This window comes from Flavobacterium sp. N502536 (assembly GCF_025947345.1).
Lineage (GTDB): Bacteria > Bacteroidota > Bacteroidia > Flavobacteriales > Flavobacteriaceae > Flavobacterium.
The window spans coordinates 980,414-1,038,084 of sequence record NZ_CP110011.1; the positions used below are offsets into that span (position 1 = coordinate 980,414).

The 57,671-nt window shown below is 33.5% G+C and carries 54 protein-coding genes and 2 tRNA genes (2 of these 56 running past the window's edge); 14 read left to right on the forward strand and 42 right to left on the reverse strand.

Features of this window, described 5'->3' with window-relative positions; genetic code table 11:
- The 3 genes from htpG to OLM61_RS04380 form a co-directional block, all read left to right on the forward strand.
- On the forward strand, positions 1 to 1,777 hold the 3' portion of the coding sequence (gene htpG / locus OLM61_RS04370) for a molecular chaperone HtpG (protein WP_264525260.1). It extends 107 nt beyond the left edge of the window; the window shows 1,777 of its 1,884 coding nt (coding positions 108–1,884); the start codon falls outside the window, past its left edge; it ends in the stop codon at positions 1,775 to 1,777.
- A gap of 188 nt (positions 1,778 to 1,965) precedes the next feature.
- A complete protein-coding gene (locus OLM61_RS04375) occupies positions 1,966 to 2,793 on the forward strand; it encodes a hypothetical protein (RefSeq protein ID WP_264525261.1) in 828 nt (275 codons plus the stop codon).
- Between the two features lie 130 nt (positions 2,794 to 2,923).
- Positions 2,924 to 3,640: a DUF4369 domain-containing protein gene (locus OLM61_RS04380; protein WP_264525262.1), complete on the forward strand. Its 717-nt coding sequence runs from the start codon at positions 2,924 to 2,926 to the stop codon at positions 3,638 to 3,640.
- A gap of 117 nt (positions 3,641 to 3,757) precedes the next feature.
- Here the strand turns inward: OLM61_RS04380 and OLM61_RS04385 are convergent, their stop codons facing one another.
- A complete protein-coding gene (locus tag OLM61_RS04385; RefSeq protein ID WP_264525263.1) occupies positions 3,758 to 4,216 on the reverse strand; it encodes a hypothetical protein in 459 nt (152 codons plus the stop codon).
- Positions 4,217 to 4,537: 321 nt separating this feature from the next.
- Here OLM61_RS04385 and OLM61_RS04390 point away from each other — a divergent pair, with 321 nt between their 5' ends.
- Positions 4,538 to 5,599 (forward strand): serine hydrolase domain-containing protein, encoded by a 1,062-nt coding sequence (locus OLM61_RS04390; protein WP_264525264.1) that lies wholly within the window; start codon positions 4,538 to 4,540, stop codon positions 5,597 to 5,599.
- 310 nt (positions 5,600 to 5,909) lie between these two features.
- Here the strand turns inward: OLM61_RS04390 and OLM61_RS04395 are convergent.
- From OLM61_RS04395 to idi, 7 genes are all read right to left on the reverse strand, one after another.
- Positions 5,910 to 5,983 (reverse strand) — tRNA-Thr (locus OLM61_RS04395).
- A gap of 103 nt (positions 5,984 to 6,086) precedes the next feature.
- Positions 6,087 to 6,160, reverse strand: a tRNA-Thr gene (locus OLM61_RS04400).
- 78 nt (positions 6,161 to 6,238) lie between these two features.
- Positions 6,239 to 6,505: a hypothetical protein gene (locus OLM61_RS04405; RefSeq protein WP_026982865.1), complete on the reverse strand. Its 267-nt coding sequence runs from the start codon at positions 6,503 to 6,505 to the stop codon at positions 6,239 to 6,241.
- A 57-nt stretch (positions 6,506 to 6,562) separates the two neighbouring features.
- Entirely contained in the window at positions 6,563 to 7,531 is a 969-nt protein-coding gene (locus OLM61_RS04410) for a type I phosphomannose isomerase catalytic subunit (RefSeq protein ID WP_264525265.1), read from the reverse strand.
- Positions 7,532 to 7,568: 37 nt separating this feature from the next.
- Positions 7,569 to 8,027, reverse strand: coding sequence for a peroxiredoxin (locus OLM61_RS04415; RefSeq protein ID WP_264525266.1), 459 nt, complete (start codon positions 8,025 to 8,027; stop codon positions 7,569 to 7,571).
- A complete protein-coding gene (locus tag OLM61_RS04420; protein ID WP_264525267.1) occupies positions 8,028 to 8,441 on the reverse strand; it encodes a 6-pyruvoyl trahydropterin synthase family protein in 414 nt (137 codons plus the stop codon). It lies immediately after the preceding gene.
- Positions 8,442 to 8,463: 22 nt separating this feature from the next.
- Positions 8,464 to 8,991: an isopentenyl-diphosphate Delta-isomerase gene (gene idi / locus OLM61_RS04425; protein ID WP_264525268.1), complete on the reverse strand. Its 528-nt coding sequence runs from the start codon at positions 8,989 to 8,991 to the stop codon at positions 8,464 to 8,466.
- Between the two features lie 294 nt (positions 8,992 to 9,285).
- Between idi and msrB the strand changes: the two genes are divergently transcribed.
- The 3 genes from msrB (at position 9,286) to OLM61_RS04440 (ending at position 11,660) form a co-directional block, all read left to right on the forward strand.
- Positions 9,286 to 9,840 carry a peptide-methionine (R)-S-oxide reductase MsrB gene (gene msrB / locus OLM61_RS04430; protein ID WP_264525269.1) on the forward strand — a complete coding sequence of 185 codons (555 nt, stop codon included), beginning with the start codon at positions 9,286 to 9,288 and terminating at the stop codon, positions 9,838 to 9,840.
- Positions 9,841 to 9,848: 8 nt separating this feature from the next.
- Positions 9,849 to 10,466, forward strand: coding sequence for a peptide-methionine (S)-S-oxide reductase MsrA (msrA, locus tag OLM61_RS04435; protein WP_264525270.1), 618 nt, complete (start codon positions 9,849 to 9,851; stop codon positions 10,464 to 10,466).
- Positions 10,467 to 10,700: 234 nt separating this feature from the next.
- Entirely contained in the window at positions 10,701 to 11,660 is a 960-nt protein-coding gene (locus OLM61_RS04440; protein ID WP_264525271.1) for a quinone oxidoreductase family protein, read from the forward strand.
- An 87-nt stretch (positions 11,661 to 11,747) separates the two neighbouring features.
- Here OLM61_RS04440 and OLM61_RS04445 read toward each other — a convergent pair whose 3' ends face one another.
- Entirely contained in the window at positions 11,748 to 12,830 is a 1,083-nt protein-coding gene (locus OLM61_RS04445; RefSeq protein ID WP_264525272.1) for a hypothetical protein, read from the reverse strand.
- 68 nt (positions 12,831 to 12,898) lie between these two features.
- A complete protein-coding gene (locus OLM61_RS04450; RefSeq protein ID WP_264525273.1) occupies positions 12,899 to 14,458 on the reverse strand; it encodes an NAD(P)/FAD-dependent oxidoreductase in 1,560 nt (519 codons plus the stop codon).
- A 114-nt stretch (positions 14,459 to 14,572) separates the two neighbouring features.
- Here OLM61_RS04450 and OLM61_RS04455 point away from each other — a divergent pair, with 114 nt between their 5' ends.
- A complete protein-coding gene (locus OLM61_RS04455; protein ID WP_264525274.1) occupies positions 14,573 to 14,812 on the forward strand; it encodes a hypothetical protein in 240 nt (79 codons plus the stop codon).
- A gap of 130 nt (positions 14,813 to 14,942) precedes the next feature.
- Here OLM61_RS04455 and recQ read toward each other — a convergent pair whose 3' ends face one another.
- Positions 14,943 to 17,138 carry a DNA helicase RecQ gene (recQ, locus tag OLM61_RS04460; protein WP_264525275.1) on the reverse strand — a complete coding sequence of 732 codons (2,196 nt, stop codon included), beginning with the start codon at positions 17,136 to 17,138 and terminating at the stop codon, positions 14,943 to 14,945.
- 87 nt (positions 17,139 to 17,225) lie between these two features.
- On the opposite strand from recQ, the gene OLM61_RS04465 reads away from it, so the two are divergent.
- The 4 genes from OLM61_RS04465 (at position 17,226) to lptB (ending at position 20,231) form a co-directional block, all read left to right on the forward strand.
- Positions 17,226 to 18,191 (forward strand): KpsF/GutQ family sugar-phosphate isomerase, encoded by a 966-nt coding sequence (locus tag OLM61_RS04465; protein ID WP_264525276.1) that lies wholly within the window; start codon positions 17,226 to 17,228, stop codon positions 18,189 to 18,191.
- Positions 18,191 to 19,006, forward strand: a complete 816-nt coding sequence (gene tatC, locus OLM61_RS04470; RefSeq protein WP_264525277.1) for a twin-arginine translocase subunit TatC — start codon at positions 18,191 to 18,193, stop codon at positions 19,004 to 19,006. Before OLM61_RS04465 ends, tatC begins: the two co-directional genes overlap by 1 nt.
- Positions 18,999 to 19,349, forward strand: coding sequence for a carboxymuconolactone decarboxylase family protein (locus OLM61_RS04475; protein ID WP_257682795.1), 351 nt, complete (start codon positions 18,999 to 19,001; stop codon positions 19,347 to 19,349). The genes tatC and OLM61_RS04475 overlap by 8 nt, the downstream gene beginning before the upstream one ends.
- A 141-nt stretch (positions 19,350 to 19,490) precedes the next feature.
- Positions 19,491 to 20,231: an LPS export ABC transporter ATP-binding protein gene (lptB, locus tag OLM61_RS04480; protein ID WP_007803831.1), complete on the forward strand. Its 741-nt coding sequence runs from the start codon at positions 19,491 to 19,493 to the stop codon at positions 20,229 to 20,231.
- A 50-nt stretch (positions 20,232 to 20,281) separates the two neighbouring features.
- On the opposite strand, the gene OLM61_RS04485 is transcribed toward lptB, so the two are convergent.
- Together OLM61_RS04485 and OLM61_RS04490 are read right to left on the reverse strand one after the other, a co-directional pair.
- Positions 20,282 to 21,142: a glycoside hydrolase family 25 protein gene (locus OLM61_RS04485; protein WP_264525278.1), complete on the reverse strand. Its 861-nt coding sequence runs from the start codon at positions 21,140 to 21,142 to the stop codon at positions 20,282 to 20,284.
- A gap of 10 nt (positions 21,143 to 21,152) precedes the next feature.
- The gene (locus tag OLM61_RS04490; protein WP_264525279.1) at positions 21,153 to 21,869 is read right to left on the reverse strand and encodes a CDP-alcohol phosphatidyltransferase family protein; all 717 of its coding nucleotides are present in this window, start codon (positions 21,867 to 21,869) and stop codon (positions 21,153 to 21,155) included.
- Positions 21,870 to 22,165: 296 nt separating this feature from the next.
- Between OLM61_RS04490 and OLM61_RS04495 the strand changes: the two genes are divergently transcribed.
- Positions 22,166 to 23,149: a PorV/PorQ family protein gene (locus tag OLM61_RS04495; RefSeq protein ID WP_264526360.1), complete on the forward strand. Its 984-nt coding sequence runs from the start codon at positions 22,166 to 22,168 to the stop codon at positions 23,147 to 23,149.
- Positions 23,150 to 23,186: 37 nt separating this feature from the next.
- Positions 23,187 to 24,323, forward strand: coding sequence for a DUF4105 domain-containing protein (locus OLM61_RS04500; RefSeq protein WP_264525280.1), 1,137 nt, complete (start codon positions 23,187 to 23,189; stop codon positions 24,321 to 24,323).
- Position 24,324: 1 nt separating this feature from the next.
- Here the strand turns inward: OLM61_RS04500 and OLM61_RS04505 are convergent, their stop codons facing one another.
- The 29 genes from OLM61_RS04505 to OLM61_RS04645 all read right to left on the reverse strand — a co-directional run.
- Positions 24,325 to 25,719 carry an exopolysaccharide biosynthesis polyprenyl glycosylphosphotransferase gene (locus OLM61_RS04505; protein WP_264525281.1) on the reverse strand — a complete coding sequence of 465 codons (1,395 nt, stop codon included), beginning with the start codon at positions 25,717 to 25,719 and terminating at the stop codon, positions 24,325 to 24,327.
- A gap of 56 nt (positions 25,720 to 25,775) precedes the next feature.
- The gene (locus OLM61_RS04510) at positions 25,776 to 27,125 is read right to left on the reverse strand and encodes an O-antigen ligase family protein (RefSeq protein ID WP_264525282.1); all 1,350 of its coding nucleotides are present in this window, start codon (positions 27,123 to 27,125) and stop codon (positions 25,776 to 25,778) included.
- A 15-nt stretch (positions 27,126 to 27,140) separates the two neighbouring features.
- The gene (locus OLM61_RS04515) at positions 27,141 to 28,229 is read right to left on the reverse strand and encodes a glycosyltransferase (protein ID WP_264525283.1); all 1,089 of its coding nucleotides are present in this window, start codon (positions 28,227 to 28,229) and stop codon (positions 27,141 to 27,143) included.
- The gene (locus tag OLM61_RS04520) at positions 28,226 to 29,344 is read right to left on the reverse strand and encodes a glycosyltransferase (RefSeq protein ID WP_264525284.1); all 1,119 of its coding nucleotides are present in this window, start codon (positions 29,342 to 29,344) and stop codon (positions 28,226 to 28,228) included. The genes OLM61_RS04515 and OLM61_RS04520 overlap by 4 nt, the downstream gene beginning before the upstream one ends.
- Positions 29,341 to 30,342, reverse strand: coding sequence for a glycosyltransferase family 2 protein (locus OLM61_RS04525; protein WP_264525285.1), 1,002 nt, complete (start codon positions 30,340 to 30,342; stop codon positions 29,341 to 29,343). The genes OLM61_RS04520 and OLM61_RS04525 overlap by 4 nt, the downstream gene beginning before the upstream one ends.
- Before the next feature lie 6 nt (positions 30,343 to 30,348).
- Positions 30,349 to 31,089: a class I SAM-dependent methyltransferase gene (locus OLM61_RS04530; protein ID WP_264525286.1), complete on the reverse strand. Its 741-nt coding sequence runs from the start codon at positions 31,087 to 31,089 to the stop codon at positions 30,349 to 30,351.
- Positions 31,073 to 32,155 (reverse strand): GNAT family N-acetyltransferase, encoded by a 1,083-nt coding sequence (locus OLM61_RS04535; protein WP_264525287.1) that lies wholly within the window; start codon positions 32,153 to 32,155, stop codon positions 31,073 to 31,075. Before OLM61_RS04535 ends, OLM61_RS04530 begins: the two co-directional genes overlap by 17 nt.
- Entirely contained in the window at positions 32,155 to 33,771 is a 1,617-nt protein-coding gene (locus tag OLM61_RS04540) for a hypothetical protein (RefSeq protein WP_264525288.1), read from the reverse strand. Before OLM61_RS04540 ends, OLM61_RS04535 begins: the two co-directional genes overlap by 1 nt.
- Positions 33,772 to 33,777: 6 nt before the next feature.
- On the reverse strand, positions 33,778 to 35,313 hold the full coding sequence (locus OLM61_RS04545) for a glycosyltransferase family 2 protein (RefSeq protein ID WP_264525289.1): 1,536 nt from the start codon (positions 35,311 to 35,313) through the stop codon (positions 33,778 to 33,780).
- On the reverse strand, positions 35,310 to 36,485 hold the full coding sequence (locus tag OLM61_RS04550; RefSeq protein WP_264525290.1) for a glycosyltransferase family 4 protein: 1,176 nt from the start codon (positions 36,483 to 36,485) through the stop codon (positions 35,310 to 35,312). The genes OLM61_RS04545 and OLM61_RS04550 overlap by 4 nt, the downstream gene beginning before the upstream one ends.
- 3 nt (positions 36,486 to 36,488) lie before the next feature.
- Positions 36,489 to 37,811: an alpha-1,2-fucosyltransferase gene (locus OLM61_RS04555; protein ID WP_264525291.1), complete on the reverse strand. Its 1,323-nt coding sequence runs from the start codon at positions 37,809 to 37,811 to the stop codon at positions 36,489 to 36,491.
- A gap of 34 nt (positions 37,812 to 37,845) precedes the next feature.
- Positions 37,846 to 38,727 carry a hypothetical protein gene (locus tag OLM61_RS04560; protein WP_264525292.1) on the reverse strand — a complete coding sequence of 294 codons (882 nt, stop codon included), beginning with the start codon at positions 38,725 to 38,727 and terminating at the stop codon, positions 37,846 to 37,848.
- Positions 38,727 to 40,160, reverse strand: coding sequence for an MBOAT family O-acyltransferase (locus tag OLM61_RS04565; protein ID WP_264525293.1), 1,434 nt, complete (start codon positions 40,158 to 40,160; stop codon positions 38,727 to 38,729). Before OLM61_RS04565 ends, OLM61_RS04560 begins: the two co-directional genes overlap by 1 nt.
- 6 nt (positions 40,161 to 40,166) lie before the next feature.
- Positions 40,167 to 41,564: a UDP-glycosyltransferase gene (locus OLM61_RS04570; protein WP_264525294.1), complete on the reverse strand. Its 1,398-nt coding sequence runs from the start codon at positions 41,562 to 41,564 to the stop codon at positions 40,167 to 40,169.
- 61 nt (positions 41,565 to 41,625) lie between these two features.
- Entirely contained in the window at positions 41,626 to 42,504 is an 879-nt protein-coding gene (locus OLM61_RS04575) for an N-acetylneuraminate synthase family protein (RefSeq protein WP_264525295.1), read from the reverse strand.
- Positions 42,497 to 43,657: an acylneuraminate cytidylyltransferase gene (locus OLM61_RS04580; protein WP_264525296.1), complete on the reverse strand. Its 1,161-nt coding sequence runs from the start codon at positions 43,655 to 43,657 to the stop codon at positions 42,497 to 42,499. The genes OLM61_RS04575 and OLM61_RS04580 overlap by 8 nt, the downstream gene beginning before the upstream one ends.
- A 79-nt stretch (positions 43,658 to 43,736) precedes the next feature.
- On the reverse strand, positions 43,737 to 44,891 hold the full coding sequence (locus tag OLM61_RS04585) for a glycosyltransferase (RefSeq protein ID WP_264525297.1): 1,155 nt from the start codon (positions 44,889 to 44,891) through the stop codon (positions 43,737 to 43,739).
- Positions 44,892 to 44,893: 2 nt separating this feature from the next.
- A complete protein-coding gene (locus OLM61_RS04590) occupies positions 44,894 to 45,964 on the reverse strand; it encodes a glycosyltransferase family 2 protein (RefSeq protein ID WP_264525298.1) in 1,071 nt (356 codons plus the stop codon).
- Positions 45,961 to 46,788: a glycosyltransferase family 4 protein gene (locus OLM61_RS04595; RefSeq protein ID WP_264525299.1), complete on the reverse strand. Its 828-nt coding sequence runs from the start codon at positions 46,786 to 46,788 to the stop codon at positions 45,961 to 45,963. Before OLM61_RS04595 ends, OLM61_RS04590 begins: the two co-directional genes overlap by 4 nt.
- Positions 46,789 to 47,226: 438 nt before the next feature.
- A complete protein-coding gene (locus OLM61_RS04600; protein ID WP_264525300.1) occupies positions 47,227 to 48,171 on the reverse strand; it encodes a glycosyltransferase in 945 nt (314 codons plus the stop codon).
- Between the two features lie 62 nt (positions 48,172 to 48,233).
- On the reverse strand, positions 48,234 to 49,166 hold the full coding sequence (locus OLM61_RS04605) for a glycosyltransferase family 2 protein (protein WP_264525301.1): 933 nt from the start codon (positions 49,164 to 49,166) through the stop codon (positions 48,234 to 48,236).
- Positions 49,166 to 50,089, reverse strand: coding sequence for a glycosyltransferase family 2 protein (locus OLM61_RS04610; protein ID WP_264525302.1), 924 nt, complete (start codon positions 50,087 to 50,089; stop codon positions 49,166 to 49,168). The genes OLM61_RS04605 and OLM61_RS04610 overlap by 1 nt, the downstream gene beginning before the upstream one ends.
- Positions 50,086 to 51,042 carry a glycosyltransferase gene (locus OLM61_RS04615; RefSeq protein WP_264525303.1) on the reverse strand — a complete coding sequence of 319 codons (957 nt, stop codon included), beginning with the start codon at positions 51,040 to 51,042 and terminating at the stop codon, positions 50,086 to 50,088. The genes OLM61_RS04610 and OLM61_RS04615 overlap by 4 nt, the downstream gene beginning before the upstream one ends.
- 32 nt (positions 51,043 to 51,074) lie before the next feature.
- Positions 51,075 to 51,722 carry a NeuD/PglB/VioB family sugar acetyltransferase gene (locus OLM61_RS04620; RefSeq protein WP_264525304.1) on the reverse strand — a complete coding sequence of 216 codons (648 nt, stop codon included), beginning with the start codon at positions 51,720 to 51,722 and terminating at the stop codon, positions 51,075 to 51,077.
- Entirely contained in the window at positions 51,716 to 52,792 is a 1,077-nt protein-coding gene (locus tag OLM61_RS04625; protein ID WP_264525305.1) for a DegT/DnrJ/EryC1/StrS family aminotransferase, read from the reverse strand. The genes OLM61_RS04620 and OLM61_RS04625 overlap by 7 nt, the downstream gene beginning before the upstream one ends.
- A 1-nt stretch (position 52,793) precedes the next feature.
- Positions 52,794 to 54,029, reverse strand: a complete 1,236-nt coding sequence (locus OLM61_RS04630; RefSeq protein ID WP_413614371.1) for a glycosyltransferase family 4 protein — start codon at positions 54,027 to 54,029, stop codon at positions 52,794 to 52,796.
- 2 nt (positions 54,030 to 54,031) lie between these two features.
- Positions 54,032 to 55,318 (reverse strand): ABC transporter ATP-binding protein, encoded by a 1,287-nt coding sequence (locus OLM61_RS04635; RefSeq protein WP_264525307.1) that lies wholly within the window; start codon positions 55,316 to 55,318, stop codon positions 54,032 to 54,034.
- 3 nt (positions 55,319 to 55,321) lie between these two features.
- On the reverse strand, positions 55,322 to 56,188 hold the full coding sequence (locus OLM61_RS04640; protein ID WP_264525308.1) for an ABC transporter permease: 867 nt from the start codon (positions 56,186 to 56,188) through the stop codon (positions 55,322 to 55,324).
- A gap of 209 nt (positions 56,189 to 56,397) precedes the next feature.
- Positions 56,398 to 57,671, reverse strand: the 3' portion of a protein-coding gene (locus OLM61_RS04645) for a polysaccharide biosynthesis protein (RefSeq protein WP_264525309.1). It continues 697 nt past the right edge of the window; only the last 1,274 of its 1,971 coding nucleotides appear in the window; its start codon lies beyond the right edge, outside the window — the gene reads right to left on this strand; the stop codon is at positions 56,398 to 56,400.

Consider the following 57,671-nt stretch of genomic DNA (forward strand, 5'->3'; position numbering starts at 1 on the left):
AACGGATGCTACTTTAAAGCTAAAACACCTTATTAGTATTGGTGAAGCTAAAGTAGAATACGGAAATCCGGTTATTGAAATTAAAGTAGACAAAGAAGGTAAAAAAATTCACATTATCGATCAGGGTCTGGGAATGACAGCTGACGAAGTTGAAAAATACATCAATCAGGTTGCCTTTTCAGGAGCTGAAGAATTCCTGGACAAATACAAAGATTCTGCTAAAGATTCTGGTATTATTGGTCACTTTGGTCTTGGTTTCTATTCTGCCTTTATGGTTGCAGAAAAAGTAGAAATCATCACCAAATCATACAAAGACGAACCAGCTGCACACTGGACTTGCGACGGAAGCCCTGAATTTACTTTAGAGCCAGCTGACAAGACTTCACGTGGTACTGAAATCATTTTACATATTGCCGAAGATTCTCTTGAGTTTTTAGAAGATTCAAAAATCAGCGGATTATTGAATAAATACAACAAGTTTATGCCAGTTCCAATTAAATTTGGAACCAGAACAGAGACGCTTCCAAAACCGGAAGATGCTCCGGAGGACTACGTAAATGAGACTGTTGAAATCGACAATATCATCAACAACCCAACTCCGGCATGGACAAAGCAACCAAGTGAGTTATCTGACGAAGATTACAAAAACTTCTACAGAGAATTATACCCAATGCAGTTTGAAGACCCATTGTTCAACATCCACTTAAATGTAGATTATCCTTTCAACTTAACCGGAATTTTATACTTCCCTAAGTTAGGTTCGGACATGCAGATTCAAAAAGATAAAATTCAGTTGTACCAAAACCAGGTTTACGTTACCGACAACGTAGAAGGAATTGTACCTGAATTTTTAACGATGTTAAAAGGTGTTATCGACTCTCCGGACATTCCATTGAACGTTTCCCGTTCAGGATTACAAGCCGATGGTGCAGTTAAGAAAATCTCAAACTACATTACCCGTAAAGTAGCCGATAAACTAAAAGCTTTATTCAACGAAAACCGTGCTGATTTTGAGCAAAAATGGAACGATATTAAAATCGTTTTAGAGTACGGAATGCTTTCTGAAGATAAATTCTACGAAAAAGCAGGTGCATTTGTATTGTATCCAACAGTGGACAACACTTACTTTACACTTGAAGAATTAAAAGAAAAACTAAAAGAAAACCAAACCGACAAAGACGGAAAACTGGTAATTCTTTATGCAGGAAACAAAGATGCACAGCACTCTTATATTGAAACAGCAAAAGAAAAAGGATACCAAGTATTACTTTTAGATTCGCCAATTATCTCACATTTAATTCAAAAAATTGAAGGTGACAACAGCGGTTTAACTTTTGTACGCGTCGATTCTGACCATATTGATAACCTGATTAAAAAAGAGGAAAACACTATCTCTAAGTTGTCTGACGAAGAAAAAGAAACTCTAAAAACTTCTTTAGAAACTTACATTCCTAAAGCATACTCGGTACAACTGGAAGCAATGGACAGCCAGGCAGCTCCATTTATCATAACGCAACCGGAATTTATGCGAAGAATGAAAGAAATGAGCCAGTCAGGTGGTGGCGGAATGTTTGGAATGGGTAATATGCCGGAAATGTACAATTTAATTGTAAACACCAATTCTGACTTAGCAACAAGCATCCTGAACACAGAAGACAAAACACATCAGGAGCACTTGGTAAAACAAGCTTTAGATTTAGCGAAACTATCTCAAAACTTATTAAAAGGAGAAGCTTTAACGGCTTTTGTAAAAAGAAGTTTTGAAATGATTAAATAAAACTTTTTACCAAATAAGTTTTTAATGTTAAAACGAAGCCCCGTAAGCACAACTTACGGGGCTTCTTGTTTTATAATCCTTTCAAACAAAAAACTTTACATCTTCAGACTTACAGGATTTTTTATTACGATTCATTTTTTTTATTACATTTGAAAGCCTTTTAATCTAATCAAAAACAAAAAACTACTATGAAAAAATCGATCTTTTCATTACTAATCCTTTGTGGAACAGCACTAACCTACATTTCCTGTTCAAACAACGATGACAAAAACAATCAATCCGACGTATCTACCGTTGGAGCATCTATTGCCATTGATGCCACAAACGAAATGGACATTAAAACCGGATTAATTGTTTCGGCAAAAAACACGACTACCACAAAGTCAAATGAAACCACACCCGGAATTTGTGCGACAATTACAATTGCACAACAAAACGCGGCCTCTTATCCAAAAGTATTTACGGTTGATTACGGAACAACTGGCTGTGCTGACAACCAAATAACCCGAAAAGGAAAATTAAAAATCACGCTTTCCGGTCCGATAATTACAACCGGAAGTAAAATGACAATCGAAAGAATCGACTATTCTATTAATGGAGTAAAACTGGAAGGAACAATCGAATACACCAACACCACAACGGTGGCAACAGTACCACAATGGACCCGAAAAGTGACCAATGGAAAGTTTACCGATTTAATAGGCAGAGTTTATCTAAGCTCCGGAACATGGACTGTAAAGCAAACTACTGGCGTTGACACTCCATATGTTTTAGAAGACAACACTTATGAAATGACCGAAGGAAACCACACCATTACCACTTCCAGCGGAACGACTCTAACCCTAACCGTTCAGGAATCACTGATAAAAAAATACGCTTGCGAATTTGTATCCAAAGGAAAACTAAAAGTTCAGGGTGGCTTACTTAACGGAGTAGTTGATTATGGCAATAATGAGTGCGATGGCAAATTTACTTATACACACGAAAACGGAACCGCATACAACCTCAGCATGTAATCCCTTTTTTCTTAAAAATATCAAATCCCAATTTAGAAATAGATTGGGATTTATTTTTTCGCAAAATTTAAATACTACCTCATTACATTCAAACTATTTTCTTTATTTTGCAGCAAAATCTAAAAAACCAATGAAAAAATCAATTATTGCTTTTGTTACACTTGCTCTATTGGCATCATGCAGCAAAAAAGAATCAACTGACGGTTTGCACCTTACAGGAAATATAAAAGGATTAAAAAACGGAACTTTATACATTCAGAGAATCGTTGACACCACACTTGTTGCTATTGACAGCATCAAAATAGACGGAAATTCTTCATTTGAAAGCAACATAAAATTAGAGTCACCTGAAATGCTTTATTTATTCCTGGACCGTGGAGTAACCAATTCATTGGACAACAATGTTATGTTTTTTGCTGAACCGGGAAACATTAATATCGATACGAACCTGGATAATTTTATCTATGGAGCAAAAATTACAGGATCTAAGAATCAGGAATTATACGAAGAATACAAAAAGATCAATTCCCGATTTAACGACGAAAGTCTTGCTATGGTCGAATCTCGCTTTAAAGCTGTAAAAAGACAGGATCAAAAAGCGATTGACAGCATCAACATCAAACAGGAGTCTAACATCAAAAGAAAGTACTTATACGCTACCAACTTTGCCCTTAACAACAAAGATCACGAAATAGCCCCTTATATTGCTTTAGCTGAGATTTACGACATCAATGTTAAGTTTCTGGATACGATTCAAAAATCGATGACACCAAAAGTAGCAAGTTCGCTATACGGTAAAAAATTAACGAAATACATTGCTGACATCAAAAAAGAGCAGCAAAAATAATTCCCATAAAAAATGTCCTGAATAGTCAGGACATTTTTTTTAGCTTAAATTTTCAGTCAATCGATTGACCAAAATCTTATAATGTGGAATTTACGAAACTACATATTCCTTCTTTGCTTATCTTCCAAGCAGCGCACCCAGAATTCCAAACACAAATATAAGTCCGTATAATGCTAAAATCGCCAGCATAAAAATACCTACAAACTTATAATGTGATTTAAGATACCCCAAAGAATTCGTCAACAGCTCCGAGTCGTTATCCCTAAAAGCCCTCTTCGTATTTACCGCAAACTTGTACAGATAATACACCGGGAAGAAATAAATCGCCGCAATAAAAACATAGAAAAATCCCATCATCGCTCCAAACGAGCCTCCGAATGCTCCCATTCCGGCCATACTGTTACCCATTGCAGAAAAAATAGTTCCGGCAAAAACAGCGATTAAAATCATTAATCCAATCCCTACAAACCCTAAAATAGACAAAAAATAAGCCCATTTAGCGGTTTCCTTTAAAAAGTCTTTCGCAGTTTGGTCAAGCTGCAACTCAAATTTTTCAAAAACTGACGTTTCTTCCATTTTTAATTTGTTTTTTGGTTAAGTAACAAACATAAGAAAAATAGTGTTACGATATATTTAAAAGAAATACTACCACTTTAATTAACAAAATTGAAATCAACACAAAATGTGGTGGAGAAATATAAAAATCCAATCACTGACTGCTCTTTGACAAGATCGATTCTTAGCCTAACCTAAGATTAATTTTACAATCGGATGATTTGTCAAATCCGAATAATTGACTTACTTTAGTCCCTAACCTCCTATAGCAAAGGAAGATTACTAGTAATTACCACACAGAACCAACTTCAGTATTAAAAAACGACAGTAACGATTATTTCTATGAAACGAATTTTTAATTTTTTACCATTTATCTTCTCCGTACTTTTTATTAGCTCCAATTCATATGGACAACAAAAAGACAATTATTCTGCTAAAATTGACAGCTTAATTCAACTTACAAGTCCAAGAAGCTTTAATGGTGTTGTATTAATAACACAAAAAGGAAAGGTAAAATACTCAAAGGCTTTTGGCTATTCTGATATCGAAAAGAAAACACCATTGACACTAAAAGACAATTTCAGAATTCAGTCCAATACCAAACAAATTACAGCAGTACTAGTTTTAAAAGAGGTTGAGAAAGGAAAAATAGACCTGGAAAAACCAATTAAAAAATACTTACCTGAATTGCAACAAACATGGGCAGATACAGTAACGGTTCATCAACTGCTAAATATGTCTTCCGGAATAGTATCCTTAGACAAACCCTTACGATTTAAACCCGGAACAGACTTCTATTACAGTAATCCTGGATATGGATTATTAGGACGACTGATTGAAAAAGTTACAACTAAAAAATTTACTGAGGCAGCCAACAGTCTGTTTAAAGACTTAGGAATGAAAAACACCTATTGTTATGAAATGAACAAAGTCAATCCAAATCTTATAAATGGATACTGGCATACAAAAGATTCAATTGAGGTCGTAAATTTTAACAACATGAAGTTTACTGATCAATCCTGGGCAAACTTTATCCCTACGGGAGGAATTATCTCTAATGCAACTGATTTAAACATCTGGGACACCAAACTTCACAAGGGCAAAATATTACAACCAAAATCTTATTATGCTATGACAAATTCGACAGTTGTAGAATCTGATTTAACCTTTGGTGAAACAAAATCAAATTACGGTTATGGAGTTAATATAAATGGAGAAAAACAATATAAATACATTGGTCATGCCGGAAGAGGGATAGGATTTGTAAGTCTTAAATTTTATTTCCCAGAAAAGGATTTGGACGTAATTATTTTGGAAAACATTTATAGCAGGGATGATACTATTGTTTACCATTTCGAAAAAAGCATAAGACAAATTATCATGAAAAGTACACTAGCAAAATAATACCTATTGACAACACAGGTTTTATATTCATCTTGTGGTGGTTCTGGAACAATTTAAAGTTTTAAAGTCAGTCCGAAACCTAAAGTTTCGGATTCTTTAATCCGCTACAATGGTAAAACCCGGAACCGCTATACAATTGCGCACTGTTCAAATGAAGCCGTTAAAAACAACGGAATATAGCTTATAAGAAATGAAGATTTAGAACCTCACAACCAGATTGCAAAAATCGACCTGATCCCTAACCTCCACTTTACTTATTTCGTTTAAGAGCAAAAAAAAACCACCACTAAAAAGTGATGGTTTTACGTTGAGCCGGCGGAGGGACTCGAACCCACGACCTGCTGATTACAAATCAGCTGCTCTAGCCAACTGAGCTACGCTGGCGACTCATTACGGGTGCAAATATAAAATGGATTTTTTAATTTTCCAAAATTAATTTACTGCTTATTTTATTAAAAAACCACCACTAAAAGTGATGGTTTTGTTGAGCCGGCGGAGGGACTCGAACCCACGACCTGCTGATTACAAATCAGCTGCTCTAGCCAACTGAGCTACGCTGGCGACTCATTACGGGTGCAAATATAAAGCGGTTTTTCGTTTTACCAAAATAAATTTGCACTTTTTTATACTTTTTTTTGCTTACAATTCGTTGATTTTAGCAATCAATTGATTAGCAGTTTCTTCCAATTCAACGTTGATTTGTTTGAAGTGTGCTTTTTTGTTTTCAACGTTCTTAGCATTTACTTTTGTGATCAAAGTATCAAATGCAGCAATAGCCTGATCGATCAAAGCATTCGTTTCCGGAGTAGGATTTCCTGTTGTTGACATTTCAAACAAGTAAATTGCCTCAATAATATCTCCTAATACAAAATTGATGTCTTTCTTTAAGTTTTTAACGTTTGCCATTTTTATTTTTATTTTAATTTGCGACTGCAAAAGTACACATTATCTTTTTATTACGCGCTATGAAATGTAAATTTCTAAAATTGAAGCATTTCCATCTAAAACAAATGTATTTATCTCAGCAGGAACCAAAACGGTATCTCCTTTTCTATAGAATCCTTCAAAACCTTCATATTCGATTTTAAAATCTCCATCGATACACATATACACCGTGAAAGTTTCTCCTGATTTAGAGATTTCAGTCTTACTTGCTAACGGAATAAAATTAGTGGTAAAATAAGGACAATCTACCACAACATTAGATGTGTTTACTTTTGTCTCATAATTCTTTTGCGTTTCTACTTTATTGTAATTTATAGCATCCAGCGCCAAATCTACATGAAGTTCTCTCTTATTTCCCTGTGCATCCGTACGGTCAAAATCGTACAAACGATAAGTTACATCAGAGGTCTGTTGAATCTCGGCAACAACTAATCCCGAGCCAATAGCATGAACAGTCCCTGTCTCTAAAAAGAAAACATCACCCCCCTTTGCTTTCACTTCATCTAAAATTGAAACCAAAGTTTTATCTTCTAAATGCTTCAGATATTCTTCTTTATTAGAATCTTCTTTAAAACCTACAATAATTCTGGCATCAGCATCGGCCTGCATGACATACCACATTTCTGTTTTACCAAAAGAATTGTGTCGTTCTTTAGCTAATTCATCATTTGGATGTACCTGAATCGAAAGATCTTCACGAGCATCCAGATATTTAAAAAGTAACGGAAATTGTTTTCCAAACTGACTGTAGACTTTTGTTCCTAAAATTTCATTTGGCATTTCGGCAATAAGCTCCATTAGAGACTTTCCTTTCAAAACCCCGTTTGAAACCATACTTACATCCCCTTCAACAGCGGATAACTCCCAGCTCTCACCTGTATTTTTTGAGGTGATTGCTTTATTAAGAACCGTTTTTAGTTTTTCTCCTCCCCAAATTCTATCTTTTAAAATAGGCACAAACTGTAAAGGATATAATTTTATACTCATGTATTTTTTTTATTTTTATTCAATATTATTTTCTATTCTACAATACAAGCTCTTTGATTGTCTCCATTGCTTTCTCGATGTGTTTTGCAGCATTCATGCTATCAAAAATCAAAATGACTACTCCATTTTTATCAATAATGTAAGTAACCCTTCCCGGCAAAAGACCAAACAAGTTATTGCGCACTCCAAAAAGATTGCGCAGCTTTTTATCCTGATCCGACAATAGTATAAAAGGCAATTGATGCTTGTGGGCAAATTTATGATGCGATTTTACACTATCGCTACTTATACCAATAACTTCGGCACCCAAATCTTTGAAATCTTCGTATTGATCTCTAAAACTACAGGCTTCAGTGGTACATCCAGGCGTATTATCTTTTGGGTAAAAATAAATCACAAGCGGCTTTCGACCCAAAACACTTTGGCTTTCAAAAACTTCTCCATGACTATCTTTTGCAGTAAAATTCGGAACTATATCTCCTATTTTTAATGACATTTATTCTTCTCCTTTATAAGTTACAAAATTGCGGTCCGTTTCATTCAAAACAATTTCTAAATCAAAATCAGGTTGAATTCTTTTTTTAATTTTATTCCATATCACAACAGCAATATTTTCAGCTGTTGGATTCAAATCCTGAAATTCCGGAACATCCAGATTCAGGTTTTTGTGATCAAACGGTACCTCTACTTCTTCTCGTATGATATCCGCTAATACTTTCACATCTAAAACAAAACCGGTTTCCGGGTCAATTTTTCCTGTAACACTTACTGTTAAACCATAATTATGACCATGAAAATTGGGATTATTACATTTGCCAAAAACAGCATCGTTTTTTTCAAATGTCCAATCTTTCCTGTGCAATCGATGTGCAGCATTAAAATGTGCTTTTCTTGATATGGTTACTTTCATTTGGGTTGGTGGTTAGTTTGGTTTAAAGTTTATGGTCTTCTAAATAATGATAAAATTCATCAAAAATTATTTTGAACCATACGGTATAAATTTGGGGTTGTCTCTGAATATCTTCTTTTACATCTTCTATTTTCATCCATTTCCAGTCTTCCACTTCTTCGCGATTGATAGCCGGATCCTCGTTGAAATAGCCAATCATAACATGATCGAGTTCATGTTCTGTCAAGCCATTATCAAAAGGAGCTTTATAAATAAAATGAAAGAGCTCTTTCAAATCTGTTTTAAACCCCATTTCCTCAAACAGTCTCCTGCTTCCGGCTTCGACATTTGCCTCTCCTTCACGTTGATGACTACAACATGTATTGGTCCAAAGCAAAGGTGAGTGATATTTTTGATGAGCACGTTGCTGTAACATTATCTCATTTTTATCATTTAAGACAAAAACGGAAAAAGCACGATGCAAAACAGCCTTTTCATGCGCTTCTAATTTTGGCATTAGGCCAATTTGCTCATCTTGTTGGTTTACGAGTATTACGTTTTCTTCTATCATAGGGCTAATTGATCAAACAAAAATACGAAAAAAGAAATGGCTTGAAAATCTCAGAAGAGATTGTGAAAAGTTTAACGAGCCCTGAACTTTACAAAAAACTGACTGTCAACAAAATACAACCCCATTATTCTTCAAACCTCTTTAAAAATAAGCCTTAAAAACTGAATCCCTTTGTTTTACGTACATAATAAAAGTTAAAACATACTTAAAAAAATCTGAATTGTAAAGTAAGCGACATTTCCGGGTGAAATCTAACCGTATCTTTGAAATACAGAATTAAAGCACTCAAAAACAATGAAAACAAAAACTCAATTTCTCAGCCTTTGCTTTTTAATTCCGCTCTTTATTTTACAGGCATGCGGACAAAACGCAAAAAAACAAAATACAAAAACGGCACTTATGGAAAACAAAATCAGCAAGCCCGGAAATCCCTATTACTCCAACACAGACACTACTAAACTCAACGTTAGCAATGCCGAATGGAAAAAGGTGCTCCCTGAAGATGTATATGCTGTCATGCGCGAAGCCGATACCGAAAGACCCTTTACCGGAAAATACTGGAAATCGGATGAAAAAGGAACCTATTATTGTGCTTCTTGCGGCAATAAACTTTTCCGCTCCGGGGCTAAATTTGCCAGCAGCTGCGGATGGCCAAGTTTCTTCGAACAAGACAACAAAAAAAGCGTGGTTTACAAAAATGATAATTCTTTGGGAATGGAAAGAATCGAAGCCTTATGCGGGCGCTGCGGCGGACATTTAGGCCACTTATTTGATGACGGACCTCCACCAACCGGAAAACGTTACTGCATGAATTCGATTGCCCTTGACTTTATTCCTGACACTAAATAAAACTGAACATGAAAAACATATTTCTGATTGGCATTTTTGCATTATCCTTAAACGGATTTGCACAAAATAGCAAAACAAAAGGCAGCTCAAATTTTGAAACAATTACACTTGGCGGAGGCTGCTACTGGTGTGTAGAGGCGGTTTACGAAAATTTAGACGGCGTAAAATCTGTAGTCTCTGGTTTTTCCGGAGGAAAAGTTGCCAACCCAACATACGAACAGGTATGCACAGGAACAACCGGACATGCCGAAGTAGTTCAAATTACTTATAATAAAAACATAACAGACCTTAACGAAATTTTCAAGGTTTTCTTTACCGTTCATGACCCGACTACCTTAAACCGACAAGGTGCCGATGTTGGGACACAGTATCGATCTGTTATTTTTTATAAAAATGACGAACAAAAAAAGGCTGCAGAAAGCATTATTGCCGAACTGAACAAAGCAAAAGTCTACAACAGCCCGATTGTAACGAAAATAGAACCTTTTAGCGTTTTCTATAAAGCTGAAGATTATCACCAGAATTACTATGCGAACAACAAAAACCAGCCGTATTGCAAAATGGTGATTCAGCCCAAGATCGAAAAATTTGAAAAAGTCTTTAAAGACAAACTAAAAAAGAAATAATACTTGTTTATAAAAGGTTAACACAAGTTGCCGTCCACACTCGTGGGCGGTTTTTTTATTTTTTTCTATTACAAAACACATCTCTTTTACACAACTTTCTGCTATAAAATACCAGTTTTAATTTTCACAAACCTGCCTGATACCAAACACTTTATTTTTTTATACCCTTTTAGAAGTCTTTTGAAAACTGAGAACTAATTTTACCGTAATTTGTATTCTCAAAATAATGTAAAAATGAAAGCACTTACCTTTTCTTCTTTCGGAAATTCGGATGTTTTGGACTATATTGAAATTCCGAATCCACAATTAAAAAACGATGAGATTTTAGTCGAAATGAAAGCCATCGGATTAAACTTTGCCGATGTTTACAGAAGAAAAGGAAACTATCATTTAAAAGGAAACCCACCTTTTATTGCAGGTTACGAAGGTGCCGGAATTATAGTAGACACTAACAATCATCCCGAATATAAAGTGGGCGATCGCGTGGCTTTCGCCGATGTTCCTTTTGCAAATGCAGAATTGGTTGCAGTAAATACCAACCACGTTTTACCTTTACCGGATATGATTTCGTTCGAAACTGCAGCAGCCGTTTTACTGCAAGGTTTAACAGCACATTATTTAGCGACCGACAGCCACAAAACCGTAAAAGGCGAGACCGTATTGATTCACGCTGTAGCCGGCGGAGTTGGACAAATTCTCACACAAATCAGCAAACTTTTAGGAGCAAAAGTAATTGGCTTAACCTCCTCTTCAGAAAAAGCAAAAGTAGCATATGATCAGGGTGCAGATCAGGTTTTTCTTTATAACGAAGACTGGAAATCCCAAATTTTCAAAACGATTGCAAATGGTGTAGATGTTGTTTACGACAGTATCGGAAGCACTTTAAACGAAAGCTTTGAAGTTACGAAAGAATGCGGACAAGTGGTTTTCTTTGGAATGGCCGGAGGCGATCCGGAACCCGTAAATCCGAGAATGTTAATGGACGGCTCTAAAACACTAACCGGAGGAGATTTATGGAGTTATTTAAATTCCAAAGAAGAAAGAATCAAAAGAGCAACTCAATTATTCAACTGGATTTCTGATGGAAAAATCAAACTTTCGGAACCCACCTCTTTCAAATTATCAGAAGGAAAACTAGCACATGATTATCTCGAAAGCCGAAAAAGTACCGGAAAGATCATTCTGATTCCTTAATTTTTTTTGCCATGAATTCCCGAATCATTTAAAATAAATTCGGGAATTCGTGGCGATTTTTTTAATGCAAAACCCAAGCGATCCCGCTTAAATCAACTTGTCAATTCCCATTTCGGTTATTTCAGACAATTCTAATATTCGGGTTACATCATTTTTATTTGCCACAAAAAACAGATAACTATCTCCTTTGGTATCATAACTCATTAATTCCAAGTCTTGCTTTGCCAGCTCTTTTTGAATGTACGGAAACAAATCATGGCTGTACGTATCTTCAGGATATTCAAAACTAAAATCCTTTCCAATCATTTCGGATACAAAATATTCAACATCTTCGGGATCAAATTTCCAGTCACTGTGCCAGGAGTTTATTCCCTCAAAAAAGTCAAATTCATAATCATAATCTTCATCCCCTTCCTCTATTCCAAAATTATCAAAAAGCACCTGAGACTGATTTTCCAGCAACTCCTCTTCGATTTCCCCTCTCGAAATTAATTCCAAAAACTCTCTAAAATGATCTATTGAAACTTCATCTGCCATTAAACTTTCAGCAGAAGGCCGAACGATTGTCGAGGGCAATTCAATTTCCATATACTCACAAATTCCCTGCAATACTGTTTTAAAATCTTTAAAACCTATTTCTTCAATTTGGTTTTTAGGTGCTTCAATATCTATTGGTTCAGCTTCCAGAAGTCCTTTTGTATAATCAAAGAAATAGCTGTTAGAGTATAGTATTTTAAAATCGTTTGACTCTAAACTATTAGTACAACAAAAGACGATAATGAAATTTTGCAAAACATGCTTCAGATGCTTTTTCATCTCTGACGAAGGCTCTGAGTAAAATTCAATATGAAGATAATTGTATGTTGGCTCCTCCAGCATTTCTTCATCAGAAAGCGGGGCAATATTTACTTTTTTGTACAATTCATTTAAAACTTCATATGCGTTTTTGAATCCGCTTTTTTCTATTTCACTTCTCCCATCTTCATGATCAAATGAACCCGGAAAAGAGTACATCGTCGCAGAAACGGTATCGTGAATTCCTTTCATTTTAAAATCCACACGACTTGACTCATTTTGCAAATAAGCATAAATAAGATCCAGAACATCAAAAGAAACAATTGATTCCGGATTGTTATTTCTTCCAAAGAAGTTAGAAAAGAAGTTTTTCATAAAAAATACTAGAGTATAAAGTTAAAAACACGCTTTACAAACATACTACTTTTACTATAAAAAGCATTCTATTTTAAAGCCTCAGCAATCATTAAAGCGCATTTTTCTCCATCAATGGCTGCAGAGATAATACCACCTGCATATCCGGCACCTTCTCCACACGGATATAGTCCTTTAATTTGTAAATGCTCATACGTTAAAGGATCTCTTGGGATTCGAACAGGAGATGATGTTCGGCTTTCCGGAGCATGTAAAATAGCTTCATTGGTCAAATAACCACGCATTGATTTTCCAAATTCTTTAAAACCTTCACGCAGAATCTGCGACAAAAATCCCGGAAAAACCTGCCCCATTTCAACCGAAGTCGTTCCGGGAACATAAGACGTTTTTGGAATATCAGCCGAAACTTTATTCTGTGTAAAGTCCACCATTCGTTGCGCCGGAACCTTCTGAGTTTCTCCAGCCAAATGCCAGGCTTTTTGTTCAATACTTTTTTGAAATTCTACCCCGGCCAAAGCTCCAAATTTTGCAAAGGGTTTAAAATCTTCCAATTTCAATTCGATTACAATCCCTGAATTTGCGGTAACCTGATCGCGTTTTGATGGAGACCAGCCATTAGTGACTACTTCACCCGGACTCGTTGCACAAGGCGCAATTACACCACCCGGACACATACAAAACGAATACATACCGCGACCGTTCACTTGTTTCACAATCGAATAGGGCGCAGGAGGCAAATGCTCACCACGATAATCGCAGCTGTACTGAATACTGTCAATTAATTGCTGTGAATGCTCTGCACGAACTCCTAAAGCAAAAGGTTTTGCTTCTATAAAAATTTTCTTTTTGTCCAGTAATTCAAAAATATCACGAGCCGAATGTCCTGTGGCAAGAATTAATTTATTGGCCAGAATCTTGTCTCCGTTTTGAGTTACAATTCCTTCAACTTCATTATTCTTTACCAGTATATCAGTAACGCGCGTGTCAAATAAAACCTGACCGCCAAACTCTATGATTTTATTTCGAATATCTTCAATAATTTTTGGAAGCTTATTGGTTCCAATATGTGGATGTGCTTCTACCAGAATATCCTCTGAAGCTCCGAAAGCAACAAGAAGTTCTAAAATTCGGGTCACATCTCCACGTTTTTTTGAGCGCGTATACAATTTCCCATCCGAATAGGTTCCTGCTCCACCTTCTCCAAAACAATAATTAGAATCTTCGTTTACCAAATGATCCACATTTATCGCCTTCAAGTCCCGACGACGCCCTCTAACATCTTTTCCACGTTCAAGTACAATTGGCTTTAAACCTAATTCTATTAATTGCAGTGCTGCAAAAAGTCCGGCCGGACCCGCACCCACAACGATCACTTCTTGTGCCGATGAGACATCTTTATACACAGGCAACTCAATTTTAGTTTCCTGAAAAGGCTCACTCTGCAAATAAATAAGGACTTTTAAATTGATTTTAATCGCTTTTTGACGTGCGTCAATCGATCGTTTCAGAATCGAAACATGTTGAATTTCTTTGGGAGAAACTTTTATTTGTTTAGACAAATGGTCTTTCAGCAACAATTCGTTTGCTGCTATTTCCGGCGTTACCTGAAGTAAAAGTTCTCTTGGCATTGTATTTTAATTTATTCAAATTAGCTTTTCTATTTATGAAAAGAACATGCAAAAATAACATTTTGATCTGAGACTTTGTACCTTTGCCCCTTTGAAACTTTGTACCTATAAATAATGTCCAGAAAAATAAAACTAATTTGGGATTTCCGCGGGCCCGCTTCTGCTAAAACAGCCGAGCATCATGAAATCCATTTGAAAGAATATATCGCCATCGAAAAGCTTCCTTTAAATATTACAGGATTTAAAATCATAAACGATATGCATGCGATCGCTTTTATGGTGGTTACCGACGAAAATATGATTGCAGTACGTGATGCGTTAAAACCACATCGCGGGGAAGTATTTGAAGGATAAACTAGAATTTTTTAAATCCCAAATTTCAAATTCCAAACTCCAATAAAAATTCCAAACTCCAATAAAAAAAATCCAAATTCCAAACTGGTTAAACAATTGGAATTTGGAATTTATATTTTGAATTTTAACTTTAGTTCGCTACCTCGCTGATAAACTTAATCCTCATCAGACGCAGTTCGTCAATATCATAATCGCCATCAAACTCTTTAAGTGCGTCCTCGATTTTATCGGATTCCGATTCCATGAAATAATCATGAATTTCTTCCTGCTGATCGTCATCAAGCATATCGTCTAACCAGTATTTGATATTCAGTTTCGTACCCGAGTACACGATTTGTTCCATTTCTTTAATCAAAGCATCCATGGAAAGTCCTTTTGCAGAAGCAATATCACTTAAAGGTAATTTTCTGTCGATATTCTGAATGATGTATAGTTTATTGGCCGAATTGACTCCGGTAGATTTCACAACCAGATCATCCGGACGAACAATATCATTGTCTTCCACATATCTGCTGATTAAAGACACAAACTCACCTCCATATTTTTTAGCCTTTCCTTCACCTACACCATGAATATTGAACAATTCGGTTAAACTAATCGGATATTTCAAAGCCATATCTTCAAGAGAAGGATCCTGAAAAACAACAAAAGGAGGCACTCCCAATTTCTTGGCTACTTTTTTACGCAATTCACGCAACATACCCATTAAAACTTCATCGGCCGTACCTGATGATTTTGCTGCAGTTACGATAGCTTCATCTTCAGACTCATTGTATTCATGATCTTCAGACATAAGAAATGAAACCGGTTTTTTAATGAAGTTCAATCCTTCTTTAGTGATTTTCACTACACCATAAGTTTCAATATCTTTTGACAGATATCCTGCCACTAAAACTTGTCGAAGCAGGGCCATCCAGTATTTTTCATCGTGATCTGAACCTGATCCAAAAAACGATTGTGTATCGGTTTTGTGTGCTTTAATGACCGCATTTACGCGACCAATTAAAGTAAACACAATTTCTTTTGATTTGTAAATGTGTTTGGTATCCCGAACAATTTCCAACAATTTAACGACCTGATCTTTGGCTTCAATTCTTGTTTTAGGATTGCGAACGTTGTCATCCATATCCGCACCTTCACCCGTTTCACTGTCAAATTCTTCACCAAAGTAATGCAACAGGAATTTTCGGCGTGACATCGAAGTTTCGGCATAGGCTACCACTTCCTGCAAAAGAGCAAATCCTATTTCCTGTTCTGCCACTGGTTTTCCTGACATGAATTTCTCCAGTTTCTCTACATCTTTATAGGAGTAATACGCCAGGCAATGCCCTTCTCCACCATCACGTCCGGCACGACCCGTTTCCTGATAGTAACTTTCAAGTGACTTTGGAATATCGTGGTGAATTACAAAACGAACATCAGGCTTATCAATTCCCATTCCAAAAGCAATGGTTGCCACTACCACATCTACGTCTTCCATCAGGAACATATCCTGATGTTTGGCACGGGTTTTAGCATCTAAACCGGCATGGTACGGCACAGCGCTGATACCATTAACTTGTAAAACTTCGGCAATCGACTCTACTTTTTTCCGGCTAAGGCAGTAAATAATTCCAGATTTGCCTTTATGTTGTTTGATAAATCGAATGATATCCGATTCTATATTTTTTGTTTTTGTGCGAACTTCGTAGTACAAATTCGCTCTGTTGAATGACGCTTTGAAAGTATTAGCGTCAGCCATTTCAAGGTTTTTCAGTATATCTTCCTGAACTTTTGGGGTTGCAGTTGCGGTAAGTCCAATAATAGGCACTTTCCCTAATTGTTTGATTATATTTTTCAGATTGCGGTATTCCGGTCTAAAGTCATGTCCCCATTCAGAAATACAATGGGCTTCGTCAATAGCTACAAATGAAATGGGCACACTCTGTAAAAAGGCCACATATTCTTCTTTTGTCAACGATTCAGGCGCTACATATAAAAGTTTGGTCAGACCTGAAGTGATGTCTTTTTTTACTTGGGCAATTTCTGTTTTGGTAAGAGAGGAATTTAGCACGTGGGCGATTCCGTTTTCTGAAGAAAGGCTTCGAATAGCATCAACCTGATTTTTCATCAAAGCGATCAGAGGAGAAACAACAATGGCTGTTCCATCCTGAATTAAAGCGGGTAATTGATAACAAAGAGACTTTCCACCGCCAGTTGGCATAATTACAAAAGTATTCTTCTTATCTAAAATACTCGTAATGACTTGCTCCTGCAAGCCCTTAAATTGGCTAAAGCCGAAATACTTCTTTAATTCCTTGTGTATTTCAATTTCGTTTGAATTCATTCTTTATATTAATGGATATTTTGTATAAATTTGCAACACATAAAGATACAACTTTCTTTTATACATACAAATTTTAAATATTCTGTTTTGATCACAAAAGAAAATATATTGGCGATCGCCAAAAAAACCATACTATCTGAAAGTGAAGCAATTACAAAGCTAATTGATTTTCTGGACGAAAATTTCTACGAAGCTGTCCAACGCATTTACGAAACTAAGGGCCGATTAGTGGTTACAGGCATCGGAAAAAGTGCCATTATTGCTCAAAAAATGGTCGCTACTTTTAACTCAACCGGCACGCCATCTATGTTCCTTCACGCCTCAGAAGCCATCCATGGCGACTTGGGAATGATACAAAACGACGACATTGTAATCTGCATTTCAAAAAGCGGAAACAGTCCTGAAATAAAAGTATTGGTTCCTCTATTAAAACGTTTTGGAAACATTTTAATCGGAATAACCGGAAATGTAACTTCATTTTTAGCTAAAGGTTCTGATTATGTTCTGAATACCACTGTTGAAATGGAGGCCTGCCCGATAAATTTGGCACCAACAAACAGCACCACTGCTCAACTTGTTATGGGTGATGCTTTAGCTGTTTGTTTGATGGAAATGCGTGATTTTAAACCTGAAGATTTTGCAGTTTATCATCCTGGTGGCGCTTTAGGAAAAAAATTACTCCTTCGCGTTAAAGACATGATTGAACATTCGTTAAAACCAATGGTAAGTCCGGACACCTCAATCAAAAAAGCTATTTTTGAGATCTCTGAAAAAAGACTGGGAGTAACCGCAGTAATCGAAAACGATAAAATTGTAGGCATCATTACCGATGGAGACATCCGAAGAATGTTAAACGACAGAGATTCTATTGCTGATTTAACGGCAAAAGATATTATGTCTAAAAATCCTAAATTCGTATCTTCAGAAACAATGGCGGTTGACGCTTTGAATATTTTAGAAGATTTTTCGATAACACAACTTATCGTTGCTGATAATGGAGAGTACAAAGGCGTATTACATTTACATGACATTTTAAAAGAAGGAATCGTATAATGGCAAAAAAAAACCTTGGCGAGATGTCGTTTCTGGATCATCTTGAAGAATTAAGATGGTTACTGGTTAGAAGTACAATTGCAATTATGATAATGGCATTTGTAACCTATTTTGTAAGTGATTATTTGTTTGATGAAATTATCCTGGGGCCAACCAGACCTACTTTTTTTACCTATATCTGGTTTTGTGATTTGTCGCACCAGCTTGGTTTCGCTGACAGTATCTGCATTACGCAGCTGAATTTTATTATCCAAAATACGGAAATGGAAGGTCAGGTAAATATTTTTGTCTGGATGTGTATTTTAGCCGGTTTTATTTTGAGTTTCCCCTATATTTTATGGGAAATCTGGAAATTTATCAGCCCTGCTTTATATGAAAAAGAGCGAAAAAATGCCAAAGTATTCATCTTCACTTCCTCTTTACTTTTTTTCTTAGGAGTATTGTTCGGATATTTTGTAGTTATTCCAATGTCTGTAAATTTCGTAGCTACTTTCTCTGTGAGTGATGTTGTAAAAAATCAATTCACGCTGGACTCTTATATGGGTATGGTAAAAACAAGTATATTGGGTAGTGCGATCTTTTTTGAATTGCCAATCGCCATTTACTTCTTAACCAAACTAGGATTAGTAACTCCTGAATTTCTGAGAAAATACTGGAAATATGCCGTAATCATCATTTTGATTATTGCCGCTATCGTAACCCCTCCAGATGTAGTAAGCCAGACTATCGTGGCCATACCAATGTTGCTTATTTACGAAGTCAGTATCCTGATTTCTAAGATTGTTTATCGAAATAAAATGAAAGAAAATGTCTGATATCATACAAGAATTTAATGATTACCGTTCTAAAATGAACGAAAAATTATTGGCCGACAACAATAAAATTGTAAAAAGAATTTTCAATCTTGATACGAATGCTTACGCTCCGGGAGCTCTTGATGTAAAAACAAAAGAGCTTTTAGGATTAGTAGCTTCGGCGGTTTTGCGTTGTGACGACTGTGTAAAATACCACCTCGAAACCAGCCATAAAGAAGGAGTTACCAAAGAAGAAATGATGGAAGCAATGGGAATCGCAACTTTAGTTGGCGGAACCATCGTAATTCCGCATTTGAGAAGAGCTTATGAATTTTGGGAAGCTTTAGAAGAGCAAGGGAATTAGAAAATGAGACAATTATTCAATTAGATAATTTTCTTGACAATATGTTAATTCACTTATTCTATTGATTTATTTTCTTTTATTTTGCCCATTGGAGATATAATTATCTCATTATCAAATTGACACATTATCTAATTAAAAAAAATGAAGCTAAGAGCCGATAATTTAATCAAAACCTATAAAGGACGTAGTGTTGTAAAAGGGATTTCTGTTGAAGTTAATCAAGGGGAAATCGTTGGTCTTTTAGGGCCTAATGGTGCAGGAAAAACGACTTCGTTTTACATGATTGTGGGATTGGTAAAACCAAACTCAGGTAATATTTATCTGGACGATCTGAACATTACCGATTATCCTATGTACAAACGTGCCCAACAAGGAATTGGTTATTTGGCGCAGGAAGCTTCTGTTTTTAGAAAATTAAGCATAGAAGACAATATCCTGAGTGTTTTGCAATTGACGAAACTATCGAAAGAAGAACAGATTGCAAAAATGGAGAGCTTAATTGAAGAATTCAGCTTAGAACACATTCGTACCAACAGAGGAGATTTACTTTCAGGGGGAGAACGTCGTCGTACGGAAATTGCCCGTGCTTTGGCAACCGATCCAAAATTTATTTTATTGGATGAGCCTTTTGCAGGAGTTGACCCGGTTGCAGTGGAAGACATTCAGAGAATTGTAGCGCAGCTAAAAAACAAAAATATTGGAATTTTAATTACCGACCACAACGTCCAGGAAACTTTGGCCATTACCGATAAAACCTACCTAATGTTTGAAGGAGGAATTTTGAAAGCCGGAATTCCTGAAGAATTGGTTGAGGACGAAATGGTTCGTCGTGTTTATCTGGGACAAAACTTTGAGCTTCGTAAAAAGAAACTTGAATTTTAAGGAAGTTTTCAGTCGCAGTTTTCAGTCACAGTAAAACTGCGACTGAAAACTTATTCTACAGTAATAAACTGTAACTGCTCTAAATCTCCATTGTAGATATTCACATCCACACTGTGTTTAATTCCCGGCAAAGAAGCTTTTTCTGTAAACTGCCAAAATAGCCAGTCTTCTTCAATCTTCTCTCTGTAGAAATTATAGTTGGCAATCCAGAATAAATATTCTCCAAATTCTTCTTTCAGGAAATCACCATAGTAACGTTCTCCGGTATAAATAATCGGGCGCACCTGATAATGTGCTTCAACCTTATTCAGCCAACGTTTCAGGCCTTTTTTCAAACTGTCCAGCGACTGATTTTTAGGCAATCTTTCAATATCTAAAACGGGCGGTAAATCCCCTTTTTGCAGTTTTACGGTTTTTATAAAAAGATCCGCCTGCTCTATCGAGTTTTCGTTAGGACGATAGTAATGATAGGCTCCGCGTATAATCTTGTGCTTTTTTGCCCCTAACCAGTTGTGCATAAACTGCCTGTCTACTTTATCATTCCCTGCCGTAGCACGAATAAAAACAAACTGAACCGGGTATTTTTCCTCCAAAACCTCAACTTCACCCCAATGTACGGTTCCTTGAAATTCAGAAACATCAATACCAATCACTTTTCCTTTATGGTTTTCCAGAACCTGAACATTTCTAACATCTGAAAGACGTTTTTCCACAGCATCCTCTTCTAAAACTTTATTTGATTTAAAGCCAAGATAATAAGCCAGTCCATCACGATAATGATAAACTGTTGCAAAAAAAAGCAATACTAAAAAAGAATAAATGATAAAGCGAAGTCCACTTGCCAGAATCGACCTCTGAGGTTTCGATTTGCGGGAATAAGAAGTTCTTCGGGTAGTCGTTTTTCTTGCCATTCCAATAAAACTACTTTTTCAAAAACACATTATTTACCACTGAAAGCAGTACATAAATAATAATAATCAACGGAATCGCGATATAATGAAGCAACAAAAGCAAAACTACAGCAATTAGCAAAAATACGATTTGCAGCCCGTTATCTTTTAGAGTAAACTTTTTAACTTTTAAGGCAAACAACGGAATTTCGGCATTCAAAATATAAGCACTGCACAAAGTAATTCCCAATAAAACCCAATGGTTGGTTAATATTTCAAACACCAATAAAGAATCTGAAAACTTCAGAACCATAGGCAAGCTCAGAATAAAAAGAGCATTTGCCGGTGTTGGCAAACCAATAAAAGAATCGGTCTGACGGGTATCAATATTAAAATTTGCCAATCGGTAACAAGAACCTAAGGTTACTATAAATCCTAAAAAAGGAATAAAAACCGAACCAATTACTTCATGAGGGTTGGCGCTTTTCAGAAACATGGTATACATTACATAACCAGGTACCACTCCGCTGGTAACCATATCGGCCAACGAGTCTAACTGCAATCCAAGCGGACTGGAAACATTGAACAATCTGGCAAAAAAACCATCAAAAAAATCAAAGAAGATTCCCAAACAAACCATGTAAAAAGCCATTTCGTAATTGGCTTCCGAAACAAAAACAACCGCGATACAACCGCAGAATAAATTGATTAATGTGATTAAATTAGGAATGTGTTTTTTAATATTCATGATTTATAATTTTGACAAATGTTGAACGGCAAATTTCGTATAAATAAGCGACATTAACAGAAATTTTTTCTATTAAAATGCTATTCCCTCAAAAGCATTGTAAACATTTTTATATGAAAAATTTAAGTTTTACAATAATTTGAATTAGATGACTAAAATATTATATTTTTGATAAAAATTAAAACAGACTTCAGTCTGCTAAAAAATATCCGTTGAAGAAAATCTTTGTGTTTTTATTATTTTGTAGTTGCACGATTCAGTATGCACAAACCGTTCGAAAGTATTCGAATGAGTTTATGAATATTGGTGTTGACGCAGCTGCTTTAGGAATGTCGGGTGCTGTAGTTTCTTCTACAAATGATGTTAATTCCGTTTATTGGAACCCAGCCGGTCTGACGCATCTTGAAGATCATCAAATTTCACTGATGCACGCCAATTATTTTGCCAATATTGCGCAATACGACTACATTGGATATGCAAGTCCGATTGACGACAGAAGTGCCTGGGGAATCTCGATGATTCGTTTTGGCGTCGATGACATTATGGACACGACCCAGTTGATCGACAATCAGGGGAATATCGATTACAATCGAATCAGGCTGTTCTCTACTGCAGATTATGGTTTTACTTTTTCGTACGCAAGAAAATTACCGGTAGATGGTTTTCAATATGGAGTGAATGCAAAAGTAATCCGACGAGTGATTGGAAAATTTGCCAATTCCTGGGGTTTTGGTTTTGACTTTGGACTTCAATTTGAAAGAAATGGCTGGAATTTTGGTTTGATGCTTCGCGATATTACCACTACTTACAATGTATGGAATATTAATGAAGAGGAATACAAGAAAATTGCCAATGCTATTCCGGGAGAAAACAACGAATTACCAGAAAGTACTGAGATTACTCTACCAAAAGCGCAGCTGGGAATTTCTAAAAAAATTGAATTTCACAACGATTACAGTCTTTTGATTGCAACCAATTTGAATATGCGCTTTGAGCAAACCAATGATATTATTTCGACAAAAGCAGTCAGTATCGATCCTGCTCTGGGTTTTGAGTTTGGTTATACCGATCTTGTTTTTTTAAGAGCAGGAGCAGGAAATTTTCAAAATGTAACGCAATTAGACAACACTGAAAAACTAAACTTCCAGCCTAATATAGGGCTTGGTTTTAAGTACAAAGGTATTCAGGTCGACTATGCTTTGACAGATTTAGGAAATCAAAGTACAGCTTTGTATTCTAATATTTTTTCTTTAAAAGTAGATTTAGGTATCTTTAGATAATATTTGTTAATCCTCAAACTTCTTAACATTTTAAATTATGAAAAATGTCCTTTTCAAAAAAACACTTTTTAGTTTACTATTATTACTAAGTTTCCTGGGGTTTAGCCAGAATATCCCTTTAACAAAAGAGGCTAAAATAAGTGTTATTACCTGCGGATTGGGTAATGAAAGTTATACTTATTTTGGTCATACTGCAATTCGCGTCGCTGACCCGGCTAACAACATTGATGTTGTTTACAATTATGGTAATTTTGACTTTAGAACACCCAATTTTGTTGCCAAGTTTGCAAAAGGTGATCTGCAATATTTTGTAAGCGTTAGATCCTATCCTGAATTTGTAAACGATTATACAACTGAGAAGAGAAGTGTTTTTGAACAGGAGCTCATGATACCTCAGAACCTAAAGCAAACCCTTTTTAATAACTTAAATGCAACGGCACTCTCTGAAGATCGTTATTACACCTATAAGTTTATTGATAAAAACTGTACTTCAATGGTCGTTGATGTCATCAATAAATCGCTCAATGGAGATGTTGTCACTAAAAAAGGAGACACAACTGAAACGTACCGATCCATTCTGTTTCCTTATTTCGATGAGCATTTTTACGATCAGTTAGGAACCAGCATTATCTTCGGAACAAAAGTAGACCAACCGGGAACCAAGATCTTTTTACCTTTCGAATTAAAAAGCAGCTTAGAGAAAACTACTTTTCAAAATCATCCTTTAGTAGGCCAAAGCAAAACTGTGCTTAATTTTGAAAAAGAAAAACCAAGTTCATGGTGGAATAACATTTACACTTATCTCCTCATACTGGCTTTTGTTGTTTTGGCGCACAATAAAGTAGTTGATAAAATCTATCTTTTGATCTTATCTCTTATAGGAATCTTTTTTGTTACTATTGGATTCTATTCGCTGCACCAGGAACTGGCAATGAACTACAATGTACTTTTACTTAGTCCGCTTTTGCTGGTATTAATCCTCTTTTCAATCTTAAAAAACAAAAGATGGACGTACCGCTTTGCCGTTATACATTTACTATTTTTGGTAGTTTACGCTATTTTCATGATCAACAAAGCTCATTTCTTCATTGTTTTGCCAATGATAATTACAAGCGGATTTGTTTTAGTGAGAGTCGCTATTCGAAATAAAAAACGTATTCCGATTATTATTTAAATTACTGTCCGCGATAAAACAAAACTGTAGTAATCGTTTTAAAAGTAATACTTAAATCCAGAAATATGCTGCGGTGTTTGATGTAGTATAAGTCGTATTGCAGCTTTATCAAACTCTCATCGATAGATTCTCCGTAAGAATAATTTACTTGTGCCCAACCGGTCAGTCCCGGTTTCACAACGTGTCGTGTCTCATAAAAAGGCATGATTCGGGCTATTTCATCCACAAAAAATGGTCGTTCAGGTCTAGGGCCAATAACAGCCATATCACCTTTTAAAACATTAAAAAACTGCGGTAATTCGTCGATTCTTGATTTACGCATCATTTTACCAAAAGGAGTAATTCTTTTATCATTTGAACTAGCAAAAACAATCCCATTAGACTCTGAGTTTTCTACCATGGTTCTGAACTTATAGATTTTAAAAACAACTCCGTTTTTACCTACACGCTCCTGTGTGTAAAACAAAGTTCCTTTATTAGCTACCAGATTCGTAATAAAAATAAAAGGAATAAAAAGGAAGCAAATAAGCAATCCCGTAATTGAAAACAAAAATTCTAAGAGGCGAACAAAAAACAGGTAGAGCTTATTGTTATTATTTCTACTAAAGGGGAAAAATCTATAAAAATCGCGGGCTATATAATGAACCGGAATACGTTGGGTTTTACTTTCGTACACCTGCGTATATTCCCGAATAATATTTCCTGATTCTAATAAATGAAGTAATTGCTGGTAAAGATCGGCTGTAATTCCATCTGTTTTTTGAGAAGCAATAACAATCTCTGAAACCTGATTCCGAATTACAAACTCTTCTAAGTCTTTCTTTTTAATTTCTTTTACGTAGTGGAAGTTTAAATCTTCTTCTGAAATTGCATCTGAATTTACAAAGCCAATAATTCTATAATGCGGATCAACATTTTCAAGTCCCAAAACCAATTCTTCTACTTGATTTTGATCACATATTAAAACTACATTTTGAGAAAAACGGTGTGATGCCAGAAAGAAGACATAAAACAAACGCCACAATAGTAAAGTGCCCAGTATTGTAAAATAGAATATGACTATAACTAATCGTTGTTTGGGCAAGACTGGAGATAAAACCGGTGTAAACAAATAAGCCACACTTGAAGCTGTAGCCGTAAAAATCACACTTTGAAGAATCTGTAACTGACTGCTGGCGACCTGTAAATTGTACATTTCAAATATTACCCCAAAAGCATATACATAACTGAGGAGCAATATTATACTTAGAAAATTGCTTTTATCAAAAACAAAGTAATTATAATGAAATAGTAAACTTAGGAGATATAATGCAGACAAAATAAAAACAACATCAAAAAGAAGAAGCAAAACTTTCCTTTCCGAAATTTCGAAATGCATTTTAGATTTTAAAAACATTTATTCTATTGTTTAGGGGCTTAAACGTGAGGCAAATGTATTATAAAAAACAGAATTTAGCTGACGGAAATTTCTTCTTTTTCAGGAATTTTAATCTGAACAAAAAGAAGCGATAATCCGTACACAAAAGCAGGCGCAGCTGTTCTCATAGCAGCGTGATTTATGGTTAATAACCAAAAAATGAAAAATGAAAAAAAGTATAAATGCTGTCGATTGTTAACATACAACATTATAGGTACAGTTAAAAGTAATACGAGTCCCAAAACACCAAATAAACCATGCTCACTTATCATACGGGTACTTTCGTTGTGTGAAGCTGCAGCTTCTCCAGAGGCTTCTTTTCTGATTTGTTTACCCATTCCAACTCCAACACCCAAAACTGGATTTTCGATGAAAAGCTTTAACTCTTCATTCATAATCTGCTCTCTGCCTCCCAAACGATCTTTCTTCTGTCTACCTCTGGCATCCTGATTCGCATAACGTTTTTCAATAAGTCCTTTCGTCTGAAAAGAAGAGTACACCCACACTCCCATACCTAATAATCCGGTTAGAATAAAAACCGATACAAACTTTCTTCTTCCCCTGTTATTAGAAAAACGGTATAGAAAAAATAATAAACAAATAATCATGGCTATCGCCGTTATAATTCCTCCCCTTGAAAAGGTCACGATCCCTCGGTAAGTCAAAAAAACTAACAATGCACCATTTAAAATCATCATTTTTTTCGATTTAGAGAATAGTATCAGTTGCGTAAAAAATATAAAGATCCCTAATCCGAGTATCGTTGAAACCTGATTTGGTCCAAACCCTCCGGAGGTCTCAAAATTAGATTGGGTCCCCGTTACCACATCTCTAACACTTGGATTGTATAAAAACAAATAAACAGTTGTACTAACGATTGGCAACCCCATTGCGATTAAAACAGTTTGCAGATCGGCAAATAAGATCTTTCTTTTATACATATAGATAGAAGATATTGCCAGACAGACCGGTCCCGATAAGTTGAAAACTAATGATTTCTTAATATCGACAGAAACACTGAAAACGGTAGAAGTAATTAAAATACCCGGAATTAATAAAATAAGAAAGAAAAAATACACAAATGCATTGGAAGAAAAATTACTGTACACCATTCCCACTAACATGAAAAAAATCACATTAATCTTTACAAACTCATTATTAAAATTTCCTCCGGTCATTCTTAAAAACACCTCCACTCCAACTAGGTAAGCTGCTACAAGAAGAACTTCGTTATTCCTATTCTTGCTTCGATAAACAATAAAAAAACCGACAATTGGAATTAATAATGCGTACATTTTTGACAAAAAGGGTACAGCAAAGACAGCCAAGGCAATAGCAGCATGAATTAAAAGCAGATTGCTATAAGACAGTTTTATGTTTTTCATCCCCATTTAATATTTTTAAATCGCAAAAGTAATCAAAGATTCCAGCCATAAACGATACTCTGCAATAATACTTTTTTTACTAAAATTCAACTGAACCTTTTCATATAGTTTTAAAGCAAGTTTATCCCGAAATTTTTCATCAATAATAATTCTTTCGAGTGCTTCCACAAAGCCATTTAGATCATCGGATTCTACAATTAAACCCTCGATCTCTGAATCAATTACTTTTGAGACATCGCCCACATTTGTTGCTACTACAGGTAATTTTGAGAGCCCGTATTCTAAGATAGCCAATGGAAGTCCTTCTGAAAATGACGTCAAAATACCAATCTGACTTTGCATTAATGCTGAACCGGCATTATTAGTTGAACCATAAAAAAAAACTACTTCCTGTAATTCTAAATCTACAACCTTCTTTTTCAATTCTTCAGAATAGGAATCCTGAAAGTCTTTTCCAAACAAATGAAAGCTCCAATCCGGGAATTTATTTCTAATCCTATTGGCTGCATTTATTAGCAGTTCGTGATTCTTTTGCGGCCGCAAATTAGCAACACAAATAATTCTTTTCCCTTCTGATCCTTTTAAAACTACTTGCTCTTTTGAAATAGGAGATTCAGAGATAAAATTAGACAAATAAATAATGTCCGGGCACCATAAATAACTTTTTGCCCAATCTTTTAAAACTTCACTTACTGAGATGATACCCGTAAAAAAAAGTGAACTTACTTTTAAAACTAAATCTTTTCTGGAGGTCAAATCTTGCGAAATTCCATAGTGATCGTGCCAGATAATTTTAATTCCTGGTAAAGTTAATTTAACTAAAACTGCAATAAAAAAAGAAGAACTGTGTGCATGAATTACATCAACCTGATTCTTCTTTAAATATTTACGCAATATGGAAACTGCATTAAAATCAATTATTTTCCTTTTCTTTAAAAATAAATAACTAACATTCTCGTCAATCTGATTGAATAACAATCCTTCTCTCCGTGATACAATTAAGCCAGAAAACTCGGCTTCACCAGCCAAAGCATTAGCATAGTTGACTGCCATGCGTTCTGCTCCTCCAGGCTCTAAAGAGTCAATTATTTGTACAATTCTCATTCTAATAATAGCTTTTTAAGTTCTGATTCAAAAAGATCTGTAGTATAATTTTGCGACCACTCAATAGCTAATTCTCTTTTTTTATGTAAATTTTGCTCCTCTTTTAACATTTCATTTATCTGATTTACGTCTTTCACTAAATCCATTTCCAGCAAAATACCTCTCTGCCCATAATCTAATATAAAAGGTACACAGGAAACTTTACTAGCAATTGGAATACTGCCCCAGAACATTCCTTCAGCAATAGCTTTAGGCCAGCCTTCACTTTTAGATGGTAAAATAACAAAATGGCTATTTTGATATGCTTTTTTTATTGTGTCCTGATTTTGATTTCCATTCAAGATGACAAATCTTCCTAAATCATTTTCCTTAATATAATCTTCCAAATAAACCCGATCCGGGCCTTCTCCGTACAAACTCAGAATTATTTTATTTCCTTTATTTATTAAATGATGAATTATTTTTAACGCATAAACAGAATTTTTACCCGAGACTAAACTGCCGACAAAAACAAAATTTAATGTACCATTGAAATCTTTTTCCTTAATGGTTGTTTTTTCAGATTCGGAGTAAGTTGCGGTAAAAAAAGACTTTATATTTTTGGATTGGTTTTCCCATTTCCCATAAACTAATACGGTCATGTTCCGAGTCAAAAAAGTATTATTTAAAATCCATTTTTGCATTTTATAGGAGAATGGCTGTTTACTTTTAGGATCCCAATTGCCCGCATATTTAGCTGTTTTACTTTTTCGGGGAAATAATATCTGAACAAAACAGCCCAATAGCCCCATATTCCCGGGACACCTCAAATGAATATGGTCAGCATTTTTCATCGCTAAAAATAGATTCCACAAAACAATTGGCAATTTAATAATTGAAATAAAGCTATTCCTAATATCAATAAAATTAAAATTTGGAACTTGTCTAAAATCAATTTTATTGTGCTGGTATGGGATATCAATTGCGGTTCGCTCCCCTTTTTGTAGTGGGGCAACAATAAGTACTTCATCTACAAACTTAAACCAAATGTTCATTTCCCGAACATAAGGAGCATAAGCTAAAAATTCATTCTCATGCTGAATATGGACAACATGGGTTACAATTAAAAACTTCATGAGTTTATTTTTGGTTTATTAATGAATAAACTCAAAAAACCAATACTTCTTCCCAAGGCTTCGGTAAAGGCTTCTTTTTTCTTTTGTTCTGTAAGAACATTTGTAAAGCGAATTAAGATTAAAAGTACTGTTATTAAATTCCATTTTAAACGGTCTTTAAAAACTGGAGCTGGGTTTTTAACTCTCCAAACATACCATCCGTTTCTAACTACCATTTTTCCGTATTTGTACTTATTTGGACGACCCGACTCGGCATGAAAATGAGATAAACGTGCATTTGTATTGATTACATTTTGACCAAACTGCAAAGCTCTTAAACTAAAATCAGCATCTTCATACAAACCATATCCTTCAAAATATCCAGAAAACTTAATTTGATCTAAAACTTGTTTTTTGAATGACATGGACATTCCTATTAATAAATCTACTTCATAAGTCTTTCCTGTCAGCGGAAATCCTGAGGTTCTGCCATGTGAATAATTTGGCATTTTACCGGATCCTAAAGTAGAGTTTAGCTTTAAGTAATTCCTAACAACATTCCGCAAACCTTCTTTGTAATAAAAGCCCTCAAACAAATAGTTTTTTTTCTGATCATACAAAACGTCAGGATCCTGTTTTTTCCAACCGTACTCATTAACTGCAATCCCTCCTACGCCAGCTATAGCCGAATTTACATTGAATGTTTCGATAACCTGCTTAAAGTAATCCGGTTCTAAAACTGTATCGTCATCCAGAAAGCAAACAATTTCACAGTCTGTATTTACTTTTGAAACGCCATAGTTTCGTTGTCTTGTAAGGCCTCTATTATCTTTAGAAACCAGGAAATATTCTAAATTCTGAAACTTGTTTTCTTCTACAACAGTTTTGGTCTCATTATTAATGGAACCATCGATAATAAGGATTTGATTTGGATACAATAATTGCTTTTGAATCGACTGCAATAAAGCTTGCAATGATTCAGGGCGCATATAAGTACAAATAATTAGCGAAAAATTCATTAAATTCTATTTAGAAGCTATAAATATTAAATTGTTGTATCCTTTTTTTCTATTGTACAACTGTCCTTTCATAGCATGAAATTCCTCTATTGAATAAACTTCTATATCCCTAAATCCTGATTCTTTTAGATCTGTAATTAATCCTTTTTTCGTATAATAATATCCTGAAACTTTAAAACCTTTAAACCCGGTGTTTCTGTTTCCTACTTTTTCTCCTAAAAAAAGAGAAAAAAGTCCTCGTAATTTAAAATACATCGTTTTCCTCAAAGCTCCAATTTGGTTATGAACTGTACCCAATAGAACACCATCCTCAGCCAAAATTTGACGGGCATTTTTAAAAATTGTCAGACGGTCTTTACGAACAGGCACATAGGTTAACATACTGTTTAATATGGTTACCAACTCAAACTCATTCGCAACTTTATTAAAATCCTTTGCGTCACCAACAATAGTACTGGTAATTGTATCAATACCCCAAACTTTTAAATTTTGGTTGCATTTCTCAATCATATTATCCGAAATATCAGAGGCAACAATTTGATTTGGTTTATAAAACTTTGCAATGCCACTAAGTTCTCTTCCGGTTCCGCAGCCAAAAACTTTTATACGATCTATTTTCCCTATCTTATCATAACGCTTTAAACTACTTTCGAACATAAAATGCTCAAAATCTGAAATTGATGTCATTACCTCTTGTGTAGCGATAATATCTTCTCTTTCCCAAAAAGATTTATTTTCTACTTTCATTTTTTAACCTTTTAATTGATGCTAAAATTTTTGCCATTGCTCTTTTATGTGGTTTCATATATTTTTCAAAAAAAACATAGATCGAAAATAACAAACTATTATTAATTAAATAATAAGCTGAATCTTCAGCTAAAATCTGTTTTGTATTAAAACCATTTTTAAAATCTTGTACCCCCTTAGAGCCTCCTAATGACAGATTATATCCTTTATTCTTTTCCAAAAAAGATAACTTTATTGCTTCCCATTGTAATAAATGTCCAACAAGCAGATCTGGTTTCTCTTTTTTAGTACCTCCCAAAATATAGGTATAATAACCTCCCGCTTTTATTATAAAAATCGCTCCTTTTACTTCATTGTCTTTAGTTCCTACAATAAATTTAGCAATCCCTTTTTCAATTAAATCTACTATTGTTTCTTTAATATCATTCCAATCTCTAAGTCCGTAATTTGCCTTTTGTGCATTCTCTAAACATATTTCATATGCTCGTTCTATTTCATTATAAGCCACAGCATAACTAATTAGGACTCCCTTTCTTTCTGCACTTCTGACATCTCGCCGCACCGATGACTTAAAATCTAATATCAGATCATCAATTGTATTGTATTTACTTAAATCTAACCAATTTAATCCTGTGAAAGAAAATACATATTTAAAACGATTCCCTTTTTTAAAATTGTGCTTTTTCAAATATTTACTATAATATATATCTTTCTCAAATTTTAAAAGAGAAGGAGACCCTATTTGCAAACAACTTGTTTTAAGAAAATTAGACCTATTAATTGCTGCTTCTATGATTTGGGGCAAAACTAAGTTATTCTCATTTAGAAGTAATGGTACATAAGGAATAATATAAAATTTAAAGAACGATAATTTCGGAATTACTGCACCGTAGCCTCCAATTATTTCTTCATTTTCAATATATAATCCTACCTCAAAATCAAAACCATATGATTGATAAGACTTAAGCCAATCTGAAAGCACTAAATGACTTCCGTTACTATTTGCGATAACAAATTCATCCCATTTGTCAAGCCAATATTTTTCTTTAGTAAAAAGGATTTTCATTAGGTAAATTTTCTAAAAGTTAGATCAGATTTACTCTTCATAAAAATAACACCTTCAGCATCAACATCTAAAACAACTTTTTCAAAACCCTGCCAATACTCAATTAACTGTGTAAGTGTTGGATTCCAGATTTTATTATTTTTAATTTTATCGGAAAGACTTTTAAATCTTTCATCCACTTTCTTGTCTATTTGTACTGGAGACGAAAATAATTTCCCTGCATGGTATTCCATAGGAACCGAAAAATAGGTATGTGCTATAAAAACACCTTTTTCACTTATTAATAACTGTATATTTTCTTCTGATAATGATTTTCTAAAATCCAACATTTCTAATGTCTGGAAAATATAAAACTCTTCCTCCGCAATGTTATGTTTAAATAAGATTGGGGAATATTGTGCTAATTTATATGCCTTCCCCTTATTGGTTTTCCATGACATAAAAACCTTCAAGACAGAAACACTTAACTTAAAAAAGTCTTTAACTAACGGAAAAAATGACTTTAATCGTTTTTGAAAAAATACTTTTTTGAAGTTTGCTGCCGCATCTTTGTATCTTAAAATCATCTTTTCATCATTATAATAATGGAAAAAAATGTTTTTAATCATCAACTGTATTTTCTTAATTAAGCGGCTATCCTTATTGCCTTTTAAAAAACTTGACAGCGTAAAATGCTTTGTATTTAATTGATTTATTACGCCATTTGTAGTAGTACCCGTGTCAATATAATTCCAAAGAACATTAATCTTTTTACCTTTTAAAAGACTACTAAAGTTTTCTTCAGGAATATTATTATTTTCAAAAAGCGAAAAATTGTAGGGCTGAAATCCGTGATCGATCCAGACTTTCAAATCCTCTAATGGTGGAACAAATTGTTCAAAATCCTCAAAACTTTCAACGTTTGGTTTGATAGATTGTGAAAGTGAATGGTAACACAACTCGTGCCCTTCCTCATACCATTTTAAAAGTTCCTCTTTCTGATTTTGAAAAGATGCATTTTCTTCCCGCTTTGAGAAATGATTTAAAAAAAAACTTTTTGTTACTTTTATATTGTGTTCTTTGAAAAAATGCCTTTGAAGGACTAAATTTTCAGCAGTGTCAAAATCACAGTGATCTGTAAAACAAGCAATCGCAATAAAGGGTTCTCTGGATCGGCTTAATTCAATAGCTTCGTTTTGAGGAAATAATAAAGCAGGGATTTCAACAAAATTAAACTTTTGTTTGGCCGCTATTATAGTCTTTCTATTTTGACTCCCCAAATAATTTGTAATAGGAGATGCTGATTCGGGATTGAATCTCCATAGTAAAACTGTTGGATCATGATGATCAATTTCCCAAATTCCACTCGTTATGTTTGCCTGAACAACTTTATCATTCTGAAATTTTACAATTTTGGGACTAAACTCATTTGCGATAAAATTAGTTTTTAATTTTTGCCATGTATAATCGTGGCTGCGAAACTGTGTTACCGGTTTTGAAAAAACAATTTTTATATCGAATGAATTACAGTCTGAAAGATTAACCTGAGCGAGATCAATACTCACTTTGCGTGATTGACTATCAAACACAAGTGTCTGACTTTGCAAAGGTTTTATAATAGTTATAGATTCTATCAAGTCTTTTTATTTACTAATTAATTCATTTGCCCAATACAAGCTTTGTTTCCACTGCTTTTGGAAGTTTCTATAATAATGTAATGGATTTTTAATTGACTGGGCCTTATAAAATTTGAAAAACAAGATTACTTTATATCCGCTTATTTGCTCTTCTGTTAAGTGTAATTGCTTATACAACATGATTGTAGGCGAAGGTTTAGGCTGAACTAGATCATCTTTCCAGGCTAAAACAGGTTTTGTTCGAAATCCTCCCATCGGGGCACTTAAATGTAAAATTTCAGGACTAGGAAAATATACAACGTCTGCTCCTATATTGCGCAATTGCATTCCAAAATCAGTATCCTCTCCATAACCAAATTCAAACCCCATTCTAAAAGAAACTTTTTTAAGCAATACACTAGTCATAAAACTATTCCCTGACCCAAATATTGAGGACTGATTTACGACATCAAGTTCTTTTGTTTCGTTTTTCTTTAAGTAACTGTTATTTACAACTGTTACGCCAAATTTTTTACATTTCTTTAAAGTTTTTTCTATCAAATCAGGAGCAAACCTGTTATCATCATCATTCAAAAAAACCCATTCGCTCTTGACTTGTGCTAATGCCAGATTTCTTGCATTACAAGCTCCTGCCTGGTGTGTAAATGTATGTTTAATTTCAAATGGCCAACTTTCAGTTTGAAGATAATCAAGTTCTGATACACTTTCTACATTTGTATTCTGTTCTACAATTATAACGTTTTTAGGCAAATGGGTCTGTACTGATAAATCTTTTAAAACATCGTACAAATATTGTTTTCGTCCAATAGTTGGAATTATTACATCAATAGTTTCTGTACTGGATATATGCTTTGATGAATAAACCTCAATATGCTCTAATAAATCATCTTCCAATTTTCGTCTTCGATAAATAAGACAATACAGCAATGGAAGAATGCTTAGTTTTCTTTTAAACAGCAACATATTCAAAAACAGCAGAAATACCCAACGGGTTCTATAATGTTGTTTTACAAATCGAAATAACGTGTAAAGCTGCGTTTCCTGCTCTTTTAATTCTACAGTGGTATCAATCAATAATGCTGGCTCTGAATAGCAAAAAAGGCCTTTTTCCATGGTCAATTTTGCCAAAGAATGCAAAAAATAATCGAAATTATAAGTAGTTTTAATTTTCCCGCTCAGTGCTAATAAAACAGAGGCATTAAGACCGCCAACAATGCTGCTTGTCTGCCAGGTTGGATAATTAACTTTTTTATTAATTTTTACAAATGGCGACTCCTCGACATAACCTATAGAATCTGACAAGAACGATTTTGAAAATGGATTGTAAGACGCCATTATTTTAGAATGATGGAAAACATCCTGAAATTTTGAAATATTTAAATTTGATTTAAAATCAATATGACACCAAGTTATTAAACTTTTGGGATGCAGGGCAGCCATTTCAAATAGTGTTTTTGCAATATTGACTTGCGAAAAATGCACTATTTTCTTTTCGAACTCTACCTCAACGACCTTATTTTTTTTATGATAAATAATTATCATTGCGGCTTTAAATTTTGGTTTATTATTTTTTTATAAAATTCAATATTCTCTAGTACTATTTTATTAATATCAAATTTAGCTTCTACTCTTTCTCTGGCTTGTTCTCCTATCTTTAAGCAAAGCGATTCTTCTTTAAGCAATGCTGTAATTCTATTGGCAAATAAATCATGATCTGCAGGATGTACCAGATAACCGCTTTCTCCGTCAACTATAAGTTCTTGCGCCCAGCCAATATTACTATTAACTACTCCTTTTTTCATTGCCATAGATTCTATCGTAACCATTCCTAATGTTTCGGCAAAGGTTGGAAATACACAAACATTCGCTTTCTTTATGTAGTTCTGCACTTCATTATATGGAATTTTACCCAGATATTCTACATTATTCAAATCCTCCTTTTTAAACTGATTTTGCATCAATTGCCAGGTAGAGATTGAGTTTGTTTTGATATCTCCGGAGTCACTACCAATTAAAACTAGTTTTGCGTCGGGGAAATCTTTTCGCACTTTGTTAAAAATAGCAGGCAGTTCTAAAACTCCCTTTTTACGAATTAAGGTTCCAACATACAAAATCAACCCTTTTTCGTAAATCGCCGGGGAATCGTTTGTAAAGTTTTGCAGTTTTAATCCGTAATGAATTGTTTTTATTTCTTTATTCTTTAAGTTAAATATTTTCTTCGAAAGCGCTCCGGCAAAAGTTGTTGGTGCTATAAATCCTTTTGCTCTTTTTAGTGCTAATTTTTCTGACCAGTAATTTTTTAGTTTCTGCTTTCTTTCTTCTAAATGACAGAAATAAGCATCACTGCCATGAAATCTAATTACTAATGGAATTTTAAAATTCATAAGCGCTGTTATTCCGGTCCAATCCGGCGCTTCAATAATATCAATCTCTCTTTTAGTAATGGTTTCGTTTATGACTTTTTCGATTTTTTTTCTGTTAAAATAAAATTTCAAAAAACGTATTCTACTATCAGTTAAACTATAAATCGTTACATTTTCTTCTTCAAGAATAAACTCTTCTTTTTGACCGTATATAAAAACCGAAACTTTAATTCCCAAAACATTAAGTTTCTCCACTAGGTTATAAACACTTGTACCTAAGCCTCCATCATGACCAAATGCCTTATGCGGATAATGCGACACTATGTATGCTATATGTAATTTATCTGCCATAATTTATTTTATCGAAAGCATTTTTTTGATTCTCTTTTTTAGTTGTATTTTTTTTCGTCTTACATATTTTTTAAGACTATAGCTGTATCCGCCTATGTCTAAGAATTTCCCAGCAAAAAAACACAATACAATGTCAGCTGAAAAAACATCATCTGATTCTTGCAGTTTATATTTGTTTCGCTGCAAATAGCTATCATAATTATGTTTGCTTGTTGTTACTGTTTTTGGAAATGAGAAGATTTTCGAAAACAGGCCAAAATCTTTTTGAACTAAAAACTCATTGTAATTAAATGCTTTTGAAACTTTGAACGTTTTAACAACGCTATTAATAACGTTTTTACTTCCTGATTTTTTAAGCTCTAGCCAGCTTGCATACAATAAAAAAGGAGGTAAAAAATAATCTTTCTTCAAAAAATAGATATCCTCTTGTGTATCTATTTCCTTTTTTTCAAAAACAATATTCACATCAAAATAATCACTAATGTAGTTTTTAATCGTTTCTCTATTCTTTTTTGTTTCGATGTAAAAAGCTAAATTTTCCAGTTTAGGTTTATCACCAATATGATTGTAATTTATCCAGTTCTCCGGATAATAATCTTTATCATCTAGTTCTAAACTTTTTAATCCATCGAAATTTTTATGGGGCCTTACTATTTTTGAGTTTTTCTTTTGTCCTAACCATGCTGACCACCATGAAAAGGTAGAATTACTAATTATGAAATCGTCGCATAGTGATCCTAAACATAATTGTTCGGCTTCATTTAGCTGATCTCCAAAAAAAGCATTTTCTAGAAATGAAAAATGGAATTTGCAGTAGTTGATATCATCACTTAAAACAATCAAATTGCGGGCTTGCCAATCAGGAAAAAAACGGGCTAAACTATTTAGATAATAATGTATAGGTAATTGAAGGTAATCCGGATGATCTACAAAGTCCCCTCTTCGGATTGAAATTAGGATTGTAGGTTTGGCAAAAGCCTCCTGATATTTTTTCTTTAGCCGGTCTGTTAAAACTTCTGAAAACTCAAAATAATGCTTCGCTAATTCTTTGTCAAAGTACTTTTCTGTCTGAAGCCAACCTAAAATATCATAGTTCTCTCTCCCTAATTCCCTTTTATAATAATTGTATTCTTTTTCTTCAACCTCGATAAAACTGAGCAGATCTGTTTCCAGCAATGGTAATTTGTTCTTAAAATAGGACTGATATTTCCAGTCTGGAAAAAGAAAATCTTGTCTGTTTTCAACCGCCAATCCTATAGTAGATGCAATTTGAAAAAGCTGATTCCCTAAATTTCCTTTCTTACCCAGTTTGCTGTATGTAATCATTTTGTAAAAATATGTACTGCTAGATTCCTTACATTTATTTATTAAAAAAATCTTTTAGTATTGTAGCGGTAAACATTTTAGATCCAGTACCATTCATGTGTCCACAAGAAGAAAAATATTTATTCTCTTTAACTACGTTTTCATAGTTATAAATTTCAGGATATGCCTTTTTTACCTTCTCGAAATAATTCATTCCAACAACATTTTCACACATAGGAGTCATCACAGTTATTAGATTGATATTATTTTTTTTGCATATCCTTTTAATTTCTTCATAGTATTTATTGTGCGGCAAAGGGTTCAGATTAACAATATTATTTTTCATGTTCCCGTTTTCAACACCTACTAACTCATAATACCCTCCATTGTCTAAACTACTGGTCCTTTTATGAATAATATTAAAGAACATTTCTCTAAATCCTATTTTAGTTTCAAATTTTATGTATCTGTAAAATGGAATATAATATAGTTCGTTAAAGTTTTTTTGTGTTTGAAAATGCTCTTTTACTACTTTGGAATTATGAATATAGGGCAAAAATGCAGCAGCAATTCCTTCGGACTGATCAATACTGGCAAGACTTAAATCTGCTTCAAGTATAATGTTCTTGATTTCATACTTCCTTTCTACCATCAGTTTTAGCATCAATGCAGCTTCAAATAAATGCGAACCACTCATTCCGTAATTAAAGGTTTTTAAGCCTTTATCTTCAAACATCGAAGTGACAAAATGATTGTTTGCTCTTGATGAACCTAAAATTACAACATCGTATTTTCTTCCTTCCGAATTATAAACCTGATCTATTTTATTTCTGTTTTTACATTGTATGAACATTGCAGAATATAATCCATCTAACACAATTGCCAATAAAATTGTTATCAGAACAATTTTGGATATAAAAATTAAAAATTGCTTCATTAAAATTGAAAGTATATAAATTCTTTATAGTCTGAAAAAACTCCAAAAGCCAAAATCGCGAAAATAGCGAAACTCACTCTAAGCAGACTTCTTTTACCTGACAACGGTTCAACTCTATTACGATTATTCCATTCAACTAAAGCAAATAGAACTATAAATATCAACAACTCGTAATTATAACGGTCATTTTCCAGGTATTGAAAACCAAAATCTCTGTTTGTAAAAATTCTTTTCAAATACAGAACTGCATCTGTTATCGTTTTAGATCTAAAGAATACCCAGGCTACACAAGTCAGTAGAAATGTATACAAAATGCTTAAAATTACTTTTGCAGAATCAAAATTCCATTTTAACACAATTGAATCCATATTGTTTCTGTTTTTATCCGACAATAATAGAGGCAGAAAATAAACGGCATTAATGAATCCCCAAGCGATATAAGTCCAATTGGCACCATGCCAAAACCCGCTTACAACAAAAATGATAAAAGTATTTCTAACTTTCATCCAAAGTCCGCCCTTACTTCCTCCTAATGGAATATACAGGTAATCCCGAAACCACGATGAAAGCGAAATATGCCATCGACGCCAAAACTCTGCAATATCTCTTGAAAAATAAGGATAATTGAAATTTCGCAATAAATCTAATCCAAACAATTTTGAAACACCCAGTGCAATATCTGAGTATCCTGAGAAATCTCCATATATTTGAAAAGCAAAATAAATAGCTCCCATTATTAAAGAGAAAGAATTCATTATAGGATAATGATCAAAGATAGCATTAGCATAAGTAGCACAAGTATCTGCAATGACTACTTTTTTAACCAGTCCCCAAATAATTTGATAAACCCCTTCCTTCGCTTTTTCAAAATCAAACTCTCGTTTTACTTTTACCTGGGGCAATAAATGGGTAGCTCTTTCTATGGGGCCCGCAACCAAAAGCGGAAAGTAGCTTACAAATAAAGAATAATCAACAAAATTATATTCTGCTTTAATGCGTTTGTAATAAATATCGATAACATATGATAATCCGTGGAAGGTATAAAATGAAATTCCGACCGGAAGAATTACGTTCAATAAAATTGGACTTGCCTTTAGTCCTGCCGAATTTAACAATTCTGCAAATGAAGAGGCAAAGAAGTTGTAGTATTTGAAGACTCCTAAAAATCCTAAATTGACTAAAATACTAAGCCAAAACCAGAATTTACGGCTTTTTTCAGATTTCCCTTTTTCAATCTGAATTCCAGTGTAGTAATCCAGAAAAGTTGAAAAAACTAATAAAAACAGAAATCTCCAGTCCCAACAGGAATAGAAATAGCAACTGGCAACAATTAATAAAGCATTTTGAGTGCTTTTGTTTTTATTAAAAACAAACCAATACAAGAAAAAAACGATTGGTAAAAAAATAGCAAAAGCTATTGAATTAAAAAACATAAAATTTTATTGTTTTAATATAGAATCAATATTGTCCCAGATTGTTTGTGATGACATAGTTGGATTCGTCCCTGCTACAATTTCATACCATCTTTTACCATCCGGAACATTCGATAATTTTCGATCCAGAATCTGTTTTACCTGGTTTTCTAAATCTGTTTTATTTGTACAGAATATTACTGCTTCCTGACTAGGCATACTTCTGAAATGGACATATTTGTAATTTTGACCTATATCTCTTATCCCCTTTTTTAACTGCGGTTGCTCATAATTAAAATAGATACAAGGTTTGTCATGTGCTACAAAATCAAATACAGTAGATGAACATACATTAGCTACGAATTCTGAGTGAGCACAAACGTTGTGCAACGATGCCAGATCTTCTTTAGTTGGAAAAATCTCATTCCAATTTTTACCTATCGGTTTCCATAACGGATCCGAAACGGATATAACATCTCTATAAGAATCAAGTATACTGTCGTATCGATTTGTGGTGTCTACAGGGCATTTACGGTAAATAATACCCACATTTTCTCCTTTAGCATTTAAACTTCGCACAGCATTTGCAAGATCTTCCAGATAATATTGATCTAAAGGCGATGTTGTTTCATCATCTCCCGAAAAACAAATGTATCTTTTGGAGCTATCTAAGTTGTTTTCATTTAAAAAAACTTCTCTGTTTTTAAACAAGTTTTTATCATAATGAGGCTCAAATTGCGGTGTTCCCGTTACAAAGACCTGAGATGACGTTACAAAAGGATAATATTTCAGAATCTCTTCTTTCATTAAATCACTCCAGACAAAATAATAGTCGGCTTCGACTACTTGCATTGCTTTAGGAACATTATCCCATGAATACACAAAAGCAACTACAGGAATCTTTAGATCTTTTGCTGCTAATAATGCACTAATCGATTGAGTCGCTCGCTGAGTCGTACAGAAAATTAAATCCGGTTTATTCTCTTCTAGTTGTGCTTTACAATATTGATATTTCGAAGTCGAACGTTCGAGAGCATTGATACGCTTTCTTATTCTTAAAATTCCTTTTTCAGATGAATTACAACCAATTAGTAATTTAATATAAGCTGTTTTTAAAGTATTCTTTAAACCGTTATAACTAAAAGGAAATTTGTAGGTCTCATATACTTTATCGTTGAACTTTCTTTGTGAGACATTAAGCTCTATATGCTTTCGGACTCTTGAAAGAACGGGCGTTAAAGGATGAGTCTTATGATTTTCAATTTTAACTTCCTCATACCCCAACTCTTCTTCCAGAGAAAAAACCGTGTTATTCCAATAAACGATTTGATAATCTTTTTTTTCTCCAATTTCTTTAAAAGGCGTAAACGCAAAATTTCGCAGTCCTACACCATCCGGAAGAAAAATAAATATTTTTTTTTTCATTGTAATAAATCAAACCATTAAAATCTATAAAAGATTTATCTTTTTACAAAAATGTCTTTTCTTAATTGATCTTTTTATTTTTAAGTTTTTCACGCTGCACCTGTTCAATAGGCAAAATATCCGTGTTTTTAAAAGTCATAGCACTATGCACTGCTTTTAAATCTCGTGCCAATTTTCGAAGTCCCATTGGTTCTAAAGATGCTGCATGGTCAGTTCCTTTCCAGGTTCTGTCAATTGTATAATGGCGTTCAATAACGGGCGCACCTAATGTATATGCTGCAATATCTACCGCAATTCCTAAATGATGTCCTGAAAAACCAATATGTTTAACTATATCTCCATACTTCTGACTTAGAAAACTGATATCCAGCAAACACACATCTTCAAAAGGAACAGGATATCCTGATGTGCAATTGTATAAGACCAAGTCTTTATTTCTGTTTTTTTCGACGAAATAATTTACTAAAGTATCTATCTCCTCTTTTGTAGTCATTCCGGTTGATATATGAATTTCTCCCGAATAATTGTCACACAACCACTCCAACATCTCAAAATTATTATTGCAAGCTGAAGGAATTTTGATAAAAGCGGGATTTAGAGACGTAATCTCTTTAGCAGAAGTGGTATCCCAAACAGAAGTAGAATACAGTATCCCGATCTCTTCACAATATTGCTTTAATTCGGCATGCTGATCGACGTCAAATTCTAAATACTCACGGTGTTCTCCATATGTATCACCATAAGAATTAGATGCATTTGGATGCGGTGCGTTGTATTGCTCCTCCGTCAATAATTCCTTGTTATTACGTTTTTGAAACTTAACTGCGTCAACATTACAAAAAATGGCTGCTATTTTTATCAACTCTTTTGCAATTTCCATATCTCCTTTATGGTTACAGCCTATTTCGGCAATTACAAAAGGCTTTTCAAATTTATTCATATCTATTATTGTACTTTTTAATAATATCGCATACTTCACGAATGGCGCCGTTCCCGGAATGATGAGACAATACAATATCTGCATTCATTTTTACAATATCTACTGCGTTTGCTGGTGCAAAAGACCACCCGCAACTACAAATGTTTGTCAAATCATTTACGTCATCTCCTACATAGGCAACGGCCGCAAAACTACTATTTCTGTCCTTAATAAAATGCTTTAAAAAGGAGTATTTATCCTTAACACCTAAAAAAGTATTTTTAATTTGAAGTTTTTTCATTCTCTGTTCTACCAACTTTGAATTCTCTGAGGTTAATACTACAACCTCAACTCCATTTTGTCTTAAAATTTCGAGTCCCATTCCGTCACGCATATCAAACTTTTTGGCCATTTCGCCCTCTTTGTCATAATAAACCGAACCATCTGTAAAAACACCATCGACATCCAAAACTAAATATTCTATTTTTTGATTTTGCTTCAGTGCCTTCTGACGTCCTATTAAGAGCGTCTCTATACTATTCCAATCGGAAAGACTGTCTATTTCAATCAAAGTATCCTCAGACATCTCGACCAATCCAATCTTACCGCTTATTCTGTTTTTCTTATCCAAAAAAGCTTCTTTAGTACTGCAATAAACAGCACCATTTTCTATTAACAGACCTTCGAAATCCTGCCTTCTTGGTCTATTAAAAATATCATAGTTCATTGGTTCACCTTGTTTATTCCAAATAAACCGATGTGTTTTTACAACACTAATTGCGGAGTCAAAAGACTCATTTGTTATTCGCGAAAGTGCGGTATTAATATCAGCAGTTAATGTTAGCGGGGAAGTCGCCTGAAGCAGGCATATTATGTTGTAGTCATGATTAATTTTCTCTGAAAACTCTAACATTGCACTCTCTGTTGAGGAAGTATCACTTGCATTTTCTTCGTTGCGCAATAATGGAATTACCTTATTGGTCCAGGTATATTCTTTTTCTATAAAGGCAATGATCTCTACATCATCGGTAAATACATATATCTGATCTAAATCAGAAAAAATAGCTTCCGTAAGAACCCATGAAAAAAGAGGACGCCCTACCATTTTCTTTTTATTTTTTCCAACAATTCCTTTAGAACCTTTTCGAAGTGGAATAATTCCTATTTTTTTCATAGCAGATTATATTAATCAATTTATAAAGAATCCATTATTTCTAGTATTCTTAAACTATTTTATGTGTGATGTTTAAAATCTAATTTTTTACTTTTTCAACAGAACTGTATAATTCTATTATCTTTAATCTGTTACTTTCTCTATCGTATCTTTCTTTTATGACATTGATATTATACGAAAAAGCATTTTCTATCATTGCAGGGTTTAAAATTGCCTTTTTTAGTAACTCTTCAATATGCTTAGCATTTAACGCATCTTGAATAAGTAATCCGTTCTGTCCATCGTTTATAAGTTCAGCTGTTGCATCGCCCGGATTAGACTGAATTGGAAAAGCCCCCATACCCATTGCTTCGATTAAAGAATTGGGCAATCCATCTGACAAACTATTACCAATGTAAATATAACTCTCTCCCATTATTCTCATTAGTTCGTTATTTTCGATAAATTCCGATCTTAAATAAACTGTGATTTGACTATTGGCAAATCGGCTATTATTTTGAATGTAATCTTTAATTTCCAAATCTGCTCCAAATACAACAATACGATACTCTTTGAGTAATAACAAAATTTCACTGTTTAAGGCTTTAACTACAGTAATTCCTTTACCAATTTCATTGTTATACCCTTTTATCAAAATTGTTTTTCGGGATGCCGGAGGAATAATTCGTTCCTCTTTAAATTCAAATCCGCCATTACCTGGAAAAACTCCCAGAAATTTGTTTCCGAAGCCTTTTTCTGTGGCAATTTTAAAATCTCTAAAACAATCTGTTATTAAGTAATTGGTTCGTTTTAACGTTTTGGACATCAATACGTCTGAAATTCCAATCTGTTCTGAAAAAAACATATCACTGCCCCAAGAGGAATAAACCCATTGAATAGTAGAATATTTTTCCATTACTTCCAAAATTGGCAAACAAGAAAGCTGCATTTCGAAGCTATGGACTAAATCTGGCTTTATTTCCAGCAACTTTTCCTCAAAAATGGTCGCTGTGTTGTACTCATTAAATTGTTGTATAAAGTTATAGAAACTACGAAATTTACTTTTTAAAAATTCACGTCCCGGGTAATTCCATCGCAGTTTCCATTCCACAATTTGATTTACCCAACTAATTCTTTCTACCTTTTTTTTACTGTCCAAAACATCAAACCAATAGACTTCATGCCCTGCATTTTCAAGCTGTTCAACCCACCTGAAAAAATGCTGTGAAGCCATTGCAACCATTAGAATCTTCATAACTATAATTTAATTTTTAAATTAATAGTTTGTTCCAATTTTGAATACTCATATTGATAAGGCTGGTTTCTTAAAGAAGAAACGATAGTTAGCAAAATGGCATCATTAATTGTATCAAAGGAAAGAAACTGAAAATGTTTTTTTCCTATTATTCTTTTACATTCATTTTTGAAACTATTGCAAAGTACATGTTTTTCAATATCAACATTTATCACAACATCTTTTAAGTTTACTAGTGTTCCTGATAAAAATGCTTCAATATCATTTTTTTCGTTGGTTATTTTCAAACTGTAATCCGGCTGATTCAAACTAAGATAATCCTGATTTACAGGCAAAATACCCCAAGTAGAATTACGATTTGCTTGAATAACCTTCATTTTTTGTATCTGCTGGATGTACTGATGATTTATTTTCTCAAGCCTACTATGAAAGGGTTCGAGACTACTTTTGTTTCTATAAGTTTTAGGATGCCATTGATGCAGAATATAGAGATCGTCATCGTAAAAGTTGACTTTAACTTTTTTGTTTTGCAGCCGAATATGAACATCCGTATCTTCTGCTCCCCAACCATGATAAAATTCATCATAGCCGTTTATACTTTTTAACATCACACTCGAATACAATGTCATTCCTGTCGCTTCTTTACCGGATAAGTGATTTACTTTATACGTCTTAAAAGATTTGCTTTTTTTTGATTCTTCCTGATCTAAAAAACCAACTTGAAAATAGGTAATTTCATCTTCACTCTTAAGCCCGTTTAATTTTTCAATAAAGTCCTCTCGAAAAATCATATCAATATCTCCAACAAAAAAGTAAGTAGTAGTGCATTGCAATAAAGCAATGTTTATCGCTCTTGCCTTATTCCAGAGTTGTTTTTTCACGGGGCATGAAATAAGCTGTACAAAAGAATAATCCCCTACAAATTTACTTAAAGCAAGTGCATTAGAGTCTTCACTTCCATAATCGATTAAAATAACTTTAAAAGATAGATTAGATTGATCCTTCAAAGAGTCCAAACAATTTTGAACTATCTTTAAATCCCGATTTCTATAGGTCAATACTATTGTTATCATTTCTGAAAGATATGTTCGTTCTTTAAATCAGTTTGTCTGAATAGTAACTTTTTATAACTATCATTAAACTTTTGGATTTGAAAATTGTTATGGGCATATAAATATGCATTTTGTGCTATTTTCTCCCTGTAATTGTTATTCACTATCAACTCTGCGATAGAGGCCGTAAATTTTTCTACAATGATTTGCTCATCGGTATCATCAATTACAATTCCGTTCTCATCATTTACGATATGCTCCGTAATACCGCCTACATTAGTTGTAATGGGTACAACACCATGCGCCATTGCTTCCATAATTACCATTGGAAACCCTTCTCTACTGGAAGTAATAAGAAGAAAAGTCATATTCTTATAGATTTCTTTCAAAGAATCTTTATTGGTTACCTCTCCTAAAAATAGAACGCCTGCGGAGTCAATGCTTTTTTTATTACTTTTCATTCCGGTTCCCAGCATTTCAAACTGAGCATTTGGAAAGTTCGGAATAACATTTTTTGCAATCTGAAGAAACAACTCGGGTCTTTTTTCATGTGCCCATCGACCTACAAAGCCAATTTTAATCTTACCCGCATCCTTCTGATAAAAACTATCGGCATCTATCTCAATACCATTTTCAATTTTTATAATTCTTTCATTATATGCAGAATCAATATTATTAGTCTTGTATTGACTAATTAAATCGAGTTTTGTTTTTTCATTTATAACTACTCGATAATCTAAATATTCTACAGCAGAAATACTATCGTCCTCAATACCCAAATCGGGATATGAAAAAGCATGAATTAAATCTATTTTGTTGATTCTCTGATCCAGAAAAGGTAACAATTCATAAAAAAAAGTAGCATTTGAACTAAATACAGTTTCTAGATTATGATTTTTATTGAGTGATTTAATTATTATCTTTTTTAAAACCTTAATGAGAAGCTTGTTTTTTTTAGTGACAATTTTATTGATTAAGATAACTTCTGAAAGCTTCTGAAAGCTTGCTAAAAAATTAACTGTATTTGAATTTTGTGTAAAAAGCACACAGCTTTTCTTGCCTTGAACTGATTTAACAATATTGAGATGTACTCTTTCGGCACCACCCGTATGATAAACCGGAAAAAAGAAAACGATATCTGATTTCCTTATTTTTCTATTTTCAAAAAGGCAGAATAAAAGCAAATAGTATAATGCACTAAAAAAATTTAATGTTTTCCTTGCCTTTTTTTTCAATACTTTTTTCACGTTTGTTTTCTTAATGTACTTAATAATAAGAGATCTTTACTCCTTTTTATTCCTCAAAAGAGCTTTCTTTAAGGAATACAAGTACAATTTCGTCAAAGATAATTTCTCCTTTTCTTTTCTGAATAACTGACCGAATAATTTAAATGCTTTTTTAAATTTTCGCTCTCGATTGTAGGCAAGAACCAATCCACATTCTTTTTCAAAAATACATTTTAAGACCGTTTCCCTATACTTTTTAAAATGGGTATCGTTCAGGATATTTCTTCTGATTTTTAAATCTTCTGTATACCAGTCTTTCAGCTTATACGATATCCCTATATTTTTTCTGTAAACAGCCGTAACATCTTGTATATAATGTATTTTGCCTCCTTCTTTCAGAGTCCATAAATATGTTGGCCAATCTCCATAGGGATATTGATCAATCCATTGAGGAAGCGGCTCCTTAAATTGTATATTTCTGAAAAGAGCTGTAACGGAGAAAATAAAATTAGCATAAATCAAATCATTAAAATCTTTGCAATCTGATTGATTAGAATCTGAAAAAACATTAAATTCCCCATTAGGAGATAAGAATTCCAAAGCGGTATGGACAATCGAGTATTCTAAATTATTTTCTAAGAAATCAACTTGTTTTTGAAGCTTAAAAGGATCAGTCCAGTAGTCATCGCCATCACATATTGCAATGTATTTTCCATCACATTCTTTTATAGTTCGCATATAATTAGCAATAAGCCCTATATTTTTTTCAGGACTTGGGAGCAATTTTATCTTATCTCCATGACAACGAACAAATTCTTCGCAAACGGCTCTGGTGTTGTCAGAACTACAATCTTCTCCTATCACCAATTGAAAAGGAAAATTTAGTTTTTGACTCAAAATACTTTCAATAGTCTGCGCGACAAACTTTTCCTGATTATAGGTAAGTATAAAAACACTAACCATAATTTGTTTCTCACCAACCATCTTTTTCTCCTCCTTCATTAAATTTAATATGCTCTACGTGCTTATATACTTTTTTTGATAAAATCTCACCCAATGTAAAATTATAACCTATTTGAAATAAATTTAAAGCTGATCAGCCTCTGAAATATCTTTTTAAAAAATGGTAAAACACCTATTTTTAGTGCCATTTTTTTAAAAAAAAGACCTAATTTGTAGGTGTTTGAATCTTTACACAATGCTAATTTGTATCTATAATCTAAACTAGATTTATAAAACCTTGAAATCAGAACAACTGACAATCTGTTATATTCTTTCGGAGTAAGTATAGTCTCTAAATACTCGATCGCTTTTATAAACTCCGGAAATAAGTTTTCATTTTTAGTCATACTCTTTGGATTTCTTCTATAATAAGCCAAAGATTCATCTTTAAAAAAAATCTTATTTGTCTTCTGAAACAAACTTACCCACATCACCCAATCTTCTTTTGCTCTTAAATTTTCGGGAAATCGAAAGTTCTGAAAGAGCGAAGATTCAAAAATACCACAATGAATCGGTATCGTAAAAGAATCTTCCCATTGGTACAAAATCGATTCTAAATTAAAAAGTTCTGCTTTTAAATCACAATAAGGACTTGACAGAGTGTTGATGTCTTCGTCGAACATTTTAAAATTAGATATAACAATTCTTAAATCTTTATTTTTTAATGAATTAAAGGATTGAAGAGAATTTTCTAATTTTAATTTATCTAAACAATCATCAGAATCTAAGAACTGTATGTAATCGCCTTTTACAAAATCTAATCCAAAATTTCTGGCACTACTTAATCCGCCATTCTCTTTATGATAATATTTAAATCGACTATCAATGTCACACCACTTTTTAGCTATTTCATGGGTATTATCAGGACTCCCGTCGTCAACTATAATACATTCCCAGTTCCTGTATGATTGATTTAAAACAGACTGTAACGTTTCATCCAGATAATGAGCCTGGTTGTAACAAGGAACTATAATGGAAACTAAAGACTCGCTCATTATTTCTGTAAATAGTTATATTTTATAGCACTGAGATATTTTTTAAGAGGCATTCTAAAACTGCAATTTCTAAAATTACTTATTACGGTTCTAAATGATTCCAAATACATATTCTCCTCTAACATCAGTCTGAATTTTTTAATAAAAAAATCATTTAAAAGATGGTAGTTTTTGGGATACCTTTTTTTATCTCCTAAATAATTATAAATGGAATTAATTTGAAAAATATGAGTGTTATAATAATCTAATTTCGTCAAACCTGACATTACTCCTCCTTCATGAATTCTATAAACTGAAAACAGTTCTGTCGATCTGTAAGTTTTCGATTTGGTAGTGTTCATCAAAATAAGATACAAAAACCAATCTCCAAAAGTTACTTTTTTAAAACTGTCGGGAAATTGAACTTTAACATTCCTAAACAATACCGTACAGGTTATAATATTATTATGGAATAAGAAATCGTCTAATACAAACACACTGTCGTTCTTATCTTTTATAATTGGTCCCTCTTCGCTTTTTAAATTTCTTTTTAGTTCTAAGGCGTTTGCACTATGAATTACAAAATCTGGATTTGCCTCTAAAAAATCAACTTGCTTCTGAAGTTTTAAAGGATCAATCCAATAATCATCACCTTCGCATATTGCAATATAAGTTCCGGAGCATTGATTTAAGGCAAAAATAAAATTAGGCATCATTCTTAAATTACTTTCATGCCTGAAGTATTTAATCCATGATTTTTTAGGATGATTTTCTAAAATTTCCTGAATAACTGTATCTGTTTGATCCGGAGAACAGTCATTCGCAATAATTAGCTCTACTTCAAAATTACATTCTTGCATCAAAATTCCTTCAATAGCTTCCCGAATGTAATTTTGATGACCATAGGTAATCATGCAAACACTAACAGTAGGTTTTTTTTTCATCTCAATTTCTGTCTTAAAACACCCAGTCCAACAAATGATAAAAGAAGTTTTAACCAAATATCAGCTTTCATTTTTTTCCTAAAAACACTCCAACTACAAAATTTAAAGGTTTCTAAAATTAATAGATTTTTCAGCAATTTTAAAGTATCTGAATATTTCTTAGATACAAAAGCGGTATTTATTAATCCTCTATTCGTATTACAAATAGAATCTGACAGCCAAATTCTGTTTAAATTATTTCGTTCAACAAAACTCTTCCTGCAAAAATAGGTATCTTTTAATGCAAAAATGTATTTCTCAATTTCTTTAGGATGACTTGCACTACCTTCAAGAATTCTGTATACTGCTGTTGTTTCGTTTAAATGATACAATCTTGATCTATATACCGTTTCAAGGATTATTCTGGTGTCGCCTATTACTTTACCTTCAAGCTCTTTACGGAGTATTTTTATAACCTTGTCTAAAATTGTTTTCCTAAAAACGGTGGAAGCAAATTCAACAAATTTACTTTTTAGCATTTCAGGAATCACCTCTTCCTCGCTTTGCACAAATCTTGCTGGTGCTTCTATAAATTGTCCCGTTTTCTCAATAAATTGCTTTGTATTAGAGTATACTAAACCTACTTCTTTATTCTTTTCTAAAATATCAACCTGTTTTTGAAGTTTGTCTTTAGTGATCCAGTAATCGTCTCCTTCGCACATTGCAACATAAGTTCCTGAACATTGTTCCAAAGCAAAAAATAAATTTGACATTATCCCTTTATTCTGGGCATAATTAAAGTACTTAACCCATGATCTTCTGGGATGGTTTTTTAAGACGTTCTGTACGACTAAATCTGTTTTATCAGGGGAACAGTCATTAGCGATAATCAACTCAACTTCAAAATCACATTCCTGCATTAAAACTCCCTCTATAGCCTGAAGAATAAACTTCTCATGACCATAAGTAATCATACAAACACTAACTTTTAGATTTCGATTCATTATTAAAATCGTAATTCCTCTAGTTCTTTAATAATTTTACCTGGTATTCCAACAATTAGACAATTGTCAGGAACGTCTTTAGTAACAACAGCACCTGCGCCAACAACGACATTTTTACCTATTCTGACTTTAGGTAAAACAGTTGCATTAGTTCCTAAAACAGTATAGTCACCAAGGACACAATTTCCGGATATATTCACTCCTGGGGATAATTCTACAAATTCACCTATAATACAATCATGGCCGATTGTACAATTTAAATTTATTAAAGAACCTTTTTTAACAATAACATCAGCTGTGATTACCGTTCCGGTCATGATGTTGGACCCTACTCCAATTTCATTACCAAAATTACCAATAACAGCAAGTGGACTGATTGTAGAAGTAAAAACACCACCTAACGCCGTAAATTTATCATAAAGCTGTTTTCTTAATACTGGATTACCAATTCCTATTGTAAACCTGTTATCTATGGTCGTAAAATATGTAGCTGCATCGTGAAGAGTTTTTAAAACGGGAAATTTATTAAATAAAAATCCATTTATATCATCATTCACATCATCATAAAACGCCAAGTTATCCGTTTGATTTAATTGATGTACTACTTCCAGAACTTCTTTTGCAAAACCTTTAGCTCCTATAATTAACATAAACTGGTATTAATAATTGAAATAATTTTTTCTAACTCCGCTAATTGTAGACCTACATACAATGGTAAACACATTATACGAGACGCTACACTTTCAGAAACAGGCATTTTAGCACTATTAACATACTCAATAGTATTTAAAGATGGGTAAAAATATCGTCGTGGAAAAATTTCATTTTCATTTAAGACTTTTTGAGTCTTAAGTAGTTGTTCTTCATTCTCAAAAATTAAAGGATAATAACTATAATTCCAATCTGTATTCTCTCTAATCTTAATAGAATATACTTTACTAAAATCCAGATTATCGTTATAAAAATGGACTAGATTTTTTCTCTCTCTAATTATTTGATCCATATAAGGAAAAACGGCCAATCCCATAGCAGCCTGCAGTTCCGATATTTTACCATTGATTCCTAAACCATGAAACGCTAATGGTCCATTATGTCCAAAATTATGAGAATAAAATAATTTATGCCTTAAATCTAAATCATTAGCAAACATAGCCCCACCTTCTCCTGTATGAAATAACTTGGTAGCATGAAAGCTACAAGTACTAATATCTCCATAATTAAAAATAGACTTGTTATTAAACTGCATACCAAAACAATGTGCCGCATCATAAATAACCTTCAAATTATACTTTTTTGCAATAGCTTCAATAGCGATAACATTGCATGGATTACCAAAAACATGAGTCGCTAATATTGCCGTCGTTTTTGACGTAATAGCCTCCTCTATCTTCGTTTCATCTATGGTTAAATATTCTGGATGAATATCTACAAAAACTGGTGTACAATTTTCCCAAACTATTGATGCCGTTGTTGCTACATAACTAAATGGTGTGGTTATAATTTCACCTTTATTTCCTAACAACTTCAAAGCAATTTGCAGGGGTACTGTTCCATTGTTAGTAATTATAATATTTGAAATATCCAGATACTCTTTCAATTTTTCTTCAAGTTCCAACACGAGTTCACCTCTATTGGTTAACCATTCATTATCCCAGGCGCGCTGAATTTGTTTTGTATATTCGGGTAAGGGGGGTAGAAAAGCTTTGGTTACGTTTATCATATTATTTTTGGGCTATTTCATTCTGTAACAAAGAAATCCTTGGTTTCATCTGGATTTCATTAGAATAAACTTTAAGAAATTTTTGCTGACCATTTTGAGAAATAGAATATAATTTTTCAGGGTTTTCAATTAAATCGATAATATGATTCCTAATAGAATCAGAATTACTATCTATCAAAATTAAATCTACATTTGGAATAAAAGTACTATTCTGTTTAAGTTCATCAGTAATTAAAACCGTAACACCATTTAAAGCCGCTTCGACAACCGTACCTAACGGAAATCCATCGAACGCGCCCTTACTTAATACAAATGCTTTATTTGGAGAAATCAACACATCCATATTTTGATAAATGACACCTAAAGTTTCAAAATTTTGATATCCGTAAAACTTTATTTTTCCTTTAAGTTTTGAAACGTCAATATCATTTTCATCAAAACCTCCAATGATGTGAAAATTTATAAAATCATATTTATCAACTATGGTTTTGGCAAACTCTATAAATACATCGTAACCTTTATCTTCTCCTTTTGGGCTGTATTTAGCCGCGCAAAAACAAATATCGAATGTCAACTTATTCACTAAATAAGTTTTTTTATTTGTTAGATCTTTATTTAAGGATATTTGCGGGACAACCCCTCCAAAAATAAATTCTATTTTCTGCGAACTACAAAAGTTTTTCTCAATTAAATAATTCTGGGTTATTTTTTGAGTTGTGATAACTTTACGAAATAACGGCGATTCAAGAACTTTTTTTAATTTTTCATCACTTATCGTGTTATCTAATTGAAATCCTCCTCCAGGATACAAAGTAAAAGCAAACGGAATTTTGTATTTCTCTAACCACCATAAATTTTTATAAATATTATTTAGGAAAACACAATAAAACAAGTTTGTATTTATATTGACCAATTTCTTTTTACGTACTATTTTCTTTTTTAATGATACGTTTTGCAATATAAATTCCGAAATGTGTTTTTGATGGTTTTCAATTGGAGTATTTACAATCGCATATGATGTTGGTTCGACTATAATTTTAGATTTTTTAAAATGCTTTAATAGTACCGTAAATTCTTCATACCTAAAACCAGATATCGGATGCGGAAATATATCATCAAAAATTAATAGATCAGTATTCTTCAAACCCTTATAAAACATATAATCATCACTACAAAAGCTTCTTGCAATCGAAAAAACATTCTGCACTTTATTTTTAATAATTTGAATAATATCCACTATCATCTATTAATTTGAATATTTTCCCAATTTAAATAAGGCCTTACAACCCCTCCCCAATAACCAAAATAATCTTTCCTATGAGTTCCTTCCTCTTCCAGATCAACTGAAATTATTTTGTCAAGTTGTGCGATTATCTCAAAATTATTACCAACTAAGATTATAGTAAAGTAATATTTCCCTTTATTTAAAAGGTTCTCAGGAATTACACAAACACTTCTATAAGTTCCTTTTCCTAAAGGAACTCGTTGTAAATTAGGTGATGCTAAGACGTAAGATTCTTTATCATCAAAAATTGAAATTGAGCAATTAATTGAATGGTTATCTATAAAATTGACATACTCTATTTCCAGGCTTATTTGATCTTCAATAAGAAAAAATGAATTATCTGATTTAAGTTTGATAGAAGTTATTCTGGCATTTAAGTTTCCAGGTGCATCTTCAATTTTCCACCCTACATTAGTAACACATTCATATGAATCTGAATTGTAAACATCTAAAGCTTCATTAATATTTCCCTGAAATTTAATCATCCCTTGTTCTAGAACAATTCCTCTGGTACACAATTGTTTCACTGCAGCCATATTATGGCTCACAAATAAAACAGTTCTTCCCTCACCTTTAGAAATATCCTGCATCTTTCCAATAGCCTTTTTCTGAAACTCGGCATCACCAACGGCTAAAACCTCATCAATAACCAATATTTCAGGTTCCAAAAAAGCAGCTACAGCAAAGGCTAAACGAACTGTCATTCCAGAACTATATCTTTTTACGGGTGTGTCTATATAACGTTCACAACCTGAAAAATCAATAATTTCATCGAGCCTAGAAGAAATTTCTTTTTTAGTCATTCCAAGAATGGCTCCATTTAAAAAAATATTTTCTCTTCCCGTCATCTCACCATTAAAACCCGTTCCTACTTCAAGAAGTGAGGCAATACGGCCACGAGATTTTATACTACCGGTAGTTGGAGCTGTTACTTTTGACAGTATCTTTAAAAGTGTTGATTTTCCTGCTCCGTTTTTACCAATAATTCCGAGAACTTCTCCTCGCTCAACTTCAAAACTAATGTCTTGCAAAGCCCAAACATAATCTGAATTACCTTTAGTTGAGCGGTCATTAGTATCTCCAATTTTTAAATAAGGATTCTCTTTGCCTCTTATCTTGTGCCACCATCTATTGATGTCATGACTCAAGGTCCCTGTACCTACTTGTCCTAAACGATATTGTTTAGAAACGTTTTCAGCTTTTAATATTATATCTTTTTCCAATTGTGAATCGTGAATCATGAATTAAACAGTATCTATAAAACTTTTCTCCGTTTTATTAAAAACCAAAAGTCCAATAAAAAATACTGTTATAGTAACAACTAAAGTATAGACTAATCCTAAAACCGAAATTCCTCCAACGTTCAATAACATAAAACGGGCGGTCTCAATAATATAAGCTAATGGATTATATTCGACTAGCCAACCATAACTAGGTAATTTATCTTTAATAAGCTCCATAGGATACATAACTGCCGACAAGTACATCAATAATTGTATCCCAAAACCAATTAAATGACTAAAATCTCGATATTTTGTCACCATTGCAGAGATAAGCATTCCTAAGCCCAATCCTAAAATTCCCATTATGATTATTAAAATAGGGAAAAATAAAACTAGACTATTTAAACTCAAATCAGCTCCTTGGAAATAATAGAAAATATAAAATCCAACAAAAATCAGAAATTGAATTCCGAATTTTACAAGATTTGAAATTACAACCGATAGAGGGGTAATTATTCTCGGAAAATATACTTTCCCAAAAATAGCAGCATTCGCCTTAAAAGTATCCGACGTCCCGGTCAGGCAAGTTGTAAAATAATTCCAAACTGTTATTCCTGCCAGATTAAATAAAAATGGCGGAACCTTTCCTGTATCAATACCTGCAACATTATTAAATATTATTGTAAAGGTTACAGAAGTAAATAATGGCTGAATGAGATACCAAAGCGGGCCTAAAACAGTTTGTTTATATACCGTGATGACATCACGTTTTACGAAAAGAAATAATAAGTCACGATACTGCCAAACTTCTTTTAAATTTAGCGAAAAGAACTTATTCTTAGGTGTTATTTCAAACAACCAATCATTGGGGCTATTATTGTTGTTCATTTTATTATTGTTAGAAACAATCTACAACTATATCATTGATAAAATTATTCCTCAAAATTTCATTACTTTTTTAAACCTCGAATAACTACACTTGTTTAATTAACAAGATTTTTATGCTTCAAAAAACATTTTAAAAGCAAAAAAGGTGTTTTCTAAAAAAACACCCTTTTTATAGTATAGAATTAAACCTTAATTCAAATATTGCGAAATTACTTATCCAAAACCTCAAAAGTAGAATTCATACTTTTAAATTCAGGAACAATTTTTTTCATTTTAGCAACAATATCTTCATTATCATAAAAATCAGCTATTCCGATAAGCTCATCGATCTCGATATGCAGGTTTTCGTACTCATCTTGAATTTCCTGAGCAATCATAATCTTATTATGATAAGTTGGTAATGTTTTAGAAGTATCATTTAATAACTCTTCATAGAGTTTCTCTCCAGGTCGCAAACCAACAATTTTAATCTTTATTTCCTTATCCGGAATAAAACCTGCCAGTTTAATCATCTTTTTAGCCAAATCTATAATCTTTACAGGCTTACCCATATCAAAAATATAAATCTCACCTCCGTTACCCATTGCACCAGCTTCTAAAACTAATTGGCAAGCTTCGGGAATAGTCATAAAATAACGAATAATATCCTGATGCGTTATAGTAACCGGACCACCCTCAGCAATTTGTTTGGTAAACAACGGGACTACTGATCCATTGGATCCTAAAACGTTTCCGAAACGCGTCGTGATAAATTTAGTAACGCTTTCCCCTCCATTTTCTCTCTGATTTTTCAAGAACAAGGATTGAACATACTTTTCAGCAATTCTTTTACTCGCTCCCATAACATTGCTAGGATTCACCGCTTTATCTGTTGAAACCATGACAAATTTTTTGACGTGATATTTACAGGATAAATCTGCTAAGTTCTTAGTTCCTTTAATATTGGTATGAATTGCCTGTGCAGGATTTTCTTCCATTAACGGAACATGTTTGTATGCGGCTGCATGAAAAACAACATGAGGGCTATAATTTTTGAAAACTTTTTCCAGTGCTTTTTTGCTTCTTACATCCGCAATTACTGCCACTATTTTTGATTCAGAACCTAACGTCAATGTTTCCAAACACAAATTATGAAGCGGGGTTTCGGCATGATCTAAAATGACTACCATTTTAGGGTTAAAACCAAGAACCTGTCTCACTATTTCACTACCTATAGATCCCGCTGCCCCGGTAATTAAAACGGTTTTGTCTTTTAATTGTTTAGAAATTGATTTACTATCTAAAACAATAGGTTTTCTTTCTAATAAATCTTCAATCTGAATATTTTTTACTTTTTGAGAAATTTCTTTTTGATTCTCCCAATCCGAAATCAATGGAACTGTATATACTCTATAATTGAACTCCAAACATTGATCTACAATGATTAATTGTTCATCTTTAGATAAACTCTTATCAGCAATAATAACACCTTCGGCAGCCACAG

Bases quoted from the DNA above. Each gene is read 5' to 3' on its own strand.
- OLM61_RS04375 (WP_264525261.1), top strand. From the start codon at position 1,966: ATGAAAAAATCGATCTTTTCATTACTAATCCTTTGTGGAACAGCACTA.
- OLM61_RS04380 (WP_264525262.1), top strand. From the start codon at position 2,924: ATGAAAAAATCAATTATTGCTTTTGTTACACTTGCTCTATTGGCATCA.
- OLM61_RS04385 (WP_264525263.1), bottom strand. From the start codon at position 4,216: ATGGAAGAAACGTCAGTTTTTGAAAAATTTGAGTTGCAGCTTGACCAA.
- OLM61_RS04390 (WP_264525264.1), top strand. From the start codon at position 4,538: ATGAAACGAATTTTTAATTTTTTACCATTTATCTTCTCCGTACTTTTT.
- OLM61_RS04405 (WP_026982865.1), bottom strand. From the start codon at position 6,505: ATGGCAAACGTTAAAAACTTAAAGAAAGACATCAATTTTGTATTAGGA.
- OLM61_RS04410 (WP_264525265.1), bottom strand. From the start codon at position 7,531: ATGAGTATAAAATTATATCCTTTACAGTTTGTGCCTATTTTAAAAGAT.
- OLM61_RS04415 (WP_264525266.1), bottom strand. From the start codon at position 8,027: ATGTCATTAAAAATAGGAGATATAGTTCCGAATTTTACTGCAAAAGAT.
- OLM61_RS04420 (WP_264525267.1), bottom strand. From the start codon at position 8,441: ATGAAAGTAACCATATCAAGAAAAGCACATTTTAATGCTGCACATCGA.
- idi (WP_264525268.1), bottom strand. From the start codon at position 8,991: ATGATAGAAGAAAACGTAATACTCGTAAACCAACAAGATGAGCAAATT.
- msrB (WP_264525269.1), top strand. From the start codon at position 9,286: ATGAAAACAAAAACTCAATTTCTCAGCCTTTGCTTTTTAATTCCGCTC.
- msrA (WP_264525270.1), top strand. From the start codon at position 9,849: ATGAAAAACATATTTCTGATTGGCATTTTTGCATTATCCTTAAACGGA.
- OLM61_RS04440 (WP_264525271.1), top strand. From the start codon at position 10,701: ATGAAAGCACTTACCTTTTCTTCTTTCGGAAATTCGGATGTTTTGGAC.
- OLM61_RS04445 (WP_264525272.1), bottom strand. From the start codon at position 12,830: ATGAAAAACTTCTTTTCTAACTTCTTTGGAAGAAATAACAATCCGGAA.
- OLM61_RS04450 (WP_264525273.1), bottom strand. From the start codon at position 14,458: ATGCCAAGAGAACTTTTACTTCAGGTAACGCCGGAAATAGCAGCAAAC.
- OLM61_RS04455 (WP_264525274.1), top strand. From the start codon at position 14,573: ATGTCCAGAAAAATAAAACTAATTTGGGATTTCCGCGGGCCCGCTTCT.
- recQ (WP_264525275.1), bottom strand. From the start codon at position 17,138: ATGAATTCAAACGAAATTGAAATACACAAGGAATTAAAGAAGTATTTC.
- tatC (WP_264525277.1), top strand. From the start codon at position 18,191: ATGGCAAAAAAAAACCTTGGCGAGATGTCGTTTCTGGATCATCTTGAA.
- OLM61_RS04475 (WP_257682795.1), top strand. From the start codon at position 18,999: ATGTCTGATATCATACAAGAATTTAATGATTACCGTTCTAAAATGAAC.
- lptB (WP_007803831.1), top strand. From the start codon at position 19,491: ATGAAGCTAAGAGCCGATAATTTAATCAAAACCTATAAAGGACGTAGT.
- OLM61_RS04485 (WP_264525278.1), bottom strand. From the start codon at position 21,142: ATGGCAAGAAAAACGACTACCCGAAGAACTTCTTATTCCCGCAAATCG.
- OLM61_RS04490 (WP_264525279.1), bottom strand. From the start codon at position 21,869: ATGAATATTAAAAAACACATTCCTAATTTAATCACATTAATCAATTTA.
- OLM61_RS04495 (WP_264526360.1), top strand. From the start codon at position 22,166: ATGAATATTGGTGTTGACGCAGCTGCTTTAGGAATGTCGGGTGCTGTA.
- OLM61_RS04500 (WP_264525280.1), top strand. From the start codon at position 23,187: ATGAAAAATGTCCTTTTCAAAAAAACACTTTTTAGTTTACTATTATTA.
- OLM61_RS04505 (WP_264525281.1), bottom strand. From the start codon at position 25,719: ATGTTTTTAAAATCTAAAATGCATTTCGAAATTTCGGAAAGGAAAGTT.
- OLM61_RS04510 (WP_264525282.1), bottom strand. From the start codon at position 27,125: ATGAAAAACATAAAACTGTCTTATAGCAATCTGCTTTTAATTCATGCT.
- OLM61_RS04515 (WP_264525283.1), bottom strand. From the start codon at position 28,229: ATGAGAATTGTACAAATAATTGACTCTTTAGAGCCTGGAGGAGCAGAA.
- OLM61_RS04520 (WP_264525284.1), bottom strand. From the start codon at position 29,344: ATGAAGTTTTTAATTGTAACCCATGTTGTCCATATTCAGCATGAGAAT.
- OLM61_RS04525 (WP_264525285.1), bottom strand. From the start codon at position 30,342: ATGAATTTTTCGCTAATTATTTGTACTTATATGCGCCCTGAATCATTG.
- OLM61_RS04530 (WP_264525286.1), bottom strand. From the start codon at position 31,089: ATGAAAGTAGAAAATAAATCTTTTTGGGAAAGAGAAGATATTATCGCT.
- OLM61_RS04535 (WP_264525287.1), bottom strand. From the start codon at position 32,155: ATGAAAATCCTTTTTACTAAAGAAAAATATTGGCTTGACAAATGGGAT.
- OLM61_RS04545 (WP_264525289.1), bottom strand. From the start codon at position 35,313: ATGATAATTATTTATCATAAAAAAAATAAGGTCGTTGAGGTAGAGTTC.
- OLM61_RS04550 (WP_264525290.1), bottom strand. From the start codon at position 36,485: ATGGCAGATAAATTACATATAGCATACATAGTGTCGCATTATCCGCAT.
- OLM61_RS04555 (WP_264525291.1), bottom strand. From the start codon at position 37,811: ATGATTACATACAGCAAACTGGGTAAGAAAGGAAATTTAGGGAATCAG.
- OLM61_RS04560 (WP_264525292.1), bottom strand. From the start codon at position 38,727: ATGAAGCAATTTTTAATTTTTATATCCAAAATTGTTCTGATAACAATT.
- OLM61_RS04565 (WP_264525293.1), bottom strand. From the start codon at position 40,160: ATGTTTTTTAATTCAATAGCTTTTGCTATTTTTTTACCAATCGTTTTT.
- OLM61_RS04570 (WP_264525294.1), bottom strand. From the start codon at position 41,564: ATGAAAAAAAAAATATTTATTTTTCTTCCGGATGGTGTAGGACTGCGA.
- OLM61_RS04575 (WP_264525295.1), bottom strand. From the start codon at position 42,504: ATGAATAAATTTGAAAAGCCTTTTGTAATTGCCGAAATAGGCTGTAAC.
- OLM61_RS04580 (WP_264525296.1), bottom strand. From the start codon at position 43,657: ATGAAAAAAATAGGAATTATTCCACTTCGAAAAGGTTCTAAAGGAATT.
- OLM61_RS04585 (WP_264525297.1), bottom strand. From the start codon at position 44,891: ATGAAGATTCTAATGGTTGCAATGGCTTCACAGCATTTTTTCAGGTGG.
- OLM61_RS04590 (WP_264525298.1), bottom strand. From the start codon at position 45,964: ATGATAACAATAGTATTGACCTATAGAAATCGGGATTTAAAGATAGTT.
- OLM61_RS04600 (WP_264525300.1), bottom strand. From the start codon at position 48,171: ATGAAGGAGGAGAAAAAGATGGTTGGTGAGAAACAAATTATGGTTAGT.
- OLM61_RS04605 (WP_264525301.1), bottom strand. From the start codon at position 49,166: ATGAGCGAGTCTTTAGTTTCCATTATAGTTCCTTGTTACAACCAGGCT.
- OLM61_RS04610 (WP_264525302.1), bottom strand. From the start codon at position 50,089: ATGAAAAAAAAACCTACTGTTAGTGTTTGCATGATTACCTATGGTCAT.
- OLM61_RS04615 (WP_264525303.1), bottom strand. From the start codon at position 51,042: ATGATTACTTATGGTCATGAGAAGTTTATTCTTCAGGCTATAGAGGGA.
- OLM61_RS04620 (WP_264525304.1), bottom strand. From the start codon at position 51,722: ATGTTAATTATAGGAGCTAAAGGTTTTGCAAAAGAAGTTCTGGAAGTA.
- OLM61_RS04625 (WP_264525305.1), bottom strand. From the start codon at position 52,792: ATGATAAACGTAACCAAAGCTTTTCTACCCCCCTTACCCGAATATACA.
- OLM61_RS04635 (WP_264525307.1), bottom strand. From the start codon at position 55,318: ATGATTCACGATTCACAATTGGAAAAAGATATAATATTAAAAGCTGAA.
- OLM61_RS04640 (WP_264525308.1), bottom strand. From the start codon at position 56,188: ATGAACAACAATAATAGCCCCAATGATTGGTTGTTTGAAATAACACCT.